General features: G+C 67.3%; 47 protein-coding genes, 2 tRNA genes and 1 pseudogene (2 of these 50 cut by a window edge). 32 read left to right on the top strand and 18 right to left on the bottom strand.

Annotated elements, in window-relative coordinates; translation table 11 throughout:
* The 4 genes in view from AWC31_RS19215 to AWC31_RS19200 are tightly spaced (at most 56 nt apart) and all read right to left on the bottom strand, a layout consistent with a single transcriptional unit that may run on beyond the window.
* A protein-coding gene (locus AWC31_RS19215) for a carbohydrate ABC transporter permease (protein ID WP_085145661.1) crosses the window boundary here: on the bottom strand, nucleotides 1–47 show its beginning. The gene continues 817 nt to the left of window position 1, outside the view; only the first 47 of its 864 coding nucleotides appear in the window; the start codon lies at nucleotides 45–47; its stop codon lies beyond the left edge, outside the window.
* A gap of 40 nt (nucleotides 48–87) precedes the next feature.
* Entirely contained in the window at nucleotides 88–1416 is a 1329-nt protein-coding gene (locus AWC31_RS19210) for an ABC transporter substrate-binding protein (protein WP_085145660.1), read from the bottom strand.
* Between the two features lie 56 nt (nucleotides 1417–1472).
* Nucleotides 1473–2252, bottom strand: coding sequence for an SDR family NAD(P)-dependent oxidoreductase (locus tag AWC31_RS19205; RefSeq protein WP_085145659.1), 780 nt, complete (start codon nucleotides 2250–2252; stop codon nucleotides 1473–1475).
* Nucleotides 2249–3736: an FGGY-family carbohydrate kinase gene (locus AWC31_RS19200; protein ID WP_085145658.1), complete on the bottom strand. Its 1488-nt coding sequence runs from the start codon at nucleotides 3734–3736 to the stop codon at nucleotides 2249–2251. The genes AWC31_RS19205 and AWC31_RS19200 overlap by 4 nt, the downstream gene beginning before the upstream one ends.
* A gap of 195 nt (nucleotides 3737–3931) precedes the next feature.
* Between AWC31_RS19200 and AWC31_RS19195 the strand changes: the two genes are divergently transcribed.
* Entirely contained in the window at nucleotides 3932–4747 is an 816-nt protein-coding gene (locus AWC31_RS19195; protein WP_067845262.1) for a BtpA/SgcQ family protein, read from the top strand.
* Nucleotides 4744–5481: an inositol monophosphatase family protein gene (locus tag AWC31_RS19190; protein WP_085145657.1), complete on the top strand. Its 738-nt coding sequence runs from the start codon at nucleotides 4744–4746 to the stop codon at nucleotides 5479–5481. The genes AWC31_RS19195 and AWC31_RS19190 overlap by 4 nt, the downstream gene beginning before the upstream one ends.
* On the opposite strand, the gene AWC31_RS19185 is transcribed toward AWC31_RS19190, so the two are convergent.
* The 5 genes from AWC31_RS19185 to mptB form a co-directional block, all read right to left on the bottom strand.
* Nucleotides 5464–6267: a DeoR/GlpR family DNA-binding transcription regulator gene (locus AWC31_RS19185; RefSeq protein WP_067845264.1), complete on the bottom strand. Its 804-nt coding sequence runs from the start codon at nucleotides 6265–6267 to the stop codon at nucleotides 5464–5466. The genes AWC31_RS19190 and AWC31_RS19185 overlap by 18 nt on opposite strands.
* A gap of 77 nt (nucleotides 6268–6344) precedes the next feature.
* Nucleotides 6345–7298, bottom strand: coding sequence for a COX15/CtaA family protein (locus tag AWC31_RS19180; RefSeq protein ID WP_085145656.1), 954 nt, complete (start codon nucleotides 7296–7298; stop codon nucleotides 6345–6347).
* Nucleotides 7299–7422: 124 nt separating this feature from the next.
* Nucleotides 7423–8208 (bottom strand): ABC transporter permease, encoded by a 786-nt coding sequence (locus AWC31_RS19175; RefSeq protein ID WP_067845267.1) that lies wholly within the window; start codon nucleotides 8206–8208, stop codon nucleotides 7423–7425.
* Between the two features lie 11 nt (nucleotides 8209–8219).
* Nucleotides 8220–9173, bottom strand: a complete 954-nt coding sequence (locus tag AWC31_RS19170; protein WP_085145655.1) for an ABC transporter ATP-binding protein — start codon at nucleotides 9171–9173, stop codon at nucleotides 8220–8222.
* Nucleotides 9170–10846, bottom strand: coding sequence for a polyprenol phosphomannose-dependent alpha 1,6 mannosyltransferase MptB (gene mptB / locus AWC31_RS19165; protein WP_067845271.1), 1677 nt, complete (start codon nucleotides 10844–10846; stop codon nucleotides 9170–9172). Before mptB ends, AWC31_RS19170 begins: the two co-directional genes overlap by 4 nt.
* Nucleotides 10847–10956: 110 nt before the next feature.
* On the opposite strand from mptB, the gene AWC31_RS19160 reads away from it, so the two are divergent.
* The 17 genes from AWC31_RS19160 (at nucleotide 10957) to AWC31_RS19080 (ending at nucleotide 22793) form a co-directional block, all read left to right on the top strand.
* Nucleotides 10957–11709, top strand: coding sequence for a helix-turn-helix transcriptional regulator (locus AWC31_RS19160; RefSeq protein ID WP_165765998.1), 753 nt, complete (start codon nucleotides 10957–10959; stop codon nucleotides 11707–11709).
* The gene (gene sufB / locus AWC31_RS19155; RefSeq protein WP_085145654.1) at nucleotides 11706–13136 is read left to right on the top strand and encodes a Fe-S cluster assembly protein SufB; all 1431 of its coding nucleotides are present in this window, start codon (nucleotides 11706–11708) and stop codon (nucleotides 13134–13136) included. The genes AWC31_RS19160 and sufB overlap by 4 nt, the downstream gene beginning before the upstream one ends.
* Complete coding sequence (sufD, locus tag AWC31_RS19150) at nucleotides 13137–14306, top strand: Fe-S cluster assembly protein SufD (protein ID WP_085145653.1); 1170 nt, start codon at nucleotides 13137–13139, stop codon at nucleotides 14304–14306.
* Nucleotides 14306–15073, top strand: a complete 768-nt coding sequence (sufC, locus tag AWC31_RS19145) for a Fe-S cluster assembly ATPase SufC (RefSeq protein ID WP_067845276.1) — start codon at nucleotides 14306–14308, stop codon at nucleotides 15071–15073. The genes sufD and sufC overlap by 1 nt, the downstream gene beginning before the upstream one ends.
* 1 nt (nucleotide 15074) lies before the next feature.
* Complete coding sequence (locus AWC31_RS19140; RefSeq protein WP_085145652.1) at nucleotides 15075–16322, top strand: cysteine desulfurase; 1248 nt, start codon at nucleotides 15075–15077, stop codon at nucleotides 16320–16322.
* Nucleotides 16319–16789, top strand: a complete 471-nt coding sequence (gene sufU, locus AWC31_RS19135) for a Fe-S cluster assembly sulfur transfer protein SufU (RefSeq protein WP_067845281.1) — start codon at nucleotides 16319–16321, stop codon at nucleotides 16787–16789. The genes AWC31_RS19140 and sufU overlap by 4 nt, the downstream gene beginning before the upstream one ends.
* A complete protein-coding gene (locus tag AWC31_RS19130; protein ID WP_067845283.1) occupies nucleotides 16767–17114 on the top strand; it encodes a metal-sulfur cluster assembly factor in 348 nt (115 codons plus the stop codon). The genes sufU and AWC31_RS19130 overlap by 23 nt, the downstream gene beginning before the upstream one ends.
* A gap of 28 nt (nucleotides 17115–17142) precedes the next feature.
* Nucleotides 17143–17670, top strand: coding sequence for a hypothetical protein (locus AWC31_RS19125; protein WP_085145651.1), 528 nt, complete (start codon nucleotides 17143–17145; stop codon nucleotides 17668–17670).
* 105 nt (nucleotides 17671–17775) lie between these two features.
* Nucleotides 17776–18462: a DUF8548 family protein gene (locus tag AWC31_RS19120; protein WP_085145650.1), complete on the top strand. Its 687-nt coding sequence runs from the start codon at nucleotides 17776–17778 to the stop codon at nucleotides 18460–18462.
* A gap of 445 nt (nucleotides 18463–18907) precedes the next feature.
* On the top strand, nucleotides 18908–19387 hold the full coding sequence (locus AWC31_RS19115; RefSeq protein WP_067845290.1) for an HNH endonuclease: 480 nt from the start codon (nucleotides 18908–18910) through the stop codon (nucleotides 19385–19387).
* Between the two features lie 38 nt (nucleotides 19388–19425).
* Nucleotides 19426–19500: transfer RNA gene (locus tag AWC31_RS19110), tRNA-His, on the top strand.
* 1 nt (nucleotide 19501) lies between these two features.
* A tRNA-Leu gene (locus tag AWC31_RS19105) sits at nucleotides 19502–19578 on the top strand.
* Between the two features lie 54 nt (nucleotides 19579–19632).
* Entirely contained in the window at nucleotides 19633–20523 is an 891-nt protein-coding gene (locus AWC31_RS19100; protein ID WP_085145649.1) for a bifunctional helix-turn-helix transcriptional regulator/GNAT family N-acetyltransferase, read from the top strand.
* Between the two features lie 55 nt (nucleotides 20524–20578).
* On the top strand, nucleotides 20579–21211 hold the full coding sequence (locus tag AWC31_RS19095) for an RNA polymerase sigma factor (RefSeq protein ID WP_067845292.1): 633 nt from the start codon (nucleotides 20579–20581) through the stop codon (nucleotides 21209–21211).
* Between the two features lie 2 nt (nucleotides 21212–21213).
* Nucleotides 21214–21438, top strand: coding sequence for an anti-sigma factor family protein (locus tag AWC31_RS19090; protein WP_085145648.1), 225 nt, complete (start codon nucleotides 21214–21216; stop codon nucleotides 21436–21438).
* A 107-nt stretch (nucleotides 21439–21545) separates the two neighbouring features.
* Entirely contained in the window at nucleotides 21546–21911 is a 366-nt protein-coding gene (trxA, locus tag AWC31_RS19085; protein ID WP_085145647.1) for a thioredoxin, read from the top strand.
* A gap of 54 nt (nucleotides 21912–21965) precedes the next feature.
* The gene (locus AWC31_RS19080) at nucleotides 21966–22793 is read left to right on the top strand and encodes an enoyl-CoA hydratase (RefSeq protein WP_085145646.1); all 828 of its coding nucleotides are present in this window, start codon (nucleotides 21966–21968) and stop codon (nucleotides 22791–22793) included.
* A 9-nt stretch (nucleotides 22794–22802) separates the two neighbouring features.
* On the opposite strand, the gene AWC31_RS19075 is transcribed toward AWC31_RS19080, so the two are convergent.
* The gene (locus AWC31_RS19075; RefSeq protein WP_085145645.1) at nucleotides 22803–25478 is read right to left on the bottom strand and encodes an alpha/beta fold hydrolase; all 2676 of its coding nucleotides are present in this window, start codon (nucleotides 25476–25478) and stop codon (nucleotides 22803–22805) included.
* Nucleotides 25479–26144: 666 nt separating this feature from the next.
* Between AWC31_RS19075 and pks2 the strand changes: the two genes are divergently transcribed.
* Genes pks2 through AWC31_RS19055 form a run of 4 tightly spaced genes read left to right on the top strand, consistent with a single transcriptional unit; the run spans nucleotide 26145 to nucleotide 36762 of the window.
* Complete coding sequence (pks2, locus tag AWC31_RS19070) at nucleotides 26145–32477, top strand: sulfolipid-1 biosynthesis phthioceranic/hydroxyphthioceranic acid synthase (RefSeq protein WP_085145644.1); 6333 nt, start codon at nucleotides 26145–26147, stop codon at nucleotides 32475–32477.
* 58 nt (nucleotides 32478–32535) lie between these two features.
* The gene (locus AWC31_RS19065) at nucleotides 32536–34014 is read left to right on the top strand and encodes a condensation domain-containing protein (RefSeq protein WP_085145643.1); all 1479 of its coding nucleotides are present in this window, start codon (nucleotides 32536–32538) and stop codon (nucleotides 34012–34014) included.
* A gap of 2 nt (nucleotides 34015–34016) precedes the next feature.
* Nucleotides 34017–35417: a hypothetical protein gene (locus AWC31_RS19060; protein WP_234816910.1), complete on the top strand. Its 1401-nt coding sequence runs from the start codon at nucleotides 34017–34019 to the stop codon at nucleotides 35415–35417.
* A 1-nt stretch (nucleotide 35418) separates the two neighbouring features.
* Nucleotides 35419–36762, top strand: a complete 1344-nt coding sequence (locus AWC31_RS19055; protein WP_085145642.1) for a hypothetical protein — start codon at nucleotides 35419–35421, stop codon at nucleotides 36760–36762.
* On the opposite strand, the gene AWC31_RS19050 is transcribed toward AWC31_RS19055, so the two are convergent.
* Nucleotides 36743–38008: a glycosyltransferase gene (locus AWC31_RS19050; RefSeq protein WP_085145641.1), complete on the bottom strand. Its 1266-nt coding sequence runs from the start codon at nucleotides 38006–38008 to the stop codon at nucleotides 36743–36745. The two genes, AWC31_RS19055 and AWC31_RS19050, sit on opposite strands and share 20 nt — an antisense overlap.
* A 156-nt stretch (nucleotides 38009–38164) precedes the next feature.
* Between AWC31_RS19050 and AWC31_RS19045 the strand changes: the two genes are divergently transcribed.
* Nucleotides 38165–41356 (top strand): MMPL/RND family transporter, encoded by a 3192-nt coding sequence (locus AWC31_RS19045; RefSeq protein ID WP_085145640.1) that lies wholly within the window; start codon nucleotides 38165–38167, stop codon nucleotides 41354–41356.
* A 22-nt stretch (nucleotides 41357–41378) separates the two neighbouring features.
* Here AWC31_RS19045 and AWC31_RS37450 read toward each other — a convergent pair whose 3' ends face one another.
* From AWC31_RS37450 to AWC31_RS19025, 5 genes are all read right to left on the bottom strand, one after another.
* On the bottom strand, nucleotides 41379–42176 hold the full coding sequence (locus AWC31_RS37450; protein WP_165765997.1) for an ABC transporter permease: 798 nt from the start codon (nucleotides 42174–42176) through the stop codon (nucleotides 41379–41381).
* Entirely contained in the window at nucleotides 42173–42913 is a 741-nt protein-coding gene (locus AWC31_RS37445; RefSeq protein ID WP_165765996.1) for an ABC transporter permease, read from the bottom strand. Before AWC31_RS37445 ends, AWC31_RS37450 begins: the two co-directional genes overlap by 4 nt.
* Entirely contained in the window at nucleotides 42910–43839 is a 930-nt protein-coding gene (locus tag AWC31_RS19035) for an efflux ABC transporter ATPase subunit, DrrA-related (RefSeq protein WP_085145639.1), read from the bottom strand. The genes AWC31_RS37445 and AWC31_RS19035 overlap by 4 nt, the downstream gene beginning before the upstream one ends.
* 73 nt (nucleotides 43840–43912) lie before the next feature.
* A complete protein-coding gene (locus AWC31_RS19030) occupies nucleotides 43913–44632 on the bottom strand; it encodes a glycosyltransferase (protein ID WP_165765995.1) in 720 nt (239 codons plus the stop codon).
* A 68-nt stretch (nucleotides 44633–44700) separates the two neighbouring features.
* On the bottom strand, nucleotides 44701–46434 hold the full coding sequence (locus tag AWC31_RS19025) for an AMP-binding protein (RefSeq protein ID WP_234816919.1): 1734 nt from the start codon (nucleotides 46432–46434) through the stop codon (nucleotides 44701–44703).
* Between the two features lie 150 nt (nucleotides 46435–46584).
* On the opposite strand from AWC31_RS19025, the pseudogene AWC31_RS37895 reads away from it, so the two are divergent.
* The 3 genes and pseudogenes from AWC31_RS37895 to AWC31_RS19010 form a co-directional block, all read left to right on the top strand.
* A pseudogene (locus AWC31_RS37895) lies at nucleotides 46585–46766 on the top strand (enoyl-CoA hydratase); the annotation flags it as partial.
* Between the two features lie 46 nt (nucleotides 46767–46812).
* Nucleotides 46813–48441 (top strand): ABC-F family ATP-binding cassette domain-containing protein, encoded by a 1629-nt coding sequence (locus AWC31_RS19015; protein WP_085145636.1) that lies wholly within the window; start codon nucleotides 46813–46815, stop codon nucleotides 48439–48441.
* A 128-nt stretch (nucleotides 48442–48569) separates the two neighbouring features.
* Nucleotides 48570–48764, top strand: a complete 195-nt coding sequence (locus AWC31_RS19010) for a helix-turn-helix domain-containing protein (RefSeq protein WP_067845859.1) — start codon at nucleotides 48570–48572, stop codon at nucleotides 48762–48764.
* Between the two features lies 1 nt (nucleotide 48765).
* Here the strand turns inward: AWC31_RS19010 and AWC31_RS19005 are convergent, their stop codons facing one another.
* Both AWC31_RS19005 and AWC31_RS19000 read right to left on the bottom strand, forming a co-directional pair.
* Nucleotides 48766–49344, bottom strand: a complete 579-nt coding sequence (locus AWC31_RS19005; protein ID WP_067845326.1) for a TetR/AcrR family transcriptional regulator — start codon at nucleotides 49342–49344, stop codon at nucleotides 48766–48768.
* 28 nt (nucleotides 49345–49372) lie between these two features.
* Nucleotides 49373–52201 carry an aconitate hydratase gene (locus tag AWC31_RS19000; protein WP_085145635.1) on the bottom strand — a complete coding sequence of 943 codons (2829 nt, stop codon included), beginning with the start codon at nucleotides 52199–52201 and terminating at the stop codon, nucleotides 49373–49375.
* 280 nt (nucleotides 52202–52481) lie between these two features.
* Here AWC31_RS19000 and AWC31_RS18995 point away from each other — a divergent pair, with 280 nt between their 5' ends.
* The 5 genes from AWC31_RS18995 to AWC31_RS18975 form a co-directional block, all read left to right on the top strand.
* On the top strand, nucleotides 52482–53057 hold the full coding sequence (locus AWC31_RS18995) for an Rv1476 family membrane protein (RefSeq protein ID WP_085145634.1): 576 nt from the start codon (nucleotides 52482–52484) through the stop codon (nucleotides 53055–53057).
* Between the two features lie 233 nt (nucleotides 53058–53290).
* The gene (gene ripA / locus AWC31_RS18990; RefSeq protein ID WP_085145633.1) at nucleotides 53291–54736 is read left to right on the top strand and encodes an NlpC/P60 family peptidoglycan endopeptidase RipA; all 1446 of its coding nucleotides are present in this window, start codon (nucleotides 53291–53293) and stop codon (nucleotides 54734–54736) included.
* 10 nt (nucleotides 54737–54746) lie between these two features.
* Nucleotides 54747–55439, top strand: a complete 693-nt coding sequence (gene ripB / locus AWC31_RS18985) for an NlpC/P60 family peptidoglycan endopeptidase RipB (RefSeq protein ID WP_085145632.1) — start codon at nucleotides 54747–54749, stop codon at nucleotides 55437–55439.
* Between the two features lie 137 nt (nucleotides 55440–55576).
* Nucleotides 55577–56740 carry a chaperone MoxR1 gene (gene moxR1 / locus AWC31_RS18980; RefSeq protein WP_067845335.1) on the top strand — a complete coding sequence of 388 codons (1164 nt, stop codon included), beginning with the start codon at nucleotides 55577–55579 and terminating at the stop codon, nucleotides 56738–56740.
* Nucleotides 56737–57671, top strand: the 5' portion of a protein-coding gene (locus AWC31_RS18975) for a DUF58 domain-containing protein (RefSeq protein WP_067845336.1). The gene runs 10 nt beyond the window's last position; 935 of the gene's 945 nt are visible here — the first part of the coding sequence; the start codon lies at nucleotides 56737–56739; its stop codon lies off the right edge, out of view. Before moxR1 ends, AWC31_RS18975 begins: the two co-directional genes overlap by 4 nt.

Raw genomic sequence — 57671 nt, 5'->3', positions numbered from 1 at the left:
CCGAACAGGGCGAGCAGGGGCATGAGCATGCCGTACTTGAACTTCATCTGCGCGTCCTCACGGAAGTGGCCGCCGGATTCCCTTCGGTCACTGCTGGATCCGCTCCGCTGCCGCCTGGGCGTCGCGCAGTGCGTCGGCGACGCTCTTGTTGCCCGCGGCGGCATCGTTGAGTTCGGTACCCACGGCCTGGATCATCTCCTCACCGCCCTTGCCCTGGCTCAGCGGCTCGGCGTTCTTGAGGATCTCGCCGACGGTCTTGTAGTAGTCGGCGCCGTATCCGTCGGCGAGGACTTTCTGGTCGGTCAGCGAACTCTGACGGATCACCGCGCCGCCGTCGGCGACTCGCTGTGCGTCGACATCGGGCGAGGTGACCCAGGAGACGAATGCCCACGCCGCGTCGGAGGCCGCGGAGTTGGCCGGGATCGCCCAACTCCACAGGCCGAGCGCGGACTTGCCGCCAGGAATCGGGGCGAGCGCGAACTGGCCGGCGCGTTCACCCGACGCGCCTGCCGGGTCGTTGAGCGCGGGAAGGTTCCAGTTGTAGCCGATCATCGACGCGGCCTTGCCGCTCGACACCGAGCGGAACGCCTCGTCGAAGCCCCACGCGAGGCTGTTGGGCGGCGCCGCAGTGCGGTAGGTGTCGATGTAGGCGTTGAGCGCCCGGGCCGCCTGCTCGGTGTTCAGCGTCGGCTTGCCGTCCTGGTCGTAGATGGACCCGCCGGCGGCGAACAGCCAGTTGGCCCACTCCTCGAAGATCTTGTAGCCGCGCTGAGGCTGCATGGCGATGCCGGCGCGGTCCGGGGTCTTGAGTCGTTGCGACGTGGCGATCAAGGCGTCGAGGTCGGTTGGCACCTGCTGACCGGACGCCGCGAGATCGGGCTTGTTGTAGATGTAGCCGAGTGCGTAGTTGTAGAACGGCACGCCGTAGGTGGTTCCGTCGACGTCGGTGATCGCGGTGAGCGACGGGAAGAAGTCGTCGGGCCGGTAATCGGTGGTCGAGGCGATGCGGTCGCCCAGCGGCGCCAGGAACCCGGCGTCGGCGAAATCGTCCATCCACGGGTTGTCGACCACGATCAGGTCGTAGGCGGGCTCGGCGGCCTGGAACGACGACACCAACCGGTCACGCATCTGGTCGAATGTCATGGTCTCGATCTGGACCTTGATGCCCGGATACTTCTGGTTGAACTGTCCGACAAGGTTTTTCACGATGTCGGTGTCGGGGACGTTTTCCATCAGCACCCGGACGGTGGCATTGGTATCGGTCGGTACGTCGCCGAGGCCCGACGCGCTCTGCTCATCGGGGCCACCGGTACCGGCGCAACCGGCCAGCACGAGTCCGGCGGCCATCGCGATTGCCGGCAACCAGCGGGTCGCTTTCGGCCGCGCCGGGCGCCGGCGCAACATCGGAATTTTCATGCGTTCTCACTTTCCCTTGTCCGGGTGGGATGGATCGAGCGGTGGGGGAGGAAGGCTCAATCCATATAGGCACCGCCGTTGACGGACAGTGCTTCTCCGGTGATGAACCGGGCATCCTCGGAGACCAGGAACGCCACCGCCCGGGCGACGTCGTCGGGGGTTTGCAGGCGGCCCAGTGGCGTCGCGTCGATCCAGGACTGGCGCACGCCGTCCGGGGTCGACCCGCTGAGCTCGGCCTCCCACTCCAGTTCGCGGGATTGCATCGGGGTGGCCACGAAACCCGGGCACACGCTGTTGACGGTGATGTGATGCTCGGCGAGCTCATACGCCATCGCCTGGGTCAGGCCCAGCACGCCGAACTTGGACGCCACATAGTCGGCGAGGAACGGTACGCGACCTTGCTTGGCCGCCATCGACGCGGTGTTGACGATGGTGCCGTGCACACCGGTGCGGATCATTGCCCGGGCGGCGGCTTGGCCGCAGTAGAAGACACCCTTGAGGTTGATGTCGAGGCTGCGGTCGAGTTGACCGGGGGAGACGTCGACGAACCTGGCCATGGCCGAGATGCCGGCGTTGCTGATCCACGCCTGCAGGCGGAGCCGGTCGGCGACGTCGTCGGCCACCGAATTCGCGAGCGCGGGATCGGTGACGTCGAGTGCGACGGCCTCGTGCCCCGTCCCGGCGAGCGCCGCGACGGTCTGTTCGGCGGCCGTCGCGTCGATGTCGGTGACGACCACGCGCCACCCGCGTTCGGCCAGTGTGGTGGCGATCGCCCGGCCGATGCCGGATCCGGCGCCGGTGACGACGGCCGTGCGGATGTTGTTCTGGGCGGTCATGATCGGGCCTTTCGAGCGATGCGGTGAGAGACGGGGGTCAGTACGTCGCCGAGGGTTCGCCATTCGGCGTACGCCTGCGCGTACCGGTCGGTGTTTCGAGGGTCGGGCGTGACGGGATCACCCAGGGTGCGGAACGGGCCGGTGCTGTCCCAGTCGTCGAGTAGACCGATGCCGACCGCCGCGACCACAGCGGCGCCGAGCGAAGCGCCCGGGTGCCCGACGATCGGGGACAGCGGCGTGTCGAGCACGTCGGCGAGGATCTGCTTCCAGAGCACCGAGCGGCTTCCGCCGTTGGTGACGAGTGCGCGTTGCAGCGGCACCCCGATCGAGGTGAACACCTCGGTGTGGTGTTTGAAGCCGAACGCGACGGCCTCGAGTACCGAGCGGTACATGTCCGCCCGGGTGTGGGCCAGGTCCAGCCCGACGAAAGCGCCGCGCAGATCGGGGTCGTGCAGCGGGCTCTTCTCACCGAGAAAGTATGGGAGACACAGCACTTCGGCCGGTGCGCGGGAGGCGGCCTCCTCGTCGAGCGCGATCAGGTCGATACCGCCGGACAGGGTCTGGAACCACCGGATCAAGCTGCCGCTGGTTGCCATGCAGCCGTTGGGCAGCCAGCGACCCGGCACCGGGTGCGCGTCGAGATACAGCCGTGCGTCGATCACCGGACTGTCGCTGGCGGCCAGGATGTCGCCCGCGCCGCCCAGTTTCACGAGCCAGTCGCCGGGTGTGTTCACTCCGGCGGCGTACGCCGACAGCACGTGGTCGGCGCCGCCGACGATCAGGGGCAGGCCCGCGGGCAGGCCCGTGGCTTCCGCCGCGTCGCGGCTCAACTCGCCGGCTCGGGCGCCCGGTGCGAGGACCCGCGGCACCAGATCGGCTTTGAGGTCGGCGGCTTCGAACATCGGGTCGAAGCGGACCCCTTCGACGGTGCCAAGGCCCGATTCGATGGCCCAGTTCAGCTCGACGTGCGGGGTGGCGCCGAGGGCCATCAGGACCCAGTCGTATGAGCCGACGAGATGCGTTGTGGCATTCCAGGTCTCGGGTTCCCGTCGGCGCAGCCACATCGCGGTGGGCGCCACCGACTGCTGGGTGATCGCCGATCCCGTCGCGGCCAGGACGGCCTCGGCGTCTGATGCCGCCTTGAGCTGCTCGATCTCCGCGGTGGCGCGCGCGTCGTTCTGCAACATGGCGCGCCGGACGGGCGAGCCGGCGTGGTCGACCGGCACGACAGCCGGAACCATGCCCGTGGTCGCCAGCGCGCCCACTTCCCGCGGGGGAACACCGGACTGCGCGAGCACCTCGCGGATTCCGCTGTGCACGTTGTCCAGCCACTGCGCCGGATCTGCCTCGGCGTGGCCGGGGGCGTCGGCGTGGAGCCGAGTGTCGCGGGAGGCCTGCGCGACGATGCGCGCCTCGCCGACATTGACAAGCACGGTCTTGGTCCCCGTGGTGCCGATGTCGACGCCGATCGTGAACTCCGGCATGCGGTCCTTTCCCTGTTGGCTGTGGCGGTTGCACGCAACCTCGCTGCGGTGGCATTACCGTACCCCGTGGCTGTTAGATTCTCACAGGTTATGTGTGACAGTCACGTAAAGTCACGAAATTCTGTAGTCTGACTGTGATTTGATAACACTTGATGTGACACAGTCTGCCGAACGACGATCCGAGAGGCTTCCCAAATGACCAGTTGGCTCGATGAGGTGTTCGCGGTGCGAAAGCCCGTGATCGCGATGCTGCACCTGGCCGCGTTGCCGGGCGACCCCGGCTTCGATTCGGCTGCCGGCATCCGCGCGGTGGTGGACCGCGCGCGCGGTGAACTGGCGGCGTTGCAAGAGGGCGGCGTCGACGGCGTGATGATCTCGAACGAGTTCAGCTTGCCGTATCTGACCCAGACCGAACCGATCACCGCGATCACCATGGCCCGGGTGATCGGCGAGTTGCTGCCGGACTTCTCGGTGCCCTACGGCGTGAACGTGCTGTGGGACGGGCGGGCGTCCATCGATCTGGCGGTGGCAACGGGCGCGCAGTGGGTTCGCGAAATCTTCACCGGTGTCTATGCGAGCGATTTCGGCTTGTGGGACACCAACGTCGGCGCGGTCGCGCGGCATCGCCACCGCATCGGCGGCGACGGCGTCAAGCTGTTGTTCAACATCGTTCCGGAGTCGGCGGTCTATCTGGCCGACCGCGATCTCGCCTCGGTCACCGCCACCACGGTGTTCGCCACCCGGCCGGACGCGATCTGTGTGTCCGGGCTGACCGCGGGCGCGTCGACCGACTCGCAGGCGCTGCAGGTGGTCAAGAACGCCGCCGGTGCCGTCCCGGTGTTCGTCAACACCGGCGTGCGTGCCCACAACGCCCCCGACCAGCTGTCCATCGCCGACGGCGCGATCGTCGGAACGTATTTCAAGGAAGACGGCGTGTTCGAGAACCGGGCGGTGGCCTCGCGTGTCACCGAGTTGATGAACGTGGTCAAGGATTTCCGTAAGACGCTATGAGTGAGGAGCTGCGGGTCCTTGCGGTCGAGGCGGCACAGCGCGGCGCGGCCGTCTGCCTGCGCCAGCTCGGCGATCCGGTTTCGGCCGAGACGAAGACCGCCGCGGGCGACGTCGTCACCGCCGTCGACCGTTCCGCCGAGGAAGCGGTGCGGGCGGTCCTGTTGAGCGCGCGCCCCGACGATTCCGTGCTCGGTGAGGAGCTCGCCGAGCATGTCGGTGCCGGACCGCTGCAATGGGTCATCGACCCGCTCGACGGCACCACCAACTTCACCCGCCGCATTCCGTACTTCGCGACGTCGGTCGCCGTACGCGCGGTTGCCGACGGTCGCTGGCTGGCCGGCGCGGTCTCGGCGCCGGCGCTCGGTATGACGTGGAGCGCAGCGAAAAACCTTGGGGCCATCGTTGATTCGGGTGCCGGGCGGGAACGGTTGCCGCTGCCGCACGTGACGACGACCGCGCGGCTGGTCGGCACCGGGTTGTCCTACGACCCGGGCCACCGCAGGCGTCAGCTACGTGAACTCGGCGCGCTCATGACCGAGTACACCGATATGCGCCGGTTCGGTGCGGCGGCGGTCGACCTGTGCCTGGTCGCGCAGGGCAGCCTCGACGCGTTCGTCGAGGACGATCTCGCCGTGCACGACTGGGCGGCGGGTGCGCTGATCGCCGAGGAGGCCGGCGCCGAGGTGCGGCGTCCTGCCGGACGAGACGGCGGGGTGTCAGCGCGCTGGAGTTGACCGGACGGCGTTGACGCACAACACCTCGACCCCGGCCTCGCGCAGTGCTTCGACGGTCGGATGGGTCGGCGATCCGTCGGTCACCAGAACCGAGATGTCCGACACCGGTGCGACATTGATCAGCTGCACGCGGCCGAGCTTGGTGGCGTCGGCCGCGACGATCACCCGGTCGGCCGACCGCATCGCCGCCTGTTTCACATTGCCTTCCTCGCGGTGGTACTCCGACGCGCCGCGCCTGCCGTCCACGCCCGCGATACCCATGACATAGGTGTCGCAGTTGTAGCGCAGGTAGAAGTCCTCGGCCTCGGCGCCGATCAAGCTCAGCTCGCCGGGGCGCACCTTGCCGCCGGTCAGCAGGACCGTGGTGCCGGGTTCCTCGGCCAGTTCGACGGCGACGAGCACGCTGGGCGTGATCACGGTCAAGCCGAGGTCGCGTCCTTTGAGCGCGCGCGCCACGGCCAGCACGGTGCTGCCGCTGTCGAGGATCACCGTCTCCTGCGGGGTAAGAAGATCGGCGACCGCGCGGGCGATGTGCAGTTTCTCGTCCGCGGATTCCGCTGCCCGGGAGGCGAACGACGGCTCGGTCGACTTACCGCCGAATGCGATCGCGCCGCCGAGCACGCGGCGGGCGATGCCTTGGTCTTCGAGCCGCTCGATGTCACGGCGGATGGTCATCGCCGAGACGCCGAACTCGTCGGCCAGCGACGTGAAGTCGACTTCGCGGTCGGTGTGGATGCGGGTGGCGATCGCCGCCCGGCGGGCGTGGGCGCTCAACCCTGGGGACATGATGACAGCGTAAGGCACTTCTGTGAATCGATCACATCAATCACAGGTTTGCGCGCGATGTGTCGGTTTCGCTGTGATCACGCAACAGTGTCGGCAGGGCGACGCTCACGCATCGACGCCCACAACGCGGCGGTGGCCGCGGTGCACAGCGCCGCGCCCGCGACGTGCACGGCGACGAGCGCCGCGGGCACACCGGTGAAGAACTGCACGGCACCGACGAGGCCTTGCGCGCACACCAGGGCGACCAGCACGCCGAGGCGCACCATGACCGGCCGGGCCGCGCGGGCCGCGGCGAGCCCGAATCCGAGCGCCACCACGAGCGACAGGTAGGCGACGAGAAGCGACGAGTGCATGTGCACGAGCGTCAGAATCTCGACTTCCAGGCGCGGTATCACCCGATCCAGGCTCTTGTCGCCGGCGTGCGGGCCTGCGCCGGTCACCAGGGTTCCCGTCACGAGGACCGCTGCCAGAGCCACGCCGGACAGCGCGGTCAGCTGACGCAGCGGCTTGGGAACCCGAGTCACCGCCACGCCCGAATCCGGTTCGCCCACCTTGACGTAGAGCAGCACTGCCAGCCACACCATCGCCATCGAGGCCAGCAGGTGAATGGCCACCGTCCACCACAGCAGACCGGTCAATACCGTGATTCCGCCGATGACGGCCTGCACCACGGTCGAGGCGGGCATGAGCCAGGCGTAGACCAGCACTTCTCGGCGGCGCCTGGCCCGGGTCACCGCAAGCACCGCGGCCGCGGCGGTCAACACCACCAGGAACGTGATCATGCGGTTGCCGAACTCGACGGCTTGGTGGACGACGGCGACCTCGGCGTGCGGCACCGGGGTGAAGCTGCCCGGGAAACACTGTGGCCAGGTCGGGCAACCCAGGCCGGACGCGGTGACCCGCACGATCGCGCCGGTGACCGCGATACCGCCCTGGGTCAGGATCACCAGGAACGCGATGATCCGCTGGACCGGGAGACTGGGTACGGGCAGCAGGTCGACCAGACGCAGGAAAAGTCGTCCGACGGGCACGGCCTGATCGTAGATGACGACGAACTACAGGTTGTAGTAGGGCTCGCCGTTCCGCGGAACTGCATTCCCGGTCGCTACCACGCGATGTCAACGACCGGGAATGCAGTTCCGCGGCGGGCCGGGGTCAGGTGAAGCGGAACCAGCGCAGCGCGCAGACCGCGGCCACGGCGCCCCACACCGCGAGCACGGCCAGGCCGAACCAGTCCACCGAAAGCGTCATCGCCTGCGTCAGTGATTCGGTGAGCGCACCTGACGGGGTCAACCGGGCGGCCCAGGCCACCGCGGTCGGAATCGCCTGTCCGTCCTGGCCCTCGAGCGTCAGTGCACCGAGTCCGGCGAACACGAACCACAGCAGGTTGGCCAGTGCGAGCACGATCTCCGAACGCAGCGTGCCGCCCAGCAGCAGTCCCAACGCGGCGAATCCGGCGGTGCCGAGGGCGATGATCAGGGCGCCGAGCGCCAGGCCGGCCAGAGGGGGCCGCCAGCCGAGGGCGACACCGATGGCGCCGAGCAGGATCGCCTGCAGGAAGACCACCGCGACCACCGCGAGCGACTTCCCGGCGATGATGCCCCACACCGGAAGTGCGGTCGCGCCAAGACGTTTCAGCGCGCCGTAGCGCCGGTCGAACGCCACCGCGATCGCCTGCCCGGTGAACGCCGTCGAGATCACCGCGAGCGCCATGATCGCGGGTGTGAACGTGCCCGCGCGGTCCTCGCCGAAGGAGCCGAGCGGCAACAAAGTCAGGCCGATGAGCAACGTGATCGGGATGAACATCGTCAGCAGCAGTTGCTCACCGTTGCGCAGCAGCAGGCGGAGTTCCAGGCCGAACTGTGCGGCCAGCATCTTCTGGACCGTCGCGGGCCGAGGGTCGGGCGTGAAGGTGCCCGGCGCGAATCGGTCGGTCGCCATCGTCGGTTCTGTCACGGCCGTAGCTCCCGTCCGGTCAAGTCGAGGAACACGTCTTCCAGGCTGCGTTGCTCGACGCGCATGTCCGTGGCGAGGACGTTGAGCCGCGCACACCACGCCGTCACGGTCGCGAGCACCTGCGGGTCGATGTGTCCCTCGACCAGGTATTCGCCCGGTGCGGTCTCGGTGGCCGTGTAGTCCTCGGGCAGCGCCGAGATCAGCAGCGACAGATCGAGTTTGCGCGGTGCGCTGAACCGCAGCTGGTTCTCGGCCCCGCTGCGCATGAGCTCTGCGGGCGTGCCGGTGGCCACGGCCACCCCGTGGTCGATGATCACGATCCGATCCGCGAGTTCCTCGGCCTCGGTCAGCTGATGCGTGGTGAGCACGACCGTGACACCGTCGCGGCGCAGCGAATCGATCAACTCCCACACCACGATTCGCGCGTGGGCGTCCATACCCGCGGTGGGCTCGTCGAGGAACACCAGTTCGGGCCTGCCGACGACGGCGCACGCGAGTGCGAGCCGCTGCTGCTGTCCGCCGGACAGCCGTCGATAGGTCGTGCGTGCGGATTCGGTCAGGCCGAGGGTGTCCATCAGCCACGCCGGGTCAAGGGGATTGGCCGCGTAGGACGCGACCAGATCGAGCATCTCGCCGGCGCGCGCGGCGGGGTAGCCGCCACCGCCCTGCAGCATGACACCGATCCGTTCGCGCAGCCGAGCGTTGTCGGCGACGGGATCGAGGCCGAGGATCTCGATGCTGCCCGCGTCGGCGCGGATGAACCCTTCGCACATCTCGACGGTCGTGGTCTTGCCCGCGCCGTTGGGGCCGAGCAGCGCCAGCACTTCGGCCCGCCGGGCCTCCAGGTCGAGTCCGGACACGGCCGTCGTCGACCCGTACTGCTTGGTGACGCCGCGGAGCAGCACGGGGGTTTCGCCGCGCGGGGAGCCGGCGGGGTCGGACGAGGTCACGGGGATTCAGCGTAGGCGTCGCGGTGTTCAGTTCGTGCCGCCGGTGGGCTTGTCGCGGGCTCGGGTGACGCACGCCACGGTAGCCGCCGGTAGGTCAGCCCGATGAGGATCAGCACGATGAGGGCGCTGGCAAGGGTCGCCATGACGATCTGGAAGAGCGTGAACCGGTCCCCGTTCGCCGTCGGCCCGAAGATGCCGACCACGAGCGTGATGGCGATGGTCGCGCCGCGGAAGCCCGGCCGGGTGGCCCATGCGGCGAGCGGGATGATCGCCCACAGCAGGTACCAGGGCTGCACCACCGGGAACAGCAACACCGTGCCGCCCAGCGCGACTCCCAGTCCGCCGACGGGATGCAGGCGGCCGCGCAGCACCGCGAACAACAGCCAGGTGACCAGGATCGAGATCATGAACACGCCGATCGCACGGGTGAGGCCGAGTACCGCGGTCGTGTGGTCCCCGAGCCCGAGCAGAATCCCGACCTGACCGGTTCCGAGCGCCAGCAGCGTCGGCGGGGACATCCAGCTGCGCACCACGTTGGCGGTGCCGAGCGTGAACAGCCAGCCGAAGCCGAGGCCGCTGGCCCATCCGATCACCGCCATGACCGCGAGCGACAGCGTGCCGAGCGACGTGCCGGCCAGCAGAAAAGCCTTGAGCGTGCCGCCCCAGCGCCAGGCCAGCGCCATGGCGACGAATCCCAACGCCAACAGCGACGGCAGCTTGACCTGGGACGACATCGCGATCAGCACGGCGCCGAGCACCAGCGTCGCCATCGGCAGCCAGCGTGCCCAGTCGGTGCGGGTGTTCGGCCAGGCGAGCGGCCGGGGCAACAGAGGCTGGGCGGCGTCGATCCCACGCAGCGCGAACTCCGTGCCGGCCAGCATCAGGCCGAGCATGAGCGCCTCGTTGTGGATACCTGCGACCAGATGCATGAACAGCAGTGGGTTGCACGCGCCGAGCCAGAGCGCGCTCACCTCGGCGACCCCGCAGCGCCGGGCCAGCCTCGGCGTGGCCCACACGATCAGGCCCACGCCGGCCAGCACGACCAGCCGGTGACACAGCACCGCGGCCACGATGTTCTCGCCGGTCAACGCCGATATGCCCTGGCCGATCCACAAGAAGAGTGGGCCGTAGGGGGCGGGTGTCTCGCGCCACAGGTTCGGCACCGAAAGCGTGAACACGTGATCGAGGCCAAGCCCGGTGGCCGGGCCGACCCGGTACGGATCGAGGCCGATCAGCGCGATCTCGCTCTGGGCCAGGTACGAGTAGACGTCGCGGCTGTACATCGGCGGCGCCAGCAGAAGCGGTATCGCCCACAGCAGCAGCGTACGGTCGAGCTGGCTGCGCGACATCCGGCGCGAACCGAGTGCGAACCGGCCGAGCATGAGCCACGCCAGCGCCATCATCACCGCACCGGTCGTCGTCATGGTCAGCGATACCGTCTGGATGCGCGACGGCAGGTTGAGCAGCCGCACTCCGAAAGTCGGATCCTGCACGACGGGACGGGCCCCGGCACCCAGGGCGCCGATCGCCATCAGGACGGTCCCGGTGGCCCCGAACAGCCGGGTGCGGCGCAGGGCGACGACTTCGGCGTCGTTGAGAGGTGACCCGACCGTGCGTTCGTCGCCGTGCCACCGGGCGATCGACGAGCTGAAGGACGACAGGCGGCTGGCCATCACAGCAGCGTAACCGGCGGCCCAGGACGCTCCCGCCGGGCGAGGGTGGCCCCCGTCACGTAAGGGTGCCCTTGCTAGAACCGTTCACGGAATTCCGTCACAATGGTGTTGTGAAATTACGTCCGGACGATCCGCGCGCGGCTGCGGCCGTCGTGCCCGTTTCGGACGGACAGACCCGCCGGGCCATCATCCAGCTGCTGCTGGAAGGCCCGATCACCGCAGGTCAGATCGGAGACCGGCTCGGAATCTCCGCCGCGGGCGTGCGCAGGCATCTCGATGCGCTGATCGACGCCGGCGACGCCCAGGCCAGCGCGGCCGCGGCGTGGCAGCACAACGGCCGGGGCCGGCCGGCGAAACGCTACCGGTTGACGGCGGCCGGGCGGGCGAAGCTCGGCCACACCTATGACGACCTGGCGGTCGCCGCGATCCGGCAGCTGCGGGAGATCGGCGGAAAAGACGCGGTCCGGACGTTCGCGCGCCGCCGCATCGACACGATCCTGGCGGGAGTAACCGGCGGGTCCGATGACGTTGCAGAGACTGCCGACCGCGTGGCCGACGCCTTGACCAAGGCCGGTTATGCGACCACGACGACGCCGGTGAGCGGACCGGTCCACGGTGTGCAGATCTGCCAACATCACTGTCCGATCTCGCACGTCGCCGAGGAGTTCCCGGAGCTGTGCGAGACGGAGAGTGAGGCGTTCGCCGAGATCCTCGGCACGCACGTACAGCGCCTGGCGACCATCGTCAACGGCGACTGCGCCTGTACCACCCACGTACCACTCGACACAGACAACTCGACAGATGTTCGGGGAACAGCCCGCCCCCGGACAACCACTGCAATCAATCAAGGAGCGGCGAAATGACCATCACGCCCGATACGCCACTGACCCAGGAAGAGACGATCGCCTCGCTGGGCAAGTACGGCTATGGCTGGTCGGACTCCGATGCCGCGGGCGCGAGTGCGCAGCGTGGCCTGTCCGAGGCGGTCGTGCGTGACATCTCGGCCAAGAAGAACGAGCCCGAGTGGATGCTCGACATCCGGCTCAAGGCACTGCGCACGTTCGACAAGAAGCCCATGCCCAACTGGGGTTCCAACCTCGAGGGCATCGATTTCGACAACATCAAGTACTTCGTGCGCTCGACCGAGAAGCAGGCGGCCTCGTGGGAGGACCTGCCCGAGGACATCCGCAACACCTACGACCGGCTCGGCATCCCCGAGGCCGAGAAGCAGCGTCTCGTCGCCGGCGTGGCCGCGCAGTACGAGTCCGAGGTCGTCTACCACCAGATCCGCGAGGACCTCGAGGCGCGGGGCGTCATCTTCCTCGACACCGACACCGGTCTGCGCGAGCACCCCGAGATCTTCAAGCAGTACTTCGGCACCGTGATCCCGGCCGGCGACAACAAGTTCTCGGCGCTGAACACCGCGGTGTGGTCGGGCGGTTCGTTCATCTACGTGCCGCCGGGCGTCCATGTCGACATCCCGCTGCAGGCCTACTTCCGGATCAACACCGAGAACATGGGCCAGTTCGAGCGCACACTGATCATCGTCGACGAGGGCGCCTACGTGCACTACGTCGAGGGATGTACGGCACCGATCTACAAGAGCGACTCGTTGCACTCGGCCGTGGTCGAGATCATCGTCAAGCCCGGTGGGCGGTGCCGCTACACGACCATCCAGAACTGGTCGAACAACGTCTTCAACCTGGTGACCAAGCGCGCCAGGGCCGAGGCGGGCGCCACGATGGAGTGGATCGACGGCAACATCGGCTCCAAGGTCACGATGAAGTACCCGGCCGTGTGGATGACCGGTGAGCACGCCAAGGGCGAGGTGCTCTCGGTTGCCTTCGCCGGCGAGGGCCAGCACCAGGACACCGGCGCCAAGATGCTGCACCTGGCGCCGAACACGTCGAGCAACATCGTGTCCAAGTCGGTCGCACGCGGTGGCGGCCGCGCGTCCTACCGCGGCCTGATCCAGGTGAACAAGGGCGCACACGGATCGCGGTCCAGCGTCAAATGCGATGCGCTGCTTGTCGACACCATCAGCCGCAGCGACACCTATCCCTACGTCGACATCCGCGAGGACGACGTGACGATGGGTCACGAGGCGACGGTGTCCAAGGTCAGCGAGGATCAGCTGTTCTACCTGATGAGCCGCGGCCTGACCGAGGACGAGGCCATGGCGATGGTGGTGCGCGGCTTCGTCGAGCCCATCGCCAAGGAACTGCCGATGGAGTACGCGCTCGAATTGAACCGGCTCATCGAGCTGCAGATGGAAGGTGCGGTCGGTTAAGTGGGCGAGCTAACTACTGCGGTCGAGGGAACCAACAAGGGCGAGCTGTTCACATCGTTCGACGTCGACGCATTCGAGGTGCCCGGCGGTCGAGACGAACTGTGGCGGTTCACCCCGCTGAAGCGGTTGCGCGGCCTGCACAACGGATCCGCCCCGGTGACGGGTAGCGCCCTGATCGAGGTGTCCGAGCGGCCCGGCGTCATGGTCGAGACCGTGGAGCGCGGCGACGAACGTCTCGGCCAGGGCGGGGTGCCCGCCGATCGGGTTGCCGCGCAGGCATATTCGTCGTTCGGGCACGCGACGATCGTCACCGTCGGCCGCAACACCCAGGTCGAAGAGCCCATCGAGATCACCGTCAGCGGTCCCGGTGCGGGCTCCACGGCATACGGTCACCTGCAGATCCGGGTCGACGAACTCGCCGAGGCCGTCGTGGTCATCGACCAGCGCGGCAGCGGAACCTACGCCGACAACATCGAATTCGTGATCGGCGACGCCGCGCAGCTCAAGGTCGTGTCGATCGCCGACTGGGCCGACGACGCGGTGCACGTCAGCATGCACCACGCGACGCTCGGCAAGGATGCGGTGCTGCGCCATTTCGCGGTCACCCTCGGCGGCGACGTCGCGCGGTTGACCGGCCGGGTGCGGTTCTGCGCACCGGGCGGCGACGCCGAGCTGCTGGGCCTGTACTTCGCCGACGACGGCCAGCACTTCGAGTCGCGGCTGTTGGTCGACCACGCGCAACCCAACTGCCGCTCACACGTCACGTACAAGGGTGCGCTGCAAGGCGATCCCGATACCGACAAGCCCGACACGCACACCGTGTGGGTGGGCGATGTGCTGATCCGCGCCGAGGCGACCGGCACCGACACCTACGAGGTCAACCGCAACCTGGTGCTCACGGACGGCGCGCGGGCCGATTCGGTGCCCAACCTCGAGATCGAGACCGGGGAGATCGTCGGCGCCGGGCACGCCAGTGCGACCGGACGTTTCGACGACGAGCAGCTGTTCTACCTCCAGGCCAGGGGCATCCCCGAGGACCAGGCCCGGCGACTCGTGGTGCGCGGGTTCTTCGGCGAGCTGATCCAGAAGATCGCCGTGCCCTCCGTCCGCGAGCGCCTCACCGAGGCCATCGAACACGAACTTGCGCTAACCGAAGGAATCAAGCACTGATGAGCACACTGGAAATCAAGGACCTCCACGTCAGCGTCGCGTCCGCCGAGGACGGGACCGACATCCCGATCCTCAAGGGCGTCGACCTCACCGTGAACTCGGGGGAGACCCATGCGCTGATGGGCCCCAACGGATCCGGCAAGTCCACGCTGTCCTACGCCGTGGCCGGCCACCCGAAGTACACCGTGACGTCCGGTTCGATCACGCTCGACGGGCAGGACGTCCTCGAGATGTCGATCGACGAGCGGGCGCGTGCCGGTCTGTTCCTGGCGATGCAGTACCCGGTCGAGGTGCCCGGCGTTTCGATGTCGAACTTCCTGCGCACCGCGGCCACCGCGGTGCGTGGCGAGGCGCCCAAGCTGCGGCACTGGGTCAAGGAGGTCAAGGCCGCGATGGACGACCTCGACATCGACCCGGCCTTCGGCGAGCGCAGCGTCAACGAGGGATTCTCCGGCGGTGAGAAGAAGCGCCACGAGATCTTGCAGCTGTCGCTGCTCAAGCCGAAGATCGCGATCCTCGACGAGACCGACTCCGGCCTCGACGTCGACGCGCTACGCGTGGTGAGTGAGGGCGTCAATCGCTACGCCGAGGACACCCACGGCGGCATCCTGCTGATCACGCACTACACGCGGATCCTGCGCTACATCCGTCCGCAGTTCGTGCACGTGTTCGTGGGCGGCCGGATCGTCGAGTCCGGTGGACCCGAGCTCGCCGACGAACTCGAAGAGAACGGATACGTGCGCTTCACACAAGCCGTCGGAGCGTGACATGACTGCATCTGCGCAGACTTTGGATCTCACCAGGATCAGGGCCGACTTCCCGATCCTCAACCGGGTGATGCGCAGCGGAAACCAGCTGGCTTACCTCGATTCCGGCGCGACATCGCAGAAGCCGTTGCAGGTGCTGGACGCCGAGCGGAATTTCCTGATCACGTCGAACGGCGCCGTGCACCGCGGTGCGCACCAGCTGATGGAGGAATCCACCGACGCCTACGAGCAGGGTCGCGCCGACATCGCGGACTTCGTGGGCGCCGATTCCGACGAGCTGGTGTTCACCAAGAACGCCACCGAGGCCATCAACCTGGTGGCATATGTGCTGGGGGACAAGCGGTTCGACCGGGCCGTCGGGCCCGGCGACGTCATCGTCACCACCGAACTCGAGCATCACGCGAACCTGATTCCGTGGCAGGAGCTCGCGGAGCGTACCGGTGCGACGCTGCGTTGGTACGGCGTCACCGAGGAGGGCCGCATCGACCTGGATTCGCTGCAGCTCGACGAGCGGGTGAAAGTGGTGGCGTTCAGCCATCATTCGAATGTCACCGGCGCGATCGCCCCGGTCGCCGAGCTCGTCGCGCGGGCCAGGGCGGTCGGCGCTCTCACGCTGCTCGATGCCTGCCAGTCGGTGCCTCACCAGCCCGTCGACCTCCATGCGCTCGATGTCGACTTCGCCGCGTTCTCCGGGCACAAGATGTTGGGCCCCACCGGGATCGGCGTCCTCTATGGGCGGCGCGAGCTGCTCAACGCGATGCCGCCGTTCATCACCGGCGGGTCCATGATCGAGACCGTCACGATGGAGAAGACGACCTACGCGCCCGCACCGCAACGCTTCGAAGCGGGTACACCCATGACGTCGCAGGTGGTCGGATTGGCCGCGGCCGCACGGTATTTGACCGATCTCGGCATGGCCTCGGTCGAGGCGCACGAGGCCGCGCTCGTCGCCGCCGCGCTGGAGGGTTTGCAGGGCGTGCCGGGCGTGCGCATCATCGGGCCGCAGTCGTTGGAGCATCGGGGATCGCCGGTGAGTTTCGTGCTCGACGGTGTGCACGCGCACGACGTCGGGCAGGTCCTCGACGACGAAGGCGTCGCCGTGCGGGTCGGGCATCATTGCGCCTGGCCGCTGCACCGCCGGTTCGGCATCGCCGCGACCGCGCGCGCGTCGTTCGCGGTGTACAACACGCTCGACGAGGTCGACCGGATGGTCGCCGGTGTCAAACGGGCCGTGGAGTTCTTTTCGTGAGAATGGACCAGATGTACCAGGAAGTGATCCTGGACCATTACAAGCATCCCCATCACCGAGGGCTGCGGGAACCGTTCGGCGCCGAGGTGTACCACGTCAATCCGACCTGTGGTGACGAGGTGACGTTGCGGGTCGCGCTGTCCGACGACGGCGAGACGGTCGACGACGTCTCCTACGACGGTCAGGGTTGTTCGATCAGCCAGGCGGCCACGTCGGTGCTCACCGATCAGGTGATCGGCCAGAGTGTCGGCGACGCACTCAAGACCGTTGCCGCATTCACCGAGATGATTTCCTCGCGCGGCAACGTCGAGGGGGACGAAGATGTACTCGGGGACGGCATCGCGTTCGCCGGTGTCGCGAAGTACCCGGCGCGGGTGAAATGCGCGCTGCTGGGGTGGATGGCTTTCAAAGACGCGTTGGCGCAAGCCAGTGAGGAGACCGACGATGAGCGACACCGAAGCGCCTGATCAGGAGCTGTTGGCCGACGTCGAAGAGGCGATGCGCGATGTCGTGGATCCCGAGCTCGGCATCAACGTCGTCGACCTCGGGCTGGTGTACGGACTGAACGTCGAGCAGGGCGATTCCGGACCCGTCGCGCTCATCGACATGACGCTGACCTCGGCGGCGTGCCCGCTGACCGACGTGATCGAAGACCAGTCCCGCACCGCTCTGGTCGGCGCCGGCCTGGTGAACGAGATCAAGATCAACTGGGTGTGGAACCCGCCGTGGGGCCCGGACAAGATCACCGACGACGGCCGCGAACAGCTGCGGGCGCTCGGTTTCACCGTCTAGTAGCCGGTAGGCCCGTCACAATGGCCGGGTGGTCACGATCCCGGCCTTTGTCTGGCATGGCGGTTTCCTCTACCGGGCGCTGATCACCGGTCTGAGTGTCGGTCTGTGCCTCGGTGTGCTTGCGTGGCTCGATTCGGGCTTCTTCCTGGCCGGCGCGTTGGCCTTCGTCGTCGTCGGCATCTTCTACGGCACCTGGATGCCGATGAGGATGGCCCGGTACTGGCCGATGGCGACACAACTCGACGGCGCTCAACGGGTGGCACTGGTCCGTGCCGCGCGTCGCGGCATTCGCCTCGACGACCCACGGCTCGCCGAGGCCGCCACCGGTTACCGGCAAGGTATGCACGCGGCCGTCGAGGCGGCCCGGCCGCTGCGGTGGGTGCTGTTGCTCGTCCTGGGCGTCGCGGTGGCGACGGCAGTGTGGGACGCCGTGTTCGGTTCGATCGGCAACGCGGTGGTGTCGTTCGTCTATCTGGTGTTGCTGTTGGTCGAGATCTTCTGGTGGCCCAAGCATCAGGCGCAATTGCTGGCCAATGTCGATCGCGCCTGTGGATAACTAGTGAATTCGATGCCATTGCCGGGCTGCTCTGTCGGGTGGCGTCACTAGCTTCCTGCTCGACGGCGACAGTCGAAGTCGCCGCACGATCAGAGGAGTACTGCCATGCCGACCGACATTGACCTGCTGCGCACCGCGTGTGAGCGCGACCTCGGTGATCCCGAGCAGTGGTTGAGCTCGATCAGTTACCCAAATTCGTTGGCGCTGTGCGTGATCGACGCCATCTACTCGACCGGGGCGCGGTATGTGACCGTCGAAAAGGTGGTCGGCCGGTATCGGGATCACCGCACTGCGCAAGGCGGTGATGCCGACTCCGACGGTCTCACCGAACTCTTGGCCACGATGCGCGAACTCGGCGGTCCCGATCCATGGGCCTCGCAGATCGGCAATCGGCGGCCTACGTCCAGCGCGGCGAACGCGCCGCTGAAGGCCCAGGCCATCGCCGAAGTGGCCGAAGCGCTTGTGGCCCTTGGCATCGACACGACCGACGATCTACGCGCCGTCGCCGCGGATGACGAGCGCCGTGCACGGGCCAGGGCGGTGTGGTGCGCCACACCCGGACAACGTTCGGGCCTCACATGGGACTACACGCTCAAGCTCGCGCAGATACCCGGGGCGAATGCCGGCCCGGTGGTGGTCGGCTATGTCGCACGCGAGATCGGCACGGTCGACTCCGCCGGTGCGGCGGAGTTGATTCGCGGGGTGGCCGAAGCTGCGGGCTGGAATGCGATCGAACTCGACCATGCGATCTGGCGTTTCGTGTCAGGGCGTCCGCACCAACGGGCTTCCTGAACGGGCACTCGCCCCAGCGTGGGGGTCGTGTACGCGCGACGGCGGTTTCGCGTGCACGGCCCCCACGCTCGACGGAAAAACCAGTGGGGAGCATCACGTCCGAGTGCTACCGTCACGGCATGTTCGTGACGCGCGATTGCTGTTCGCCGGCCGGGATGCACCGTGCATCCGCGGCCCCGTTGTCGTGCGCGGTTGCGGCCGAGCGCAAGTCGGGCGCCCTCGAAAAATCTCATACACATCTCAATAACTCTGTTCGCCCTGCCAGGTACGTCGGCTGACGTTCCGCCGCCGCGTTGCGCCCAATTACGTTGTGCGTCATCGAATTTCGCGCAATATTCCGCTTTACAGCACGCGGTCGGCATAGCAGTATCTGAGCGGATCGTGTTGCGCCACAATGCCTGCGGTCCAGAGCGGTGCACCGGAGACCGAGAGGAGGCACACCGTCATGAAGGAACTGACCGTCGACGTATACAACGCCGATTACCGTGTGCTGTACCGGATTCCGTGGCAGGACGCCGTGCAGCTCATCCTGCGCGATGCGGTGTACATCATCGACACGCACGACCCGGCGGTGCACATCCACAGCCCGTCGCTGGTGATCGAGCTGCCGATGTCGGTCGCGCTACGTGAGTACGTGCACATCCCGTACCGGCCGACCGATCGGGCGACTCGCGTCGGGGTGCTTCGCCGGGATCGCCACACGTGCGTCTACTGCGGCGGGCGGGCCGACACCGTCGATCACGTCCTGCCGCGTAGCCGCGGCGGGTCGGATCACTGGCTCAACCTGGTCGCGGCATGCCAGCCGTGCAACGGCCGCAAGGGTGACCGGACGCCGGGCGAGGCCGGAATGTCGATGATGCGTGAGCCGTTCGAGCCCAAGCAGCCCGACGTCTTCGGTCAGGCGCCGGTGCTCGTAGCGGTCTGACAGCTCGGTGGGCGAGCTTGCTCACCGAGTTGTCCATGGCGGTCGTGGTGTAACGGCAACACAGTGGTCTGTGACGCCACAGTCGATGGGTTCGAGTCCCTCCGGCCGCCCCAAATCCCTGTAGCCCAATTGGAAGAGGCGCTGGATTCAGAATCCAGTGGTTGTGGGTTCGACTCCCTCCAGGGATACCAACCGATATCACGGTCCTCGGTGCACCCGACCGATTACCTGACTAAGGTCAGAGAATGTCGTCGGACATGATCGCGCAGGTGCGCAGGTTCAACCGGACCGTCACTCAGCGGGCCGGGGTGTTGTACGAGAATTACCTGGCCAGCGGCCGGTCCCTCGGGCAGGACCGCGTGTTGTGGGAGATCGGCGCGAACGGCTGCGATGTCCGCGACCTCCGGTCGCGACTCGATTTGGACTCCGGGTACCTGAGCCGGCTCCTGCGTGCCTTGCAGCGCGACGGGCTGATCACGGTCGAGCCCCAGGCCGACGATCGGCGGGTGCGCACCGTCTGGTTGACACAGGCCGGACGCAGCGAGCTTCAGACACTGAACGCACGTTCCGACGACGCCGCGGCCGCGATCCTCACACCCCTCACGGCCACCCAGCAGACTCGGCTCGTGGAGGCGATGGCCGAGGTCGAGCGGCTACTCACCGCCTCGACCGTGCGAATCGCCGAATGCGATCCGCGCCGGCCCGAGGCCAGGTTCTGCCTCGACACCTACTACGCGGAGCTCGCCCAGCGGTTCCCCGCAGGCTACGACCCCGCGGTGAGCCCCGTCGCCGATGAGGAGATGACGCCTCCCGCCGGCCTGTTGCTCGTCGCATCCCTGCACGGACAACCGGTCGGCTGCGGCGCGCTGATCTGGTATCCGGATGCGGTGGCCCTGGTCAAGCGGATGTGGGTGGCGCCGAGCGCCCGCGGGATCGGTCTGGGCAGGCGCATGCTGTCCGAACTCGAGTCCAGGGCCCGCGATCACGGCGACCGGCTCGTGCGTCTAGACACCAACGCCGCGCTCACCGAGGCGCTCAACCTGTATCGCACCTGTGGCTATCGCGAGGTCGCTCCGTTCAGCGACGAGCCATACGCGAATCACTGGTTCGAGAAATCCGTCGCAGAAAGTGTGTAACGCTTCGGGCACTTACACGCACTGAGAAATCGTCAGACCCCGGAGAGGATCGGCGATGGTCGCGACGGTAGACGAAACGGCACTGATCCAAGCGCTGCGCAACGGCGACGAGACGGCTTTCGCGATGCTGGTCGATCAGCACGCGCCCGCGATGCTGCGGGTCGCACGTGGCTACGTACCGAGTGCCGAGATTGCGGAGGAGGTCGTGCAGGAGGCGTGGATCGCGTTGATCAAGGGCATCGGGAAGTTCGAGGGCCGATCGTCGCTACGGACGTGGCTGTTCACGGTGATGATCAACATCGCCAAGTCCCGCGGCGTTCGGGAGCGACGCGACGCGGATGCGGAGATCGCGGCGTTCACCGGTACCACGGTCGACCCGGCCCGGTTCCGCCCTGGTTCAGATCCGTGGCCCGGGCACTGGAAAGCGGACGCGGCGCCATCCGCGTTCCCGGAAACACCGGAGGGTTCGCTGCTGGGCACCGAACTCATGGAACTCGCACGTCGCGAATTGGAGAAGCTGCCCGAGCGTCAGCGCATGGTGGTGACCTTGCGTGACATGCTCGGATTCGACTCCGCCGAGGTGTGTCGACTACTCGACCTCACGGTCGCCAACCAACGGGTCCTCCTGCACCGCGGACGTGCCGCCGTGCGACAGGCACTTGAGGACTATCTGCAGGAGGTGTCATAGCGATGGACTGCAACGAACTCGTCGAGCTCGTCACGGCTTATCTCGACGGTGCGCTCGATCCCGACACCCGGGCGCGTTTCGACATGCATCTGCTGGAGTGCGACGGCTGTGAGCGCTACCTGCAGCAGTTCCGCGAGACCGTGCGTACCGTGGGCCGGATCACCGACGACGAGATCGATCCGCGCTTTCGCAACCGGCTGCTCAACGCATTCAAAGACTTTCAGTGAGTGGTTGGCGGCGGATTGCGCGGGTACCCCCGCCGAAACAGCGCTAACCAGCCTGTTGTGACCGTACGGTGGGGAACAGCCCGTCCCACCCCGGCGTTAGGACAAGTGTGAGCACGCAAGACATCACCGCAGAACAGTTCAACGACACCATCAACGACAACGAGATCGTGCTGGTGGATTTCTGGGCGTCCTGGTGCGGGCCGTGTCGTGCGTTTGCGCCGACGTTCGCGGCCTCGTCCGACAAGCATCCCGAGATCGTTCATGCCAAGGTCGACACCGAAGCCGAGCAGGCACTCGCCGCGGCCGCCGATATCCGGTCGATCCCGACGTTGATGGCGTTCAAGAAGGGCAAGTTGGTTTTCAACCAGGCCGGGGCACTGCCGCCAGCCGCGCTGGAGGACCTGGTCCAGAAGATCAAGGAATTCGACATCGACGCGGCGATCGCTGCTCAGGACGACGCCCACCAGTCCTGACCGCCGAAATGGCTTGCTTCGCCGAGGGCTGACCGGGGCGGCGCGCTAACGTGCTTGTCCGTGACTGACGACAACCACTTCGTCCTCGTCGATCGTCCGCGGCCGGACGTCGCCCTGGTGACGTTGAATCGGCCTGAGCGAATGAACTCCATGGCGTTCGACGTCATGGTTCCGCTCAAACGCGTTCTCGAAGAATTGCGCTACGACAATTCCGTGCGCGTCGTGGTGCTGACGGGCGCCGGGCGCGGCTTCTCTTCTGGGGCCGATCACAAATCGGCCGGCTCGGTGCCACACGTCGACGGGCTCACCCGGCCGACGTACGCACTGCGCTCGATGGAGCTGTTGGACGACGTGATCCTTGCCCTGCGTAGGTTGCATCAACCGGTGATCGCAGCGGTCAACGGCGCCGCGATCGGCGGTGGGCTGTGTCTTGCCCTGGCATGCGACATCCGGGTGGCCGCCGACGGCGCGTACTTCCGCGCAGCGGGCATCAACAACGGACTGACCGCGAGCGAGCTCGGGCTGTCCTATCTGTTGCCACGCGCCATCGGTGCGTCGCGGGCGTTCGAGATCATGCTCACCGGCCGGGATGTCGACGCCGACGAGGCACAGCGGATCGGATTGGTGTCGCGGTCGGTGCCCGACGACGAGCTGCTCGACACCTGTTACCAGATGGCGGAGCGCATCGCGGCCTTCTCCCGGCCGGGAACCGAATTGACCAAGCGCACCTTGTGGAGCGGACTGGACGCTTCGAGCCTGGAGGGGCACATGCAGGCCGAAGGCCTGGGACAGCTCTATGTGCGTCTGCTGACCGCGAACTTCGAGGAGGCCGTGGCGGCCCGCGCCGAAAAACGCGCCCCGATCTTCACCGACGAACGCTGAGCGGCGGCGTTACCGGCTCACCGGCCGGCGGATCTCAGCGCGCGCCGCGGTGATCGCGTCGACCACGGCGCCGATGTGCGGTTCGCGCACGATCGAGTGATGGTCGCATTCGACGACGCGAAAGTCCGTGTCGCCGGTGAGGATTCGCTGCCACAGCCGTGGGTCGTCGCGGTTGAGGTGGCTGAGGATCAGCAGGCTACGACCGGACCACGGCGCAGGCCGGTGCCGGTAGCCGGTGATCATCCCGACCTCCTCGGTCGCCAGCGTCCTTCGCCGATGGCCGCCGAACAACAAACCCGCCAGCGGTATCTGTTTCTGCCGTGCCCACCAGGTGTCGAACGTGTTCGCATCGTCGGTCTGCAGTGTCACGGTCGCGCCTGGCAGGTCTTTACGGGCGTCGCGCGCGACCCTCGGCGACAGCCACGGGTCCAGCATCGCCACCAGTTCGACCTCCTCACCTTCTGCTTCGAGCTGCCGCGCGGCCTCCAACGCGATGTGAGCACCCAGTGAGTGCCCGACGAGGGTGTACGGGCCGTGCGGCTGGATGCGGCGAAGATCCGCCAGATGCCGGCGGGTGGCCCGGCGGATGGACCAATCGGGGAACGTGCCCCGGTTGAGTCCGCTGGGTTCGAACGCGTACACCGCGGTTTCTGCGCTTACGCGTTCGGCCAGCGGCAGAAAGCACAGCGACAGCGCTCCCGCGCCGGTGAAGCAGAAAAACGTCGGGCCGACGGTGTTCCCCGAGATCGGCCGCAGCGGCACCGTCGTCGGATTCAGCGGTCGGCGGTCCTGCGGTGTTCGTACGGTGTGGCCGTCGGCGAGTTGGCCGGCGAACGCCGCGAGCGTCGGCGCCATCGCCAGGTCGGCCGGTTTGAGCCAAATGCCTTGCGTCTTCTTGAGTATTTCGAGCATCCGGATGACGGACAGGGAGTCCCCACCGAGTGCGTAGAAGCTGTCGGTTCGGCTGATCTCGTCCACTCCGAGTACCTCGGCCCACAATCGTGCGACGGCGGCTTCACGTTCTCCTCGGGGCGGATCATGCGGCGCGCGAACCGGTTTCGGCAAGGCCGCGCGGTCGACCTTGCCCCGGTCACCACGGGGCAGCGCGGGCAGGATGACGATATTGGCCGGGACCATCCACGGCGGCAGGTCACGGTGCAACCTCGTCCGCAGATCTGCGACGGCGGGCGTCCTGGTTGTCGCACTGGGTGTGACGTAGGCCGTGAGAGTGGGGCTTTCGGTCGATTCGGAGACGACGACAACTTCGCGGATGTCGTCGTACGACGACAGTGTCGCCTCGATCTCGCTCGGCTCGACGAGGTATCCGCGGATCTTGACGGTACTGCCGGCACGTCCGGACAGCACCAGATTGTCCTGCCCGTCCCACCGTCCGACATCGCCGCCGACATATGTGGTGACGCCGTCGGGGTGGTGCGCGAACGTGGCGGCGGTGGCGACCGCGTCGAGATAGCCCGGCCCGAGATAGCGGGAGCTGATGGAGACGGCCCCGTTGTCGTCGATATCGATCCGCTTGTGCGGAGCCGGAATTCCCACCGGGACGACGCCGCGGGGGAGCGGGGCGTTCGGCACGATGTCATAGCTGGCGATGGCCAGTGTCTCGGTGGATCCTGCCCAGTTGGTGAACACCGCGTTGGGTGTCAGCTCGCGAGCCAGCTTGATGTGGCGCACGTGGGTGGGTTCGCCGGTGGTGACGACCCGGCGGACGTCGGGCAACGTGGCACCACGAGCCGCGGTGTGCAAGGCGTCGACGAAAGACGGCGTGCACGTGATCACCTCGGCGCCCGACTCGCGGATACGGTCGAACGCGTCGGCCGCGCTGTGCTCGCGCGGGTCGATCCCGACGATCTCGGCACCTCCTACGAGGCAGCCGATCAACACATTGAGGCCGCCGGCGAAGCTGATGGGCATGCAGAGCGCGACTTTCCGCCCATCGGCGAGACCGAATCGGTCGTTCAACAGTTGTGCATCGGCCAGCCAGATGCCGTTGGTGTGCAGGACGGCCTTGGGCGTACCGGTGGAACCGGACGTGAACTGGATGCTGGTGATGTCGTCGAGGCCGGGGCTCTCTTCCGGTTCGGCAGACACCGTAGAGGCGGGATCGCCGGGGCTGTCGAATGGTTCGTCGGCGGTGGACACCTCGTATCCGTGTTCGGCGAGAATCGCTGTGATCTTTTCCACACGGTTGTCGGGCGTGGCTCGATCCACCGCCACCACGGCGATTTTCGATGCAAACATACCCAGGATCTTCGAAACGGTCGGCGCGGCGAGGTCGGCGGTGACGAGTGCCGCGCGCGGCCGGGTACCCACCGGTGTGGCCACGGTCTGGGCCTGGACTGCGGCCAGCAGTTGGCCGTAGGTGACGGTGTGGGTCGTGGTGCGGAGGGCGATCCGGTCTGGGCGGCTGCACGCGGTCGCCTCGAAGTGGGCAGGCACTGAGCGGTGTTCGATGGGGCGCTCGGCCGGCACGCGCACCGGAACGGACGAGTCGGTGGGCGAGCCGCCGCGGACTGCCCGGGCTCGAGCGGCTGATAGGCGACGTGCCATGCCGGCGCAGACGACCGTCAAGAAAACGATGGCCGTGGTGATCACGGCCAGTGCTTTGATCCACGGCGCGCCGCCCGATATCTGGGAATTGGCGTCGCCGGGGTGTCTCAACCGGCTCATAACGTACGACGTCCTTATCGCTCATCGTGACGTGAACCCGCTCCGGCGTCACGTTCGGGTCCACTCGGGTGGGACGGAGGACCGCCCGAATGCTCAGTATGAGGTAGGTTAGCCTAGCCAATGTTGTCATGCGCGCTGTGGGGCGGTTCACGAAAGTGCCGCGGCCGGCGCTGTCTGCCGACCCCTGCCGTGCATCAAATCCCTTGGCGCCCAAGATGCTTCGAGCCCCGCTGGCGTGTGGGCCCGATGCTCGGCCGATGTGCGCGGACCCATTGGCGACCCATGGTGCGGTCGAGGTACCCGACCAATCCGGCCGCTGGGGCGCTATTGTCTACACCCGCAGTGGTCGACTTATTGATATCAGGATGACGAAAACCACTCGACGTGTACGACCGATAGTTTGCTAGAAGGTGAGGTGCGGTGTCGGCCAGTGGTTGATTCCGCTCTGAACAGGGCATCTGACACATGTCAGCGGTACGCGGAAAGTATTGCTGGAGTGGAGATTTGCCGACAACTTAGCCTCTTTGCGGCCCTGGGATAGCACTCGCGAAGCCTTGAGGGCTGTGCTACGTTCCCAAAATTGATTTTGCTATGGCCCGCTGTGACCCCAGGCTGACGGCTCTGGGCCAGCGATAAGGAAGCGCAACGTCGCGCCATGCCGAGGACATGAGCACGTGTGAAAGAGGTTTGGACCCTGTGGTTGATGAGCAGCCAGTGACTCCGATCGCGGTCGTAGGCATGGCTTGCCGGCTGCCCGGCGCCATCGAGTCGCCGGCAGAGCTGTGGGATGCCCTGCTGCGTGGCGCCGACCTGGTGACCGAGGTTCCGCTCGACAGGTGGGACGCCGACGAGCATTACGACCCGGAGCCAGGGGTCCCCGGACGCTCGGTGTCGAAATGGGGCGCATTCCTCGACGACATCGCCGGGTTCGATGCCGAGTTCTTCGGTATCAGCGAACGCGAGGCGACGGCGATCGACCCGCAGCACCGCCTCCTGCTCGAGACCGCGTGGGAAGCCGTCGAGCATGCGGGGATGGACCCGGTGACGCTGGCCGGGACGCGCACCGGCGTGTTCGTCGGCATGACGCACAGCGACTATCAGCTACTGGCCGCTGATACCCCCGCGATCGTTGGGCCGTACGGCTTCACCGGAAGCAACTACAGCATGGCCTCGGGCCGGATCGCCTACCACCTCGGCGTGCACGGACCGGCGTTCACGGTCGACTCGGCGTGCTCATCGAGCCTGCTTGCGGTGCACATGGCGTGCCGCAGTCTGCACGACGGCGAATCCGACCTGGCACTGGCCGGTGGCGTCTCCCTGACGATCGAACCGCGCAAGGTCGCGTCCGGATCCGCGCAGGGCATGCTGTCGCCGACGGGACGCTGCCACGCATTCGACGTCGACGCCGATGGCTTCGTATCCGGCGAAGCCGCGGTGATGCTGCTGTTCAAGCGGTTGCCCGACGCTTTGGCCGATGGCGACCCGATTCTCGCCGTGGTGCGGGGCACCGCGAGCAACCAGGACGGTCACACCGTCAACATCGCCACGCCGTCGAAGGCCGCCCAGGTGATGGTCTACCGCGACGCGCTCGCCGCGGCGGGTATCGATCCCGCCGGCATCGGCTTCGTGGAGGCACACGGCACCGGCACGCCGGTCGGCGACCCGATCGAGTACGCGAGCCTGGCCGAGGTGTACGGAACCGCGGGCCGGTGCGCGCTCGGATCGTCGAAGACGAACTTCGGGCACTGCCAGTCGGCGTCGGGGGCGCTGGGCCTGATGAAGGCGGTGCTCGCGCTGCAGCACGGCGAGGTGCCGCCCAACCTGCATTTCAACCGCATGCCGGACACGATGGCCGAGATCGCAACGGGCCTGTTCGTACCGCAGGCGGTGACCTCCTGGCCCGTCGAGGCAGACCACCCGCGCCGTGCGGCGGTCTCGGCGTACGGTTTGTCGGGCACGAACGTGCACGCCGTCCTCGAGCAGGCGCCGGTGCGCGACGTGCCGCGGTTGATCGATGGCGACCTGGACGGCGATGCCGCCAACGGGCTCACGGCCCCATGGCTTTTCCCGCTGTCATCGACGTCGGCAGAAGGATTGCGCCACACCGCAACTCGCCTGGCCGACTGGGTCAGCGCCAATGCGGACGGTCTCGAACTCCGCGACCTGGCCTACACCCTGGCCCGTCGCCGTGCGCACCGCACGGTGCGGACAGCTGTGCTGGCAAGCACCGCAACGGAACTCACCAGCCGGTTACAGGAGATCGCGGCCAGTGACATGCCGTTTCCGCCTGCGGCGAACGGGTTGGGCCGCGATTCGGTCTGGGTGTTCTCCGGCCAGGGCTCGCAGTGGCCGCAGATGGGTTCGGCGCTGCTGGCCACCGAGCCTGCCTTCGCGGCGGCGATCGCCGAACTCGAGCCCCTGATCGCCCGGGAATCCGGCTTCTCTGTCACCGAGGCGATGTCGGCCGCCGAGAAGGTGACCGGTATCGACCGCGTTCAGCCGACCGTTTTCGCGGTGCAGGTCGCGCTCGCCGAGACCCTCAAGAGTTACGGTGTCCAGCCCGGTGCGGTCATCGGCCATTCCATGGGTGAGGCCGCGGCGGCCGTGGTGGCCGGCGCCCTCACGCTCGAAGACGGCGTCAAGGTGATCTGCCGACGCTCGCGGTTGATGCAGACCATATCGGGCTCGGGCGCGATGGCCACCGTGGAACTACCGGCCCAGCAGGTGCTGTCGGAACTGGCTGCCCGTGGCGCCACCGACGTCGTCCTCTCGGTGATCGCCTCCCCCCAGTCGGCGGTGGTCGGCGGGGAGAAATCGACGATCCGCACGCTGGTGCGGGAATGGGAAGACCGCGGTGTGATGGCGCGTGAGGTCGCGGTGGACGTCGCCTCACACACGCCGCAGGTCGATCCGATCCTCGACGCGCTCGAAGAGGTGCTCGAGGATCTGTCGCCCGCCGAGCCGACGGTCCCGTATTACTCTGCGACGCTTTACGATCCGCGCGAGCCCGCCGACTACGACGCCTACTACTGGGTGGACAACCTGCGCCATGCGGTGCGGTTCTCCGCTGCGGTGCAGGCCGCCCTGGAGGACGGCTTCCGGGTGTTCGCCGAACTCTCGCCGCACCCGCTGCTTCTGCACGCCGTCAGCCAGAACGCCGCCGCGCGCGACGTCCCGGTCGCCGCATTGGCGACGTTGCGGCGCGAGCAAGAGCTGCCGCACGGTCTGCGCGACGTCTTGGCCGATCTGTACAGCGCAGGCACCGCACCGGACTTCACCGCGCTCTATCCCGACGGTGCGCTCGTCGACGCACCGTTGCCGGCATGGACGCGGCCACAGCTGATCCTCACCCGCACCACAAGCGAAAACGCCATGGGCGGTTCGACTCTCGCCATCCATCCGTTGCTCGGCGCGCATGTCCGGCTTCCGGAGGAACCCGAACAGCACGTGTGGCAGTCCGAAGTCGGGACGGCGGCGCAGCCCTGGCTCGGTGACCACCAGGTGCACAACGTCGCGGCGATGCCCGGCGCGGCGTACTGCGAGATGGCGATGGCTGCCGCGCGCACCGTGTTCGGTGACGACGCCGAGGTGCACGACATCACATTCGATGAGATGTTGCTGCTGGACGAGGTGACGACGCTTTCCGCAGTCGGATCGGTGAACGCCCCTGGCACCATGAAATTCGAGGTGGACACCTTCGCGGAAGGAGCGCGGATCCGCCGCGCGGCCGCGACTTTGCGCGCGTCCACGGATCAGCCCGAACCCTGGGCCTACGACATCGCCGCACTGCAAGCCGATCACCCGGTGCGGCTCGACGGAGCCGCCCTGCGCAGCTGGTTCGACGCGCGGGGCATCCAGTACGGCCCGGCCTTCGGCGGGTTGACGGCTGCCCACAGCGCAGAGTTCGGCGCCACCGTGCTCGCCGAGGTGGCGCTGCCCGGCCCGATTCGTTCGCAGCAGAGCGCATATGGGATCCACCCGGCGCTGCTCGACGCCTGCTTCCAGGCGGTCGGGGCACACCCAGAACTGCAGGCCGACCCGTCCGGGGCCATCATGCTGCCACTCGGCGTGCGCAGGATCCGCGCATACGGCTCGACCCGCGACGTGCGCTACTGCTACGTCACGACGACGGCCATCACCCTCGCCGAGGTGGAAGTCGACATCGACGTCCTCGACGCGAACGGCACGGTCCTACTGCGGGTCACAGGCCTGCGCCTGGGCACCGGCGTCGCGACGAGCACTCAACGCGAACGTGTGTTCAACGATCGGCTGCTCGCCATCGATTGGCACCGCAAGGATTCGCCCGAGCCCGACGCCCTTGACGTCGGCGGCCGCTGGCTGCTGATCAGCACATCTCGTGAGGCTGACGAGATCGCCGCAACGCTGGCCGACGCGCTGCACAAGCACCGCGCGGAGGTGGCCACCACGGCGTGGGGCACCGGCGACGACCACGCCGAGCAGGCCGCCAAACTGCGTAACCGCTTGTCCGCACACGCTTTCTCGGGTGTCGTGGTACTGACTTCAGATCAGGGTGGAGACCCGTCGCCGCGCACCGCCGAACTCGGGGCGGATTCGGTTTCGCATGTCGTACGGATCGCGCGCGAGCTGGCCGAGATCCCCGGCGAGCCCGCCCGGTTGTACGTGCTGACGCGCAACGCCCAGACCGTCGTCGACGGGGACGTCGCCCGACTCGAACACGCCGGGTTGCGCGGCCTCATGCGCGTGCTGGCTGTCGAGCAACCGGCTCTGCGCGCTACTCAGATCGACATCGACGGTGCCACCGACGTCACTTCGGTTGCGGGCCAGCTGTTGTCGGGTTCCGATGAAGACGAGACGGCGTGGCGCGACGGCGCATGGTACGTGGCCAGGCTCAGCCAGGCTCCGCTGCAGCCCGGCGATCGCCACACCAGAACGGTCGCCCACGACCGCGACGGCCTGCAGGTGCGCATACGCAAACCCGGCGATCTTGAGTCGATCGACCTGGTCGCGTTCGACCGAGTTCCGCCCGGCCCGGGCCAGATCGAGGTCTCGGTGGCGGCATCCAACCTCAACTTCGCCGATGTGCTCGTCGCCTACGGGCGGTACCCGAGCTTCGAAGGCAGGCTGCCGCAGCTCGGCGCGGACTTCGCCGGTGTGGTGACGGCCGTCGGGCTCGGTGTCACCAATCACCAGGTGGGCGACCGGGTGGCCGGCCTGGCTGCTGACGGCGCGTGGAGCACCTTCGTGACCTGCGATGCGAACCTCGCCGTCACGTTGCCACCGGCGGTGCCGACCCGCACCGCGGCCGCCGTGCCGAGCGCACACGCGACCGCGTGGTACAGCCTGCACGAGCTGGCCCGTATCTCCGCGCGCGACAAGGTGCTGATCCACTCTGCGACCGGTGGCGTCGGCCAAGCCGCCATCGCCATCGCGCGGGCGGCCGGTGCCGAGATCTTCGCGACGGCGGGCAGCCCCGGACGCCGAGAAATGCTGCGCGATATGGGCATCGAACACGTCTACGATTCGCGCTCCACAGAGTTCGCGGATCAGATCCGGCGGGACACCGACGGCTACGGCGTCGACATCGTGCTCAACTCGCTGCCCGGTGCGGCGGCGCGGGCCGGCTTGGAACTGCTGTCGTTCGGCGGCCGATTCGTCGAGATCGGCAAGCGCGACATCTACGGGGATTCGAAGCTGGGCCTGTTCCCGTTCCGGCGCAACCTGTCGTTCTACGCGGTGGATCTGGCGCTTCTGACGTTGACCGATCCGGACAGTGTCCGGCGCCTGTTGGAGACCGTCTTCCAGCAGATCGCCGATGGTGTGCTGCCGCTGCCCGAAACCACGCATTACCCGATGAAGGACGCGGCCACCGCGATCCGGGTGATGGGTGCTGCAGGACACACCGGCAAGCTGGTCTTGGATGTACCCGAGGTCGGGCACACCAGCGCGACCGTGCCCCCGGAAGCGGTCGTGCCGTTCCGCGGCGACGGTGCCTACATCATCACCGGCGGCCTGGGTGGGCTGGGACTGTTCCTCGCCGAGCGGCTGGCCGACTCGGGATGCGGCCGCATCGTCCTCAACGGACGGTCGGCGCCGACCCCGGCGGCCCAGCTTGCGATCGAAGCAATTCGCAAGGGCGGCACCGAGATCGAGGTCGTACTGGGTGACATCAGTTCGGCCGCCTCGGCCGAGCACGCCGTGGCGGTGGCGACTGCGACCGGGATGCCGGTGCGAGGTGTCCTGCACGCGGCGGCGGTCGTCGAAGATGCGACCCTGCCCTCGATCACCGAAGAGTTGATCCGCCGCGACTGGGCGCCGAAGGCGATCGGGGCCTGGAACCTGCATGACGCCACGGCCGATCAGCCGCTGGATTGGTTCTGCGTGTTCTCGTCGGCGGCCGCACTGGTCGGTTCGCCCGGGCAGGGGGCCTACGCGGCGGCCAACAGCTGGTTGGATGCTTTCACGCGGTGGCGCCGTGCACAGGGGCTGCCGGCCAACTCGATCGCGTGGGGTGCGTGGGCCGAGATCGGCCGCGGCACAGCGGTCGCGGCCGATACCGCGATGGCGATCGCGCCCGACGACGGCGCGTACGCGTTCGAGACGCTGCTGCGGCACAGCCGCGACTACGCGGGCTACGCACCCGTGGCAGGTGCGCCCTGGCTCGTCGAGTTCGCGCAGCGGAACAAGTTCGCGGAGGCCTTCCGGGATCTCGGCGGCGTCAAGCCGTCCGGCAGCGGATTCCTCAAGGAGCTCAAAGAACTGCCGCGCGACGAATGGGAAGCTTGGCTGCGCAGGCTGATTTCCGAGCAGATCAGCATCATCATGCGGCGCACCGTCGATCCCGACCGGCCGCTCGCGGAATACGGTCTGGATTCGCTCGGCGTCCTGGAGGTGCGGACCAAGATCGAGGCCGAAACCGGAATCCGGGTCAGCACAACCGATATCACGACGGTGCGCGCCCTCGCCGAGCATCTGGGAATGGCATTGGCGGAGGACGCCGTCGTCGTGACCACGCAGTGAACGCCGGAACTGCAACCGGTGATGCCGCACGCCGCGGCGCGGACGGAGGGGAGGGTGCATGGTCGCGTTGAGGGCCATTGACGACTGGATCGGCGAACCCGGGCACGTGGTGTCCTGGCATCCGTCGCCGGCGACGCAAGCCAAGGTTCGCGACGCACCGATCAGTCCGGTCCCGGTGAGCTACCAGCAGGAGCAACACATCCGGACGTTCCGCCGGCACCGCTCGGCCGGTGCCGACATGGCTCGGCTCAACACCCCGGCCTGGGATATGCCGGGCCGGTGCGACCTTCGCGCGATGAGCCACGTCCTCAACGCGTACATCCGTCGGCACGACACCTACCACAGCTGGTTCGAGTTCACCGCCGACGACGAGATCGTGCGCCGGACGATCAAGAACCCGCGCGACCTGAAATTAGTGCCGACCGAGCACGGCGAGATGACAGCGGCGCAATGGCGCACACACGTCCTCGCCACCCCGGACCCGTTGCAATGGGACTGCTTCAGCTTCGGGATCATCCAGCGCAAGGACCATTTCACGTTCTACATCAGCGTGGACCACGTCCACACCGACGCGATGTTCATGTGCCTCGTGCTCGTCGAGATCCACATGATGTACGCCGCGCTCGTCGGGGGCGACACCCCCATTCCGTTGGAGGAGGCGGGCAGCTACGACGATTACTGCCTGCGCCAGCGGCAATACACGTCGGCGCTCACCCTCGAATCACCCGAGGTTCGGGAGTGGATCGCCTTCGCCGAACGCAATGACGGCACCCTGCCGTACTTCCCGCTGCCGCTCGGTGACCTGTCGGTGCCATGGGGCGGCGACATGATCACCGTCCAGTTGCTCGACGCGCAGCAGTGCCACCGATTCGACGAGGTGTGCACGACAGAGGGTGTTCGGTTCAGCGGGGGAGTGCTCGCGTGCGGGGCGTTGACCGAGCATGAGTTGACCGGCGCATCAAACTATTACGCGATCACGCCGACCACCACGCGGCGCAGCCGCGCGGAGTTCATGACGACCGGCTGGTTCACCGGGCTTGTCCCGGTCAGCGTCCCGGTGGATGCGGCGTCGTTCGGCAACACGGCCCGCGCCGCTCAGGAATCGTTCGATTCGGGGACCGAACTCGCCCACGTGCCATTCGACCGGGTGATGGAGTTGGCGGCAGGCCGCATGGGATTGCGAAGCCCCGGCCCCGGTGTGCAGATGCTCTCCTATCTCGACGCCGCACTGCCACCGCTGTCCCCGGCGATCATCGCCGAGTGGGAACGGATGAACGGAAAGATCTACTGCGACAACCGATCTGCTGATCAAGTCGGAATCTGGGTGAATCGGTCGGCGCAGGAGGCCGTCGTCACCGTCGCGTTCCCGGACAATCCGGTCGCCCGCGAATCGGTTCAGCGCTATGTCAACGTCATGAAGCAGGTGTACCGGCGCGTGGCCGAGGGCGGATCGGCCGCACAGTCGCTGATCGGCCGTCACGGTGCGGGCCGCCATCATGCTGCGTCGCATGGGTTGTCGCGGGTTCTCGGCGGCTGACGGTGGCGATCGCGACATCACCCACGGTCGGCGCGGGGGAGACGAACAAACGTGCCCCGCACGGCGACGACCGGTTGACGTACCTGGACCAGGCGATGTACCTCGGCTTGCGGGCCACCGGGCAGGCCGCGGTCATGCAGTGCGTGTGGATATACGAGCATCCCGTCGATCTCGACGGGCTGCGGCGGTTTCACCGCAACTTCGGGTCCGGGCTCGCCGGCAGGCGGATCGAACCATCGGCGTTGCCGTTCGGCCGCCATCGCTGGGTGTCCTCGCTAGGGCCGCCCGCCGATATCGACATCGCCGAACATGCGCGCCCGCGAGACGAACTCGGCGACTGGCTCGATGAACGGGCCGCCCTGCCCGTCGACCCCGAGTGGGGACCGGGCTGGCATCTCGGGGTGTTGCCCATGACGGACGGTTCGACGGCGATCAGTCTGGTCGGTTCGCACTGCCTCGGCGACGGTGGCGGTGCCCTGCTGACCGTGCTCGAAGCGGTCACCGGCAACGTCCGCGATCTTGGTTACCGGCAGCCGCGCTCCCGGACCCGCAGGCAGGCTCTCGCCGAGGACACCCGCCAATTCCTGCACGACTTCCCCGAGGTCGGCCGAACCCTGGTCGCCGCAGGCAAATTGGCGCTGCGGCGGCGCAAGGAGCGCGTCGCCGCGGCGCCGGCCCGCAAACCGCCGGTCACGCAGTGGGAGGACAACCGGCACGTGCGCGTGCCCGCACTGACGGCCTTCGTCGACCTCGCCGATTGGGACGCGCGGGCGACAAGCCTTGGCGGCAACACGTATTCGCTTCTTGCCGGTTTCGCCGCCAAGCTGGCCGAGGTGATGAACCGGCGCGCCGCCGACGGCAAGGTTCCGCTGATCATTCCGATCAACGATCGCACCGACCTCGCCGACACGCGTGCCAACGCCGTGAAACTGGCCAATGTCTCAGCCGATCCGGACGGCGTGACCCGAGATCTGTCGGCGCTGCGTTCCGACATCAGGCAGAGCCTGCGGAAGCTGGACGATACGCCGGACGAGGCCATGGAACTGTTGCCGTTGGTGCCGTTCATGCCCAAGCGTGCGGTCAAACACGCCGCGGAACTCGCCTTCGGATTCGCCGAGCAGCCGGTGTCCTGCTCCAATCTGGGAGACCTCCCTGCCGAGATCGGCCGCGCCGACGGCACGGACGCCGAATACGTGCTGCTGCGCGGCGTCGACCAGCACATCACGCGCCGAGTGCTCGAACAACGCAGCGGGCTGCTGACCGTGGTGGGTGCGCGGATCGGCGGGCGCATCTCGATCACCGTGGTCGGCTACGAGCTCGGAGCGGCCAACACCCGAGCCCGCCTGCGCGGCCTGGTCGATCACACGCTGTCGGAGTTCGGCCTGTCCGGTGTGATCATCTGACATGGACGACAACCGGCTCGAATATCTCGACCAAGCCACCTACCTGTCGCTGCGCGCGACCGGCCGCGCGCAGCTCGCGCAGTCGGTGTGGGTGTACGAGCGTCCGCTGGATTACGCGGGGCTCAAGACCTTTCACCAGAATTTCGGATACGGCCTGGCGGGCAGGCGTATCGAGCACTCGGCGCTGCCGTTCGGCAGGCACCGGTGGGTCTCATCGGTCGGTCCGGCAACCGATATCGACATCGCCGAGGACGCCAGACCGCGCACCGCACTGAGCGATTGGATCGACGAACGCGCTGAGCAACCGGTCGATCCCCAGCGCGGGCCGGGCTGGCACCTCGGTGTGCTGCCGATGACCGACGGCTCCACAGCTGTCAGCCTCGTGGGCTCGCACTGCCTGTTCGACGGACTCGGGTTCTTGCAGACGATCGCCGACGCGGTCAACGGCACCGTGCGCGACTTCGGTTACCCGCCACCGCGATCGCGCACCCGTCGTCGCGCGATCATCGACGACGCCATCCAGACCGCACGCGACCTCCCTGCGCTCGGCGGTGCGCTGGCCGCGGGTGTGAAGCTCGCGCGCGCGGCACGTCACGAGCAGTCCGCATCGGCGTCGCCCGCCGCCGTGTCGCCCGGCGCGACGGGTGTCGACGACCACCGCGGAATCGTCGTGCCGACCGTCACGGTATTCGTCGACATCGCGGCCTGGGACCGGGCGGCCGAAGAGCGCGGCGGCAACAGTCACTCCCTGCTCGCCGGGTTGTCGGCGCGGCTGGGAACCCGGCTGAACCGGCGCCGGGCCGACGACGGGACCGTCGCACTGCTGATCGCGATCAGCGACCGGGCTCCCGGCGACACCCGCGCCAACGCTCTGCGGTTCGCCCGGGTGAACGTCGAAGCGGCCACCGCCAGCACCGATCTCAAGACGCCGCGGGCGGCGATCCGGTCGGCACTCGCCGAATTGCGCGAGACACCGGACGAGACCTTCGCACTGCTGCCGCTGACACCGTTCATCCCCAAGCGTGCGGTGAAGCGGATGGGCGCCATGGTGTTCGGCGACCTGCCGGTATCGTGCTCCAACCTCGGCGACGTCGACCCGGCGGTGGGCAGGGTCGACGGCACCGACGCCGACTATGTGATGTGGCGCCCCGTCGACCAGAACGTCAAACGCGCTCAAATCGAGGGGGCCGGGGGACAACTCGTCCTCGCGGCAGGCCGGATCACCGGAAAGATCAGCATCTCGGTCGTGGCATACCAGCCGGGTGCGCCCAACACGAAGGCGTGGTTGCGGACACTCGCCGGTGAGGTGCTCGACGAGTTCGGGCTCACCGCCGAGATTGTCTGACCGGGCTGCGGCCCTTGCGTACCGCCGCCTCGAGTAGATCCGCCGCGGTGGCCACGGCGACCTCGGGTGCGGTCATCAGCTCGGCGACCTCGCGCGCGCGGGCCAGGTAGCGGGGCTCGAGTATCGTTCTGAGGCCTACGCGCAGCGATTTGGGGGTCATCTCCGAAAAGCGTTGTGCCGTGCCGACTTCGAGTCTCTTCACCTGGGCGGCCCACAGCGGCTGCTCGGCGCCGACCCACAGCACGAAGGTCGGTATCCCCGAGCGCAACCCGGCCGCGGTGGTGCCCGCACCGCCGTGATGGACGAGTGCACGGCATCGCGGGAAGACCGCCGAGTGGTTGACGGTGCGCACGATCTTCACGTGCTCGGGCACGTCGGCGCCGTCGACATCCCATACACCGGAACAGATCAGCGCCCGCTCACCGAGCGCCGAGCAGGCATCGGCGATCATCGCGACTGCGGCGGACGGCGATTGCACGGGCATGCTGCCGAACCCGAAGTAGATGGGTGGCGGGCCTGCCGCGATCCATGCCGAGACGTCGTGATCGGCGTCGGTGTCGAGTTGCAGTGTCAGACCGCCGATGACGGGACGCACGCCGCGCCACGCCTCGGCCAGCCCCGGAAATAACTGCGGGTCGTAGGCCTGTATCTCGAGGGCTCCGGCGTCGAGGATGCGCCCGATCGCCCGGCCGCTCGACTTCGGCAACCCGAGATCGCGGCGCTGCACATCTTCGGCGTCTTTGATCAGCCGCCAGTGCAGCCACTCGGCGGCGGGCCACACCGACCGGACCAGGCGGCCGGGAAGCGGCACCGGCAGTATCTGGGTGTTGGCCCGGAACGGGAAGTAGTGCAAAGCCGCAAGCGGAAGGCCGAGGTGTTCGGCGACGTTGGCGGCCACTTCTTCGTAGGTCGTGGCGGTGAGAATGAGATCGGCGCCGTCGGCAACCTCGACCAGGGTTCGGCTCATGTCCTGCCAGCCCTCGGTCGTGTAGTCCTTGAGCTGACGCAGCGCGGTGAGCGGATTCTGCAGCTTCCACGACTTCCGGAAGATCTCGGCCTCGAGCTGCTGCTGTGAGTCCACGCCGTAGGAGGCGACCGGACCGAGACCCGTCGCCTCGACGAACGACACCAGGTTCGGCGGAACCGCCATCCGCACATCGTGTCCGCGGCGCACACATTCGAGTGCGAGTGCCGTGCAGGGCTCGATGTCGCCACGGGTGCCGTGCGCGGCAATGGCGAACCTCATCCGGTGCTCCGCGGCATGACCCGATTAGACCATGGGCAGATCGGGCGAGCCGGTGTCAGGTGGGACGCGGCCGTGCCGGGAAGCGGTGGGTCCGGAGGGCACGAGAACGCGTGGGGAGAACCCACTGACGATGCCCCTCCCATGTAGCTTTGGGGGATGATTCGGCGCGCCTTCTCCAGCGGCGTGCTCGCTCATGGCGGGCTTCCCGCCCTCGGCCGAATGATCGTCCGCCACCCGGTTTTGGTGATCATAGCCTGGGTTGCGACGGCGTTGGCGCTGTTCCTCGCGGTGCCTCCGTTGGCGGTTGTCGCGCAGCGCAATCCGCCGCCGTTCCTGCCGTCGGAGTCGCGTGTACTGATCGCCGGCGAACAGATGAAGGCGGCATTCAGCGAAGCAGGCTCGGACAACGTCGCTGTGGTCGTTCTGAGCAACGAAAACGGGCTCACACCAGCCGATGAAGGCGTCTACCGGGCAGTCGTCGAGAAACTGCGCGCCGACACGACCAACGTCGAATCCACGCAGGACTTCGTCACCATCCCCGAGTTGCGGCAGGTGATGACAAGCGAAGACAAAAAGGCGTGGAATCTGCCGATCAACCTGAAGGGGACCATGGGTACCCCGTCGGGACAGGCTGCCTACCGCGCGGTCATCGCCGAGGTCAAGGAAGTGACGGCGGGCACAACGCTGACCGCCAACATCGTCGGCGCGGCGGCGACGCTGGACGACGTCAACGCTATCGGGGCGCGCGATCAGATCGTCATCGAACTCTCGACCGTGATCACGGTCCTGCTGATCTTGATTGTGGTGTACCGCAACCTCGTTGCGATGTTGATGCCCATCCTCACCATCGGGGTGTCACTGGTCGTCGCCCAGCAAGTCGTGGCCGCACTCGGCGAGCTCGGCCTGGGGCTCGGACCCCAGACGATGGTCCTGATGACCGGCATGATCATGGGGGCGGGCATCGACTACGCGGTGTTCCTGTTCAGCCGCTACCAGGAGCTGGTGAAAACCGGCCTGAAATCCGACGACGCGCTCGTCGAGGCCCTGCGCACGATCGGCGAGGTGATCGCGGGCTCGGCGGGCACGGTGGCGCTGACGTTCCTCGCGTTGTCCTTCGCGACGCTTGGCGTGTTCTCGACGGTCGGCCCGGCTCTCGCGGTCACGATCGCCGTGGGCTTTCTGGCCTCTATCACGTTGCTGCCCGCCCAGATCGTGCTCGCCGGGCGGCGCGGCTGGATCAAGCCACGCAAGGGCGAGGGGACGCGCCGGTTGTGGCGGCGGTCCGGGGTAGGGATCGTGCGCAGGCCCGTGATCCATCTGGCGGGCAGCCTCACCGTGCTGGTCGCGCTTGCCGGTTGTGCCGCGTTCGTGAAGTTCAACTACGACGACCGCAAGACCCTGCCGGCCGATGCCGAGAGCAACCTCGGATACGAGGCGATGAACCGGCATTTCCCGATCAGCACGACGCTGCAGCAGTTCATCCTGATCCAGTCGCCGGATCAGGACCTGCGGACGCCCAAAGCGCTCGCCGACATGGAACAGCTGGCGACCCGGGTGAGTCAGGTGCCTGGCATCGACATCGTGCGGGGTATCACCCGCCCGGCCGGTGAAACCCTCGAGCAGGCGCGGGCCACGCATCAGGCCGGTGAGGTCGGCGGAAAGCTCCAGGAAGCGTCGACCACGATCAGCCAGAACGAGTCGAACCTGAGCAGGCTCAGCGGCGGCGCCGATCAGCTCGCCGACGTCCTCAACGAGGTCCGCAACGGGATCATCGGGGCATTGGGCAGCGTCCGCGGGCTCGCGAGCGCGCTCGGCGACATGGAATCCCAGCAGGGCGGCGCCACGACGCTCGAGGAGATCGACAAGACGGCCACGCTGGTGGGCAACATGCAGTCGCTCGGGGACTCCCTCGGCGTGAACATCTCCCGGATCACCGACCTGTCCACGTGGGCCGGCCCGGTCGCCAACGGCCTCAACACGAGCCTCACGTGCAACACCGACCCGGAATGCGTCGCGGCCCGCGGAGACCTCCAGCGCATCGCCAACGCACGGGACGATCCGGCGATACAGAGCATCGCCGAGCTCGGCAGGCAACTGGAAGGCACCCGCGGCACCGACACCGTGTCGGAGTCGCTGCGGACCCTCAACACCAATCTGACGACCGCGACGGCGGCCGCGCGCGAGCTCGGCATCGATTCGCCCAGCGGCCTGCAGAGGACCCTCGACAGTGCCCTGCAAGGAGCCAACACCCTGGCCGACTCGAGCCGCCAACTCGCAGAAGGCGTACAGCTGCTCGTGGACCAGACCCGGCAGATGGGCGGCGGCCTGGACCAGGCCTCGGCGTTCCTGCTCGCGATGAAGCGCGACGCCGCCGACCCGCCCATGTCGGGCTTCTACATCCCGCCCCAGGTGCTGACGCAGGACGAGTTCAAGAAGGCCGCGCAACTGTTCGTGTCCGAGGACGGTCACACCGCGCGTTATCTGGTGCAGACCGCGCTGGATCCGTTCGGCACCGAAGCGATGGACCAGGTGGCCGACATCATCAAGGCCGGCGAGAGTGCGCGCCCCAACACCACCCTGGCCAACGCCGAGATCTCGATGGTCGGTTTTTCCGCGGTGAACCGCGACATCCGCGACTACTACAACGGCGACATCCAGTTCATCGTGATCGCCACCCTCATCGTGGTGTTCCTGATCCTCGTGCTGCTCCTGCGGGCGCTGGTCGCCCCCATCTACCTGGTGGCGTCGGTGATCCTGTCCTACGCGTCAGCGGTCGGGATCGGCGTGGTGCTGTTCCAGTTCATCCTCGGCCAGCATCTGCACTGGAGTGTGCCGGGCATGGCGTTCCTGGTGCTCGTCGCGGTCGGCGCGGACTACAACCTGCTGCTGATCTCACGAATACGCGACGAATCGCGCCACGGCGTGCGGTCCGGGGTCGTGACGACCGTGGGTGCCACCGGCGGCGTCATCACCTCTGCCGGCTTGATCTTCGCGGCGTCGATGCTCGCCCTGACCGTCAGCAGCATCACCACGATCGTCCAGATGGGCTTCATCATCGGTGTCGGGTTGCTGCTGGACACGTTCCTGGTGCGGACGATCACGGTGCCTGCCGCGTGCGTGCTGATCGGCAAGGCGAACTGGTGGCCCGCGAAAACCACGCCCGCGCAGCGGAAAGGCACCGCGGTTCACCGGCCGAAGACCGCGTCGGCCGGGCCGTTGCGTAAGCCCGCGACTCCCGACGACGATGACGACGCCGACAGTGCGCTACAGACGTGTGAGTTCGCCGCGGCAACGCACGCGGCGAGCGTCGTCGCCGACGCGTGGAGCGACGAATCGCGCAACCGGTAGCGTCACCGCGCGGCGCGGTGGGCTATCCCGAGCCGCCCGATTCCGCGGCCGCCCGGTAGCCGCGGACCGCCAGCGGGCCGAATATCGCGAGCAATACGGCCAACCACGCGAAACACACGAGCAGTGACCACCCGACGGGTTCGCCCTCGGCGAGCGCTCGCATCGAGTCGACGACGGGTGTCAACGGCTGGATCTGGATGATGGGCTGCAGCCACGCGGGGAACAGCTCGACGGGCGCCACCCCGCCCGTGCAGAAGGCCATGCCCGTCGCCGCGGTGCCCAGCAACGTCAGTAGTGCCGCGCTGCGGGTCGAGACCGCAACGGTGACAACGATTGTCGCGAACACGACCGCGACCAGCACCGGAATCAGCAGGAACGCGATCAAGGCCGGCAAGCCGCCGTCGAACCGCAGGCCCAGCAGCATGCCGATGCCCAAGATGATGACACCGGCGCCGAGCGTCCGTGCCGCCTCGGCGAGTAACGTGCCGGCCAGAAAGCTACCGCGATTCACCGGCGAGACCCAGAATCGGCTCAACAGCCCGCTGTCGCGTTCGGTGGGTATCTGGAAACCCGCCCCGATGGTCGCCATCATCGCCCCGGCCACCGTGCACATGGGAACCAATGCGGTGAGGTTGTCGGCTCCGGTCAGGCGCACCATCGACTTGCTGACCAACAGGTAGTAGGTCACCAACAACAGTGCGGGCAGTAAGAGCGACTGCATCGGCACCAGCGGGTGGCGGCGCCAATGGGTCAACAGGCGGCCCGCGAGAATCAGGCTCGCGGTCCACGAGGACGTCCGCGGCGGGGAATCGACGCTCATCCGCGCCGCCGTTGCAATCGCACCGCGATGGTTCCGAACACCACGAGCAGACCCAGGCACCAGGCCAGCGTGATCGTCAGCTCCGTACCTACCACATGGCCGTCGGCCAAGCCGCGCAATGTCGAGGTGATCTGGGAGACCGGCTGGTTCTGTACGAACGGTTGCACCCAGTCCGGGAACGAGTCGGCCGGAGCCAGGCCCGTGGACACCAAGACGAGCAACAGTTGCGGGAACAGGAGCAACTGTCCCGCGCCCACGCGGTGCGCCCAGGTCCCGGTCGCGTCCGCGCCCAACGACAGACCGAGCGCCAGTATCAGTGGCATCAGCAGGAATACGACCGTCCACAGAACGCCGCCGGTGAACCGGAAACCGAGGGCATACGCGGTTATCACCGTCGCGACGAGCGCGAGGCTGCCGCGGATCAGCGCGTACACCATCCTGGCCGCTAGTGGAGCCAGCGCCGAAATGGGTTGGGTGCGTAGCCGCATCGTGAATCCGGAGGACTGCTCCCAGGCGGCCCGGTCCGCAGCGGTCACGGTACCGAGCAGCATCGCCTGAATGATGGTGGCGGGCAGTACGTATTCGGTGTAGCTCATGTCGCCGGTGTCGATGACGTTCTGCAGGGCGAAGTTCAAGCCGAGCAGGGTCAACACCGGTGCGAGAACGCCGAGCAGTAGATCGAAGTCGCGCAACGCAACCTGCAACACCCGCTCGGTGAGGGCGGGAACGGCTGTCATGGTGTGAGTGCCGGGGGAGTGAGGTGCAGGAAAACCTCGTCGAGCGACGGTTTGCGCAGCGAGATGTCGATGAGCTCGACGCCGAGCTGGTCGAGACGGCGGAACACCTCGCTGAGGGTGCCGACACCGTCGGCCGCGCGCACCGAGACCGTGTTGGTCTCCTCGTCGGCGTCGATCTCGTCGATGTCGGCCAGCACGGCCGCGACCCGCGCGACGTCCGCGGTGCGCACCAGGGTGACCTGGCAGTAACTGGTTCCGATCTGGCCCTTGAGATCATCGGCGGTGCCGCTCGCGACCACCCGGCCGGAGTCGAGGATCACGATCGAATCGCTCAGGATGTCGGCCTCTTCCAGATACTGCGTGGTGAGCAGCACGGTGACGCCCTGCGCCGCGAGCGACGACACCAGTGCCCACACCTGCCTGCGGCTTCTGGGGTCCAAACCCGTTGTCGGCTCGTCGAGGAACAGCACCTTCGGCGGCACCACGAGCGCGACCGCGATGTCGATCCGGCGTCGCATCCCGCCGGAATAGGTTTGGACCGAGCGGTCGGCGGCGTGCTCGAGATCGAACTGGTCGATCAACTCGTCCGCGCGCTCCCGGGCCTGCCTGCGGCGCAACCCGTGGAGCCGGCCGAACAGGGTCAGGTTCTCACGTCCGGTCAGCAGCTGGTCCAGGCAGGCTTCCTGTCCTGTCACACCGATGTTCTGGCGCACCAGCCCGGCCTGGGTGACGACGTCGAAGCCCGCGACGAGCGCCCGGCCGGACGTCGGCTGGATCAAGGTCGACAGGATCTTGACGGTTGTGGTCTTGCCCGCCCCGTTGTGACCGAGCAGCGCCAGGACCGATCCGGTCGGCACCGAGAAGCTCACGTCGTTGAGTGCCGCCACTCCTTGGTAAGCCTTGGTGAGGCCGCTCAGTTCGATCACGCGACCCCACCTTGCCGAAACCGCCAACACCGTTGGGCCGGCGCCATGTTGCCGCCGTCGCGCATGGTCGGCATCACCGGATCGCCTCCCATTCTCTACTCACCGATTTTCTGAACAGGAACACCGAGACCGAATTGCTGAACCATTTCCAGAGCAGCCGCGGCCAACCGATGGAATGTGCGCGCCGACCGGAGTGGTAGACGGTCAGTTGCCGGGCGAAGTGCGTACGCCCGATGCGCGACAGCCTGCGAAACAGGTCCATGTCCTCGGCGGCCACGAGTTTCTCGTCGAAGCCGCCCACCGATCGGAACGCCTCGGCAGTGATCATCTGGAACTCGCCGCCCGCGGCGCCGACCCGAAACACGTTGTTCTGCAACAGGAACTGCAGGCCCAGCATGGTGAAGACGTACTTGTCCGCCGCAGTGCTCACCTCCGGCAGGACCCGGTACTTTCCGGTCAACGCCACCAGGCCGTCGATCGACCGGAAGGCCTGGTCGGCCACTCGGAAGAACTCGTTGACATCGGGCACGATGACGTCGGCGTCGAGGAACACGAGGAAATCACCGCGGGCGACCGCGGCACCGGCGTTCCTGGCTTCGGCGATCGTCTGCCGATGGGGCTTGTCGTGGACGACCACGGTGTCGGTGTACTGGCGGCAGATGTCGACCGTCCGGTCGGTACTGCATCCGTCGGAAACGATGATCTCGTGCTCGCCCGCGTACTCCGACAGACATTCGAGGGTCTTCCCGATCGTCTCCTCTTCGTTGAGCGTCGGGATGACGAACGAGATCATGACAACCTGACCGATCGCACCGGGCGGCCCGGGCTGGACTGTTGATACATCCGCTGCGTACCGTCCCGTCAGCCGTCGACGCGGGTCAACGCATCGGTCCGGTACAGCTCGGCGCATTTCTGCCTGCGGATCTTGCCGCTCGTGGTGATCGGCAGCGATCCGCGGGATACCAGCGCCAGATCTGCCGGCCCGATCCCGTGCGCGTTGGCGATCGCGGCCGTCACCTCGGTCTTGAGCGCCTCGTGTTTGCCGGCGTTCTCGGGGTCGTTGCCCTGTTCTTTGACCTCGATGATGACGACCAACTGCTCGGTGCCGTCCCGGTCGACCGAGATCGCCGCGACCCGGCCCTTCGAGATCGCGCTGACGGTGGCCTCGATGTCATCGGGATAGTGATTGCGCCCGCGCACGATCAGCAGATCCTTCAGCCGGCCGATGATGAACAGTTCACCTTCCGAGATGAAACCCAGATCGCCGGTGCGCAGCCAGCTTTCGGCCGGGGTGCCGTCCGACGGGTTGTCGATCCGGCCACCGAAGGTGTGTGCGGTCTCGTCGGTCTTGTTCCAGTAGCCGAGGCAGATGTTGTCGCCGCGCGTCCAGATCTCGCCGATCGAGCCAGCGCCGCATTCGCGCCGGGTTTCGGGATCGACGATGCGCACGGCAGGCGACTCGGGCGTGCCGTAACTGATCAGCGGGGTTCCGCCGTCAGCCCGCTCAGCCTGGCCCTGTGAGAGTTTCTCGGGCTCGAAGGTCACCACCGTCGGGCTCGAACCGGGCGCATGGGTGGCGACGTACAGCGTGGCCTCGGCGAGGCCATACGACGGCCGGATCACGGTGTCCGACAGGTTGAACGGGGCGAATCGCTGCGCGAATCTGCGGACCGTGACCGGCTGCACGCGTTCGGCCCCGCTCATGATCGCGAGCACGTTGCCGAGATCGCGGCCGGCCATGTCCTCGTCGGTGGTCCGCGCGGCGGCAAGGTCGAATGCGAAGTTCGGGGCCGCACTCAGGCCCCACTGCCGGTTGCTGAGCAGCTGCATCCAGCGTGCCGGGCGGGTCAGGAACGCGATCGGGCTGGTGAACACCGTCTCCCAACCGCCGAGGATCGGTGCGCAGATACCCAGCAGCAAGCCCATGTCGTGATAGAAGGGCAGCCAGGAGACCACCGACGTGCCCGGCGGCGCCACCTTGCCGTGATCGGCGAAGAAGTACGTGGTCATCTGCTCGAAGTTGGTCGCGAGGTTGAGATGCGACACCATCACGCCCGCCGGGATTCTCGTCGAACCCGAGGTGTACTGCAGGTAGGCGAGTTCGGGGCATTCTTCGCGGCGGCGGGTGACCCGGCGCCGGGTATCGAGGTCGAGTTTGTCGATCTCGATGATCGCCGGCGCGGGGCGCCCGTCGACGCTTGTGGCATACGGCCGGACATCGTCGACGATGGCCGACGTGGTCAATATCACCGTCGGTGTCGCGTCGGCGAGGACGGCGGTGACTCGCTCGTCGCTCACGCCGGGCATGGGCACCGACAGCGGGACCGCGATGAGGTTGGCCTGGAGTGCGCCGAGGAAACCGACCACGTACTCCATGCCCTGGGGCGCGAGGATCACTGCGCGGTCGCCGAACTCGGCGCGCTCGCGGATCTCGTCGGCCAGGTTGACTGCCCGCCGATGCAGCTGCGACCACGTCAGGCTCTCGGGAACGCCTTCCCAAGCGGTGTCGTAGTTCATGTACGTGAACGCGACATCGTTGGGCTGTATGCTCGCGCGCTCCCTCAGGACGGCAGGGATTGACGACTCGATGACTATGCCCCTCTCATAGCTCTCCGATGCACGACCAAACGAGCTTAGGCGAACGGATCTGTTTGATGTGCCCTCTACCCGATGCCCCCCTTGGCCGGTGAGGTTTGTCTCAGGAAACGCTGTCCGGGCCGCCATCGCAAGTCGGCAAACTCCTGTGCCGGCGTCACCGGCCCGGAAACCGAGTTGACCAGGCGCGGTCTTTGGAGTGGACTGGACGCCGCTAGCCTGGAGGGGCACATACCGGCCGACGGCCTGGGACTACTCTTCGTGCGCCCGCTGCTGCGAACTTCGAGAACGCTGGGGCGGCCCGTGCCGAAAAGCGACTCCCAGCCTTGACCGGACAGCCAGCAGATCCGGGAAACCCGAGGATAGGAGCAGAGCAGCGTGATCACCGCAACGGACCTGGAGGTCCGCGCCGGCGCGCGCACTCTGCTGTCCACCGAGGGCGCGGCGCTGCGCGTCCAGCCCGGCGATCGGATCGGCCTGGTCGGCCGGAACGGCGCGGGCAAGACCACGACGATGCGCATCCTCGCCGGCGAGGGCGAACCCTATGCGGGCTCGATCTCGCGCACCGGGGAGATCGGTTACCTGCCACAGGATCCCAAGGAAGGCGATCTCGACGTGCTGGCCCGCGATCGCGTGCTGTCCGCGCGGGGCCTGGACACGCTGCTCGCCGACCTGGAGAAGCAGCAGGTGTTGATGGCCGAGGTCGCCGACGACGCCGCCAGGGACAAAGCGGTGCGCCGCTACGGCCAACTGGAGGAGCGATTCTCCGCACTCGGCGGCTATGCGGCCGAGAGCGAGGCGGGCCGCATCTGCGCGAGCCTCGGCCTGCCGGACCGCGTGCTCACCCAGCAGTTGCGCACGCTGTCGGGCGGCCAGCGCCGCCGTATCGAACTCGCGCGCATCCTGTTCGCCGCGAGCGACACCGGCTCGGGATCGGCCACCACACTCCTGCTCGACGAACCGACCAACCACCTCGACGCCGACTCGATCGGCTGGTTGCGGGACTTCCTGCACAATCACACCGGCGGGCTCGTGGTGATCAGCCACAACGTCGACCTGCTGGCCGAGGTCGTGAACCGGGTGTGGTTCCTCGACGCCGTCCGCGGTGAGGTCGACGTCTACAACATGACGTGGCAGAAGTACCTCGATGCCCGCGCCACCGACGAGCAGCGCCGCCGTCGTGAGCGCGCCAACGCCGAGCGCAAGGCATCGGCGCTGCGGGCTCAGGCGGCCAAGATGGGCGCCAAGGCGACGAAAGCCGTTGCGGCGCAGAACATGTTGCGTCGAGCCGATCGCATGATGGCGTCTCTGGACGAGGAACGGGTCGCCGACAAGGTCGCCCGGATCAAGTTCCCGAGGCCGGCTCCGTGCGGCAAGACGCCGTTGGTGGCCAAGGGGCTGACCAAGAACTACGGGTCGCTCGAGGTCTTCACCGGCGTCGATCTGGCCATCGACCGGGGTTCGCGCGTCGTCGTGCTCGGGCTCAACGGCGCGGGCAAGACGACGCTGTTGCGGCTGCTCGCCGGGACCGAGAGCCCCGACGCGGGCGGGCTGGAACCCGGCCACGGCTGCAAGATCGGCTACTTCGCCCAGGAGCACGACACGCTCGACGACCACGCCACGGTCTGGGAGAACATCCGGCACGCGGCTCCCGACACCGGTGAGCAGGATCTGCGTGGCCTGCTCGGCGCGTTCATGTTCACCGGTCCCCAGCTCGATCAGCCGGCGGGCACGCTGTCGGGTGGCGAGAAGACCCGGCTGGCGCTGGCCGGCCTGGTGGCCTCGACGGCCAACGTGTTGCTGCTCGACGAGCCGACCAACAACCTCGACCCCGCGTCACGTGAACAGGTGCTCGACGCGCTGCGCAGCTATGTCGGTGCGGTCGTGCTGGTGACGCACGACCCGGGCGCCGCGGAAGCGCTCGATCCGCAGCGGGTCGTGCTGCTCCCGGATGGCACCGAGGACTTCTGGTCAAACGACTACCGCGATCTCATCGAACTCGCCTGACGCGAAAACTCAAGACCCGTCTCGCTTTCGGCCACGTAAATCTAAGACGTTGGACAAATCCGCCCATCGGTGTGTGACTGCTTCCTAGGGTGGGTATGCGTCGGGACATCGAGAGCGGGGAGATGTCGATGAAGGAAACGAACAAGACCCGGGACGAGCTGTTGAACGAGTTGCGCCGCGCCTACGAGGGGGGTGCCAGCATCCGCTCGCTGGTTGCTAGGACCGGTCGGTCCTACGGCTCGATACACAGCTTGCTGCGGGAGTCCGGCACCACCATGCGCAGCCGCGGTGGGCCCAATCACCGGACCAAGACGCGGGCCTGACTCACTGGCTCGTCGGCTGCTGCTGTCGCACCGAGGCTTCCACCAGATCGAGGACGGCGCTGAGGTTCTTCGGGTCTTCACCTGAAGCCAGCCGGGCGACGAGGCCGTCGAGCACCAGGTCGAGGTAGATGTGCAGCACTGCGCTCGGCACATCGTCACGCAGGCGTCCGGCTTGCTTCTGCCGGCGCAAGCGCTCGGTCGTCGCTGCCGACAGCTCGGCTGACCGTTCCGCCCAGCCTTGGTGAAATGCCGGGTCATTGCGGAGCTTTCGCGCGATCTCCAGCCGGGTGGCCAGCCAGTCGTACTGCTCGGGCTCGGCCAGCAGATCACGCATGACCTGGATCAGGCCTTCGCGCGCCGCGACGTCGGCCATGCGTTCGGCGTCCTCGCGGGCCAGTTCGAAGAACAAGGTGTCCTTGTCCTTGAAGTGGTGAAAGATCGCGCCGCGCGACAGCCCGATCGTCTGCTCGAGCCGCCGCACGGTCGCACTCTCGTAGCCGTATTGGGCGAAGCAGCGCCTGGCGCCGTCAAGGATCTGACGGCGCCGGGCTGCGAGATGGTCGTCGGTTACCCGGGGCAACGCGTTACCTTCTGCCGGTCCGCCGGGTCTACTTCGCCTTCAGCATGTTGCGCAGCACGTACTGCAGGATGCCGCCGTTGCGGTAGTAGTCGGCCTCACCGGGGGTGTCGATGCGAACGACCGCATCGAACTCGACCTTGGAACCATCGTCCTTGGTCGCGGTGACCTTGACTGTCTTCGGCGTCTTGCCCTCGTTGAGCGCCTCGATGCCGGTGATGTCGTAGGTCTCGGTGCCGTCGAGCTTGAGGCTCGCGGCCGACTCGCCTGGCGGGAACTGCAGCGGGATGACGCCCATGCCGATCAGGTTCGAGCGGTGGATGCGCTCGAACGACTCGGTGATGACGGCCTTGACGCCGAGCAGCACCGTGCCCTTGGCCGCCCAGTCACGCGAGGAGCCCGATCCATACTCTTTGCCGCCCAGCACCACGAGAGGGATGCCGGCCTTCTTGTAGTTCACCGACGCGTCGTAGATGAACGACTGCGGGCCACCCTCCTGGGTGAAGTCACGCGTGTAGCCACCGGACACGTCGTCGAGCAGCTGGTTGCGCAGGCGGATGTTGGCGAACGTGCCGCGGATCATCACCTCGTGGTTGCCGCGCCGCGACCCCAGCGAGTTGTAATCCTTGCGCTCGACGCCGTTGGCGTCGAGGTACTGCGCGGCCGGGGTGCCCGGCTTGATCGCGCCTGCCGGGCTGATGTGGTCGGTCGTGACCGAATCGCCCAGCAGCGCAAGCACTCTGGCGCCCTTGATGTCGGTGACGGGCTCCGGCTCGGCGGGCATGCCGTCGAAGTACGGGGCCTTGCGGACGTAGGTCGACGACTCGTCCCACTCGAAGGTGTCACCCTCCGGGGTGGCCAGCGAACGCCAGCGGTCGTCGCCCTTGAACACGTCAGCGTAGGACTCGGTGAACATCTCCCGGTTGATCGAGGACGCGATGGTCTCCTCGATCTCTTGGGCAGATGGCCAAATGTCCTTGAGGAAGACGTCGTTACCGTCTTGATCCTGGCCGAGCGGGTCGGTCTCGAAGTCGAAGTCCATGGTGCCCGCGATGCCGTAGGCGATCACCAGCGGCGGGGACGCCAGGTAGTTCATCTTGACGTCGGGGGAGATACGGCCCTCGAAGTTGCGGTTGCCCGAGAGCACCGCGGTCACCGACAGATCGTTGTCGTTGATGGCCTTGGAGATCTCGTCCGGCAGCGGGCCGGTGTTGCCGATGCAGGTGGTGCAGCCGTAGCCGCCCAGGTAGTAGCCCAGCTTCTCCAGGTACGGCCAGAGGTTGGCCTTGTTGTAGTAGTCGGTGACGACCTGGCTGCCCGGCGCCATGTTCGTCTTGACCCACGGCTTGGTGCTCAGGCCCTTCTCGACGGCCTTCTTGGCGAGCAGCGCCGCGCCGAGCATGACCGACGGGTTGGAGGTGTTGGTGCACGACGTGATACCCGCGACGACGACAGCCCCGTGATCGAGCACGAACTCACCGCGCTCCTCGGAGCGCACGGTGATCGGCTTCGACGGCCGGCCCTCGGAGCCGTTGGCCGCGGACGGACGCACGTCCACCGCGCCGTCGTCGGCGAACGACAGCTTGGCGGGGTCGGAGGCCGGGAACGATTCCTCGACCGCCTCGTCGAGTTGGGTGTGCGGCGTCGGGAGATTCTCCTCGACGTAGTTGTGGATGTCCTTGCGGAAGGCGTTCTTGGCATCCGACAGCTCGATGCGGTCCTGCGGGCGCTTCGGGCCCGAGATCGACGGCACCACCGTCGACAGGTCCAGCTCCAGGTACTCGGAAAACACCGGCTCCTTGTCCGGGTTGTGCCACATGCCCTGCGTCTTGGCATAGGCCTCGACCAGCGCCAGCTGCTGCTCGCTGCGCCCGGTCAACCGCAGGTAGTTGATGGTCTCTTCGTCGATCGGGAAGATCGCTGCGGTGGAACCGAATTCGGGGCTCATGTTGCCCAGGGTGGCGCGGTTGGCCAGCGGCACCTCGGCCACGCCCTTGCCGTAGAACTCGACGAACTTGCCGACCACGCCGTGGCGGCGCAGCATGTCGGTGACGGTGAGCACGACGTCGGTCGCGGTGACGCCGGGCTTGATCTCACCGGTCAGCTTGAAGCCGACGACGCGGGGGATGAGCATCGAGACGGGCTGGCCCAGCATGGCGGCCTCGGCCTCGATACCGCCGACGCCCCAGCCCAGCACGCCGAGGCCGTTCTCCATGGTGGTGTGGCTGTCGGTGCCAACACAGGTGTCGGGGTAGGCCTTGCCGTCACGGACCATGACGACGCGGGCCAGGTACTCGATGTTGACCTGGTGCACGATGCCGGTGCCCGGGGGGACGACCTTGAAGTCGTCGAACGCGCCCTGGCCCCAGCGCAGGAACTGATAGCGCTCGGAGTTGCGTTCGTATTCGAGCTCGACGTTGCGCTCGAAGGCGCCGGCGTTGCCGAACACGTCGAGGATGACCGAGTGGTCGATGACCATCTCGGCCGGCGACAGCGGGTTGACCTTGTTCGGGTCGCCGCCGAGGGCGGCCACGGCCTCGCGCATGGTGGCCAGGTCGACGATGCAGGGCACACCGGTGAAGTCCTGCATCAGCACGCGGGCCGGGGTGAACTGGATCTCGACGCTCGGCTCGGCCGAGGGATCCCAGTTGGCGATGGCCTCGATGTGGTCCTTGGTGATGTTGGCGCCGTCCTCGGTGCGCAGCAGGTTCTCCGCGAGCACCTTGAGGCTGTAGGGAAGCTTCTCGGTACCGGGCACCGCGTCCAGGCGATAGATTTCGTAGCTCTGGTCCCCGACGGTCAGGGTGTCACGGGCACCAAATGAGTTAAGGGACGAATTTTCCGTATTCTCGCTGCTCACATCAACTCCCGGCTCAATCTCGCCGCGACGGGCTGTGTCTGCGGCGTTCCGATGTTAACAGTACGCTTGTCCTGCAATGCGCTCCAGGGCGGGGTCCAGTCTTCCCTTCCCGCGTGGCGCCTGCCACCCGGTTCGGGTGAACTCCCCACTGTCACGCCAGAGTGGCAACCGGCGCCGACGGTCACGCTGGCGTGACAACGGGCGCACGGGACGGTGACGATGCCGTCGCGATCGTCGGTGTGGATTCTCGGGGCGGTGCGGGCACGGGTACCTTGCCTGTGTGACTGGACCGCACGTCATCCCGTTCCTCCCGGCATTCATCCCGGTCGAGGTGTGCGAAACCGTCGGCATCGATCCGGGCCAGCCCGACGGCGTCGCTCAGTGCATGGCGGCGGTGCAGGCCGATGTTCGCGACGACGGCGTGAGTGCGCCGGCCGCAGTCGTCGACGGGCTGCGACAGGTGGTCAGCGACGCGCGCCAGCAGGGCGTCGACCTCAAGATCGTCGTGTTGCCGAGGAATCCGGGCATCGATACGCCGTTGCGGGATATCGCGACCGAGGTCGGCCAGGCCAATCCCGGGTCGACCGTGTTGGCGTTGAGTCCGTCATTCGCCGGTACTTACAGTCCGACGCTCGATCGGGTGACTTTGGAGGCCGGTCAGGACGTGGCAAAGACCGGCAACCCGGTCCTTTCTGCGCAGAATTTCGTCGGCGAGATCACGACCCCGGATTTCCCGTGGACGGCATTGACGATCGTGCTCGTCCTCGGCGTCGCCGCGGCGGCCGTCGGCACCCGCATGCTGCAGGTTCGCAGCAAACGATCGGCCGCGGCGCAGCCGTCGGACGCCACTCGGTGACGCCCGAAGTGCGCATCGAACATTAGTTCGGAAATTGTCCGAATATCACTAATTGGTCACACTCCTCGCAATTACATTATTGTAATTTGTGACTAAAGTTTCTTTAGCGTCACCTGTGACGTACGGTGCAATCGGTACCAATTGTTGTAGTTGTGCTTCGTGTGACTTCTGCGCATAGGCGCCGAGCAAATCTGCCGGTAGGCCGACGTTGAGCCATAGGAGACTTGAGTCGAATGAGACGCACCGCTCGCGGACCGCGCACTCGCGGCGCAGATCGGACCTCTCCGTCCCGTCTGTATGCCCGGATCTTCGCGGTGCCGCTGACGCTCGGCATGCTGCTGGCGACAGCGCTGTCCGGCGGTGGCCCAGCGGTCGCCGACCCCGGTGGTTCAGACCTCGCGACCTTGGTCGCGGCCGTCGCCAATGCCGATCAGAAGTTGCAGGAGCTGGGCGCGGCGATCCAGACGCAACAGGAGACCGTCAACAAAGCGATCCTCGATGTGCAGACCGCGCGTGACGGCGCGGCAGCCGCGCAACGCGAGGTGGAGGCGAGCCAGCAGGGCATCGCCGATGCGAATGCGGCGATCGAGGCCGCCCAGAAGCGGTTCGACACGTTCGCGGCGGCGACCTACGTCAACGGGCCGTCGAGCTCGTACCTGACGGCCGCGGATCCCGGCGACATGGTCAGCACCGCCGCCACCGGCCAGGCCCTGGCGGCCAGTGCCGACCAGGTGATCGCGGATCTGCAGCGTGCCCGCACCGAGCAGGTGAACCGCGAGTCGACGGCCCGGCTGGCGAAGCAGAAAGCCGACCAGGCGACCATCGACGCGCAAACCAGCCAGGACTCCGCGGTGTCGGCGCTCAAGCAGGCCCAGCAGACGTTCAGCGCGCAACAGGGTGAACTGCAGCGGTTGACCGCCGAACGGGCCGCGGCCCAACGCCAGCTCGACCAGGTGCGCACGGTCTCGGCGGCGTCTGGTGCGCCGGCGCGCGCACCCCAGCCCGCCCCGCAGGCCGCGGCGGGGGACTGGGACCGCGCACCGGGTGCGCCCGTCCAGGCCGGCCAGAACTGGGACACCGCATGGGATCCCACGCTGCCCGCGATCCCCAGCGCGTTTGTCAGCGGTGACCCGATCGCGATCATCAATGCCATCCTCGGCATCTCGCAGACCTCGGCTCAGGTCACCGCGAACATGGGGCGGACGTTCCTGCAGAAGCTGGGCATCCTGCCGACCCCGAGCGGCTTCACCAACGGTGCGATCCCGCGGGTCTACGGGCGCCAGGCCATGGAGTACGTGATCCGGCGCGGGATGTCGCAGATGGGTGTGCCGTATTCGTGGGGCGGCGGTAACGCGGCCGGACCCAGCCGCGGAATCGATTCGGGCGCAGGCACCGTCGGCTTCGACTGCTCGGGCCTGATGCTCTACATGTTCGCCGGCGTCGGCATCAAGCTCGACCACTACTCCGGGTCGCAGTACAACGCCGGACGGAAGGTCCCGTCGTCACAGATGCGTCGCGGCGACATGATCTTCTACGGACCGAACGCCAGTCAGCACGTCGCGATGTACCTCGGCAACGGGCAGATGTTGGAGGCGCCCTACACCGGATCGCACGTCAAGATCTCGCCCGTCCGCACCAGCGGCATGACGCCATACGTGACCCGGCTTATCGAATACTGATGGGATTACCTTGCGTTCCTTCGTCTTACGTTGCCTGACCGTCATCGCGGCACTCGCCGTCGCGGGAATCGGACTGGTGACCCCGGCCGGCGCCGCGCCCGACGACGGTCAATGGGACCCCACGCTGCCGAAGCTGATCAGTGCGGGCGCGCCGGGTGACCCGCTGGCGATCGCCAACGCGTCGTTGCAGGCGACCGCGCAGGCCACCGAGGTCACGATGGGGCTGGGGCGCAAGTTCCTGGCCAGTCTCGGACTCGTCAACGAGGCACCGACGAGCGTTGCCGCCGGCAGTGTCCGAGGACCACAAGCCATCGAGTACGTGATCCGGCGCGGCGGCACGCAGATGGGCGTGCCGTACTCGTGGGGCGGCGGCAAGCCCAGCGGCCCGAGCCGTGGCATCGACTCCGGGGCCAACACGGTGGGCTTCGACTGCTCGGGTTTCACCCAGTTCTCGTACGCGGGCGTCGGCGTGTTGATCCCCAAGTACTCGGGCGATCAGTACAACACCGGCCGCAAAGTCCCGGTGGCCCAGGCCAAGCGCGGCGACCTGTTGTTCTGGGGGCCGGGCGGCAGCCAGCACGTGGCGATGTACCTCGGCGGTGGCCGGATGATCGAAGCATCCGGCAGCGCGGGCAAAGTGACGGTGAGCCCGGTGCGCACATCGGGTTTGCAGCCCTACGCGGCCCGCATCATCGAATCCTGAGGGGAAGCTGAGCAGTTCCGGCCAGCGTCGACGGATTCCGAGGTGCCTGGAATAGTTGACTGCGGGCACCTGATTGCCCGGCTGAGTACAACCGGCAAGACCAGCGTTTTGCAGATCACGACCGTGGGAGGAAGTTGATGACGTCACCGAGTGGACCGCCGCAGGGCGCCGGAGGGTATCCCGGTTCGGGCCCCGCGCCGGGCTATCCGCCCGGGCCGACCGGCTCCCATGCCGCGCAGGCCGCCCCGCAGGCAGCCACCAACGGTGGTCTGCAGGCCGAGGTGCACACCCTGGAACGCGCGATCTTCGAGGTCAAGCGCATCATCGTCGGCCAGGACCAACTGGTGGAGCGCATGCTCGTCGGTTTGCTGGCCAAGGGGCACGTGCTTCTCGAAGGTGTGCCAGGCGTCGCCAAGACCCTTGCCGTCGAGACGTTCGCCAAGGTCGTTGGCGGGACATTCGCCCGTATCCAGTTCACGCCCGACCTGGTGCCCACCGACATCATCGGTACGCGCATCTACCGGCAGGGCAAAGAAGACTTCGACATCGAGCTCGGCCCGGTCGTGGTCAACTTCCTGCTCGCCGACGAGATCAACCGCGCGCCGGCCAAGGTGCAGTCGGCGTTGCTGGAGGTCATGGCCGAGCGCAAGATCTCGATCGGCGGCAAGACCTTCCCGTTGCCGAGTCCCTTCCTGGTCATGGCCACCCAGAACCCCATCGAGCAAGAGGGCGTGTACGCGCTCCCGGAAGCCCAGCGCGACCGCTTCCTGTTCAAGCTCAACGTCGACTATCCGTCGCCGGAGGAAGAGCGCGAGATCATCTACCGGATGGGCGTCAAGCCGCCCGAGCCCAAGCAGATCCTCGCGACCGGCGACCTGCTGCGCCTGCAGGACATCGCGGCCAACACGTTCGTGCACCACGCATTGGTGGACTACGTGGTGCGCATCGTGACCGCGACGCGCGAGCCCGAGAAGTTCGGCATGCCCGACGCCAAGGCGTGGATCGCCTACGGCGCGTCCCCGCGTGCCTCGCTCGGCATCATCTCGGCGGCGCGTGCGCTCGCGCTGGTGCGCGGGCGTGACTACGTCATCCCGCAGGACGTCGTCGAGGTCATCCCCGATGTGCTTCGCCACCGCCTGGTGCTGACCTACGACGCACTGGCCGACGAGATCTCCGCGGAGACGGTGGTCAACCGGATCCTGCAGACCGTGGCCCTGCCGCAGGTGAATGCTCTTCCGCAGCAAGGTCATTCGGTTCCGCCCGCCGTTCCCGCCGCAGCTGCCGCGGCCAGCGGTCGGTGACCAGTTCCCGACGCGCCGTCGACCTTCCTTCGCTCAAACGCGGGGAGATCCGTGACCCCGCCCTGACGGCGGCGCTGCGCAAGCTCGAGCTGACGGTGCGCCGCAAGCTCGACGGTGTGCTGCACGGCGATCACCTCGGCCTGATACCCGGCCCGGGGTCCGAGCCGGGGGAGTCGCGGATCTACCAGCCCGGCGACGACGTGCGCCGGATGGACTGGTCGGTGACGGCACGCACCACCCAGCCGCACGTGCGGCAGATGATCGCCGACCGCGAGCTGGAGACCTGGCTCGTCGTCGACGTGTCGGCGAGCCTCGACTTCGGCACCACCGGCTGCGAGAAGCGCGATCTGGCGGTGGCGGCCGCCGCCGCGATCGCATTTCTCAACAGCGGTGGCGGCAACCGGATCGGCGCGATCATCGCCAACGGCGACACGATGCGCCGGGTTCCGGCGCTGAGCGGCCGGGTGCACGAGCAGGAACTGTTGCGTGCGATCGCCACCACGCCCAAGGCTCCCACCGGTGTCCGGGGTGATCTCGCCGCCGCGATCGACGCACTGCGCCGGCCCGAGCGCCGTCGCGGCATGGCGGTGATCATCAGCGACTTCCTTGGACCTATCAACTGGATGCGACCGCTGCGGGCGATCGCGGGCCGTCACGAGGTGCTGGGCATCGAGGTGCTCGACCCGCGTGACGTCGAGCTGCCCGACGTCGGCGACGTCATCCTGCAGGACACCGAAACCGGGGTGACCCGGGAGTTCACTATCGACGCGCAACTGCGCAGCGATTTCGAACAGGCCGCCGCCGCGCACCGTGAAGAGGTGGCCCGCACCCTGCGGCGCTGCGACGCCCCACTGCTCACCCTGCGCACCGACCGGGACTGGATCGCCGATGTGGTCCGGTTCGTTGCCAACCGGAGGCGCGGCGCCCTGGC

This window comes from Mycolicibacterium wolinskyi, from assembly GCF_002101965.1.
GTDB classification, from domain to species: Bacteria; Actinomycetota; Actinomycetes; order Mycobacteriales; family Mycobacteriaceae; genus Mycobacterium; species Mycobacterium wolinskyi.
Note: the sequence above shows the minus strand (reverse complement) of the source record. Positions and strands in the feature narration are given on the sequence as shown.

Coding starts and splice junctions, on each gene's coding strand:
- AWC31_RS19210 (WP_085145660.1), bottom strand. CDS start 1,416: ATGAAAATTCCGATGTTGCGCCGGCGCCCGGCGCGGCCGAAAGCGACC.
- AWC31_RS19205 (WP_085145659.1), bottom strand. CDS start 2,252: ATGACCGCCCAGAACAACATCCGCACGGCCGTCGTCACCGGCGCCGGA.
- AWC31_RS19200 (WP_085145658.1), bottom strand. CDS start 3,736: ATGCCGGAGTTCACGATCGGCGTCGACATCGGCACCACGGGGACCAAG.
- AWC31_RS19195 (WP_067845262.1), top strand. CDS start 3,932: ATGACCAGTTGGCTCGATGAGGTGTTCGCGGTGCGAAAGCCCGTGATC.
- AWC31_RS19190 (WP_085145657.1), top strand. CDS start 4,744: ATGAGTGAGGAGCTGCGGGTCCTTGCGGTCGAGGCGGCACAGCGCGGC.
- AWC31_RS19185 (WP_067845264.1), bottom strand. CDS start 6,267: ATGTCCCCAGGGTTGAGCGCCCACGCCCGCCGGGCGGCGATCGCCACC.
- AWC31_RS19175 (WP_067845267.1), bottom strand. CDS start 8,208: ATGGCGACCGACCGATTCGCGCCGGGCACCTTCACGCCCGACCCTCGG.
- mptB (WP_067845271.1), bottom strand. CDS start 10,846: ATGGCCAGCCGCCTGTCGTCCTTCAGCTCGTCGATCGCCCGGTGGCAC.
- sufB (WP_085145654.1), top strand. CDS start 11,706: ATGACCATCACGCCCGATACGCCACTGACCCAGGAAGAGACGATCGCC.
- sufC (WP_067845276.1), top strand. CDS start 14,306: ATGAGCACACTGGAAATCAAGGACCTCCACGTCAGCGTCGCGTCCGCC.
- AWC31_RS19140 (WP_085145652.1), top strand. CDS start 15,075: ATGACTGCATCTGCGCAGACTTTGGATCTCACCAGGATCAGGGCCGAC.
- AWC31_RS19130 (WP_067845283.1), top strand. CDS start 16,767: ATGAGCGACACCGAAGCGCCTGATCAGGAGCTGTTGGCCGACGTCGAA.
- AWC31_RS19120 (WP_085145650.1), top strand. CDS start 17,776: ATGCCGACCGACATTGACCTGCTGCGCACCGCGTGTGAGCGCGACCTC.
- AWC31_RS19115 (WP_067845290.1), top strand. CDS start 18,908: ATGAAGGAACTGACCGTCGACGTATACAACGCCGATTACCGTGTGCTG.
- AWC31_RS19100 (WP_085145649.1), top strand. CDS start 19,633: ATGTCGTCGGACATGATCGCGCAGGTGCGCAGGTTCAACCGGACCGTC.
- AWC31_RS19095 (WP_067845292.1), top strand. CDS start 20,579: ATGGTCGCGACGGTAGACGAAACGGCACTGATCCAAGCGCTGCGCAAC.
- AWC31_RS19090 (WP_085145648.1), top strand. CDS start 21,214: ATGGACTGCAACGAACTCGTCGAGCTCGTCACGGCTTATCTCGACGGT.
- AWC31_RS19075 (WP_085145645.1), bottom strand. CDS start 25,478: ATGAGCCGGTTGAGACACCCCGGCGACGCCAATTCCCAGATATCGGGC.
- pks2 (WP_085145644.1), top strand. CDS start 26,145: ATGAGCACGTGTGAAAGAGGTTTGGACCCTGTGGTTGATGAGCAGCCA.
- AWC31_RS19065 (WP_085145643.1), top strand. CDS start 32,536: ATGGTCGCGTTGAGGGCCATTGACGACTGGATCGGCGAACCCGGGCAC.
- AWC31_RS19055 (WP_085145642.1), top strand. CDS start 35,419: ATGGACGACAACCGGCTCGAATATCTCGACCAAGCCACCTACCTGTCG.
- AWC31_RS19050 (WP_085145641.1), bottom strand. CDS start 38,008: ATGAGGTTCGCCATTGCCGCGCACGGCACCCGTGGCGACATCGAGCCC.
- AWC31_RS19045 (WP_085145640.1), top strand. CDS start 38,165: ATGATTCGGCGCGCCTTCTCCAGCGGCGTGCTCGCTCATGGCGGGCTT.
- AWC31_RS37450 (WP_165765997.1), bottom strand. CDS start 42,176: ATGAGCGTCGATTCCCCGCCGCGGACGTCCTCGTGGACCGCGAGCCTG.
- AWC31_RS37445 (WP_165765996.1), bottom strand. CDS start 42,913: ATGACAGCCGTTCCCGCCCTCACCGAGCGGGTGTTGCAGGTTGCGTTG.
- AWC31_RS19030 (WP_165765995.1), bottom strand. CDS start 44,632: ATGATCTCGTTCGTCATCCCGACGCTCAACGAAGAGGAGACGATCGGG.
- AWC31_RS19010 (WP_067845859.1), top strand. CDS start 48,570: ATGAAGGAAACGAACAAGACCCGGGACGAGCTGTTGAACGAGTTGCGC.
- ripA (WP_085145633.1), top strand. CDS start 53,291: ATGAGACGCACCGCTCGCGGACCGCGCACTCGCGGCGCAGATCGGACC.
- moxR1 (WP_067845335.1), top strand. CDS start 55,577: ATGACGTCACCGAGTGGACCGCCGCAGGGCGCCGGAGGGTATCCCGGT.